The sequence below is a fragment of the Rheinheimera sp. EpRS3 genome (genome assembly GCF_001513785.1).
In the GTDB taxonomy this organism is placed as follows: domain Bacteria; phylum Pseudomonadota; class Gammaproteobacteria; order Enterobacterales; family Alteromonadaceae; genus Alishewanella.
In genome coordinates this window covers 114,712-172,382 of record NZ_LNQS01000007.1, presented here as the reverse complement: position 1 = coordinate 172,382, position 57,671 = coordinate 114,712, and the positions used below count along the sequence as shown (strand labels likewise).

The following is a 57,671-nucleotide window of genomic DNA, read 5'->3' as shown; positions in this document are numbered from 1 at the left end:
GAACATAGTACCCTCACATATGGTTGACAAAAACCTGTTCGATTTTGCCGGCCTGAGCAAAGATACTGAATTACCAGAACGTGATACTGCTTTTGATAAACCCAGTATACCGACCATTCCTGTCGGGCTGGTTAATGAGGACGAAGACGAGACGCACACTGACAACAGTGTTCAGGTTATCGCCTTAAGCTAACCCTGCACAGCCAGGGTTAACCCAACGCAGTTCAATATTACGGCTATCGATTGTTATCAATCAGCGGTAACAAATAACTGGGCCGCTGGCTAAACTGCCAGCGGCTATCTGACGGCAAGCCGCGGCTAAAATCAATAAGGCAACGCTTAGCCTGACAGCGGGTTACTGCAGCAGTAGCATCATCTAACTGCGGCATTACCACGTCATCAGCAAATTCAACAATCACGCCACTAACTTCCGGTAACCAGTATTTGCTTAATCCGGCCATATCATCCAGCAACACATCAAACTGGCTACGATAGTGCTGTAGTTGCGGCAAAGTTAAGTCATTTGCCAGCCGCATACGTGAACGCAAACGAAACTGCACCTGGCAAGGTTCAGCGTTATCGGCCTGTAACACTTCAAGTATGGCATTACTGTCTTTTAACGCTTCATCATACGGCAAACTGATTTCACCATTACCGGCAATATCCAGCTTTATATCATGCAAGTCGCTTTTCAGGCCCAGGCTGTAGTATTTACATGCCTGGCCGCTGCGCTCGCCTGTCAGGGCAAATGCCAGCGTAATGTCGCTATATTCAGGCTGTTGCAGCTTTTTCATCCGGTTGTAAAAGCCGTTGTAGCTTAGCAATAAGTCGGCAGATGCCGGGGCACAAAACACCAACAACAAAGGCATCAGGTTACGCATATTATTCTTCCAGTAGTTTGCGGTTAAAGCGGATCATGCCGCTGATTTCAGCAATATATTCTTCTCCGCGCTCTGAGTATGCGCCAAGGCCGGCGGCAAGGGTTTCACCACGCACCGGTTTACCTTCCTGGCGCAAACGGGCCCGGATAGCGCGTAATGGCTCGTAGGTATGAAAAGCATTTAAGTTATAAAAATAGCTATTAATACTGGCTGCCGGGCTGTCAAACCTGGCCACTTCGTGGGTTTGCCCTTCCAGCCGTGATTGTGGTATCAGGCCACAGCCTTCGCGAAAACACCATTGGCCAAAAAAGTTATAGCCTTCTACAGCAAAACGGCTGGTGCCCCAAGCTGACTCGTTTGCCGCCTGCATTAATACCAGGCTTTCGGGGATCACATCTACCCGCCTTAGTAACTCCTCGAGCATATTTTCATCCGTTTCTGCGACTTCCATTCTAAACTCATCATACAGGCTGTATAAAAAAGCATATTCTTCTACAGACATTCGCATATGTTTTTGCTTTTTATCCTGAATCTCCAGTAATTGCTGGCGTAGCGCACGTAAACGGGCATTTTCACGTTTAACATAGGGACGTAAATAATTAAAAAAGCTGCGCTTTTTCTCAGTAGTGTCATTAATCAGATTAAAATCCGGCAGGCCTTTAAAGGCAGGTAATGGCTGGGTGTAAGCCAGACGCTGCAGCACTTTTTCCTGATCAGCCCGGTTTAGTGCCGTAATACGACTGGGCTTTTGCCACTCTTCCAGTGAATCCAGCTGTTTTACCGGTTCAAGCTCAGTAAAAGGGCTTAAAACGGCCACAAAAACCAACAGCCAGAAAGCTGAAATAATGATTTTTTTCAATAACATCTATCACCTGTAGGTTACTCTTCCTGCATAGCACCTTTGCTATGGCAGTAACCGGTTTGCTACAACAAGACGGCGACATTTTACCTGCACGGCGCTCTTTATACGATTAAAAACTTAAAGCGGTTAATTTTTTTCTGTAAACGCCGCTGTAGCCATTGCAAAGTGGCGATAGTTATGTGAAAACAGTGTTCCACAGCAATTTAGCTGTCTGGACGGATAAAACGGAGACATTAAGGTCGTTGTTATGAAACCTATTGAGCGCTCATCAAAGTTAGACGGAGTCTGTTACGATATCCGTGGCCCTATCGCACAGGAAGCCAAACGCATGGAAGAGGAAGGCCACCGCATCCTCAAACTCAACATAGGTAACCCTGCGCCTTTTGGTTTTGAAGCACCTGACGAAATTCTCAAGCATGTTATTCATAACCTGCCCACAGCACAGGGCTATTCTGATTCGCAAGGCATTTACCCTGCCCGGGTGGCGGTAGCACAGTATTATCAGCAGCGCGGCATTCTGGGTGCAGATGCCGATGATGTTTATATTGGCAATGGCGTGTCCGAGCTGATTTTAATGTCGCTGCAGGCATTGCTGAATAACGGTGATGAAGTGCTGGTGCCCTCGCCCGATTATCCGTTGTGGACCGCCGCAGTTAACCTGGCTGGTGGCAACGCACTGCATTACCGCTGTGACGAGCAGCAAGACTGGTATCCTGATCTGGCCGATATTAAAGAAAAAATCAGTAAAAAAACCAAGGCCATCGTACTGATCAACCCGAACAACCCAACCGGCGCAGTGTACGACAAAGCCTTTTTGCTGGAGCTGCTAAAAATAGCCCGCGAGCACCGGCTGGTAGTACTTAGCGACGAAATATACGATAAAGTGCTTTACGACGGCACAGAGCATGTCAGTACGGCGTCGCTGGCCGACGACTTGGTTATGCTGACCTTTGGCGGTTTATCTAAAAATTACCGTATTGCCGGTTTTCGTGTAGGCTGGCTGTTTATCTCCGGCGCCAAACATTTAGCCCGCTATTATATTGAGGGGCTGAACATTCTGGCGTCAATGCGGTTATGTGCCAACGTGCCCTGCCAGCATGCTGTGCAAACTGCCCTTGGTGGATACCAGAGTATTAATCAGTTGGTAGTGCCTGGCGGCCGTTTATATGAACAGATGGATCTGGCACATAAGCTGGTAACACAAATTGACGGTATCAGCTGCGTGCGGCCCAAAGGCGCAATGTATTTATTCCCGAGAATTGACCGTAAAAAATTTCGTATTAAAGACGACGAGTTATTTGTGCTGGATTTTTTACGCCAGCATAAAGTGTTGCTGGTGCATGGCAGAGCCTTTAACTGGCCAGAGCCGGATCACTTTCGCATTGTGTTTTTGCCGCATAAAGAGCAACTGGAAGCCGCCATTGGCAAACTGGCGCAGTTCTTACCAGGCTACAGCCAGTAACAATAACAAAGGCAGCGCAAGCTGCCTTGTTGATCTGATTAGTTAAGGTCTTTATCAACCCAGAACTTGGTGCCTTTTAATGTTGCCTGCAAGGCTAAACCTGCTTCAGTAAATTGATAAATAGTGACATCATCAACACTGGCCTCAGTTCCTACAGCACCGCCTTTATCACCGGCTTTTGCTGCAGCATCAGCCTGAGCACCAAAAGCCCAGCCCTGTTCAATAAAGCGTTGCATCGCCTCAGCAGTATGAAACACCATTACTAAGCGAAAATCTTTTACTCCGGCACCTAAACCCACACCGACTTCACCCATTTTCATATAAGTGTCAGTGCCGCTGCGGTTATCACGCACTACACCATAACCACCACCAAAACTGGCCAGAATGACATTGATATTGGCGTTACTGAAGGTGGCATAGCCGGGTGCACTTTGTAATTCAGCTCTGGCACTGGCCTTTTGCCGGTATAACTCGGTAAGCACGTCGCTGCGCATCTGGGTTATGGCATTTTTTTGCTCTGTTGCACTGGCATTTACGCCACCGGCGCAGCCTTGCAACATAAGTACCGAGCCTAATACTGCCGCTGTAATATATTTCCACATAGCTTGTTGCTCCTGTCAGAAGTTCAGGCTGAGTGTAGCCTGCTATGCTGAAGTTTCACTTAACAGCCTCACTCCTTAACGGTTTGTTAAGAATCGCGGCAGATTTCTCCGCTTAGTTCAAATTCAACAGTAGTGTGGCCTAAATTATACGGAGCCAAGAGCTCGGCAATACGCTGCTTATAGTGTAACTGTTTGGCCAGGGCAGCATCAGCGCTAAGTTCTACATGCATTGTCAGTACGTGCTGCTCACCATCGAGTGACCATAAATGTAAATGATGCACCGCTTTTACAAACTCCAGCGCATTTAGCTCTGTGGTAATTTGCTGCTGCAACGCGGGATCAGGGCTAACCTGTAAAAACAGGGCCAGTGTTTGTTTCAGGCTTTTAATAACATTAAACAGAATAAACAGGGTAAAACCGATACATAGCACCGGATCAAGCCAGGCCCAGCCGGTAAAGTACATCAGAATGGCACCAAGCAATACCGCCACCCAACCCAGCACATCTTCCAGCAGGTGCCAGCTGAGTACCTTTTCATTTTGCGTTTTGCCACGGCGTAAGCGTAATACGGCAGCACCATTTACAGCTATGCCGAAAATGGCCAGTACAAACATGCCGCCTGTGTGCGGCAATTGCGGCTGCCACAACCGTGGAATAGCCTCAGACAACACCCAGCCCGAGCCAACTAACAAAATAAGGCCGCTGATCAGCGCGCTTAACAGCGACCAGCGCCGGTAACCATAGCTGTATTTTTGTGTGGGCTGTCGGGTCGCAATTTTGCTGGCGAACCAGGCAAAACCTATTGCCAGGCTGTCTCCCAAGTCATGAATAGCATCGGCAATAATGGCAACACTGTTAGTTAGTATGCCGCCGACAATTTCAATTAAAGCAAAGCCAAAATTAAGCCAGAAAGCCAGCGCAATATTACTACTTTCACTATGATGGGCGTGCTGATGTCCATGTTGATGGCCATGGTTTTTATGCGAAGTATGCTGGTGTTGCTCTGACATAAGGTTTAACCAGGTATATATAAATGGCATGAGCACTGAGCATAAGAGTAATTAACCGCCGACACAATCATTGCCGCTCGCTTTTAGACAAACGCTTGTTTATGCACTAATAACACAGTAATCTTGCAGCAATAATTAGCCATCCATACCGCTGAAGTTAATAAATGAATAGCGATTTTTCCTTCCAGCAGGCATTTGAAAGCCTGACAACCCAGCTTGCCGCCATCGTATTTTATGCCTTTGATATCAATGGTGTCAGTATACCTATGGTACTGATCTGGCTGGTTAGCGGTGCACTGGTATTTACCTGTTACCTTGGTTTTATTAATGTTCGCGGTTTTGGCCATGCATTCAGTCTGTTAAAAAACAATAAACGCAGTGGTGCCAATGGTGAAATTACGCCGTTTCAGGCCCTGAGCACGGCACTTTCCGGCACAGTGGGTACTGGTAATATTGCCGGTGTTGCCGTTGCAATCAGCCTGGGGGGCCCGGGAGCAACGTTCTGGATGATAGTGGCAGGCCTGCTTGGCATGTCGACCAAGTTTGTAGAATGTACGCTGGCGGTAAAATACCGGCAAATTAATGCTGATGGTAGCGTGTCTGGCGGGCCGATGTATTACATTAAAGCCGCGCTGGATAAATTTAACCTGCCGGTGCTGGGTAGCATACTGGCAATGGCGTTTTCGGTATTTGTGATCTTTGGTTCAGCTGGCTTTGTGCACGTTAACCAGGGTTTTGTGCAGGTAAAAACCGTAACCGGTTTTGACAACGCCTGGCTGTTCGGTGCCATTTATGCCTTTTTAGTTGGTGCAGTAATTATTGGCGGGTTAAAAAGTATTGCCCGTGTTACCAGTAAACTGGTGCCACTGATGTGTGGCATTTACCTGTTAGCGTCAGTGTTGGTTATGCTTACCTATGCCAGTGCTATTCCATCAGCGTTATGGCTGATAGTACAAGGTGCCTTTACACCGGAAGCAGGTTACGGCGGTTTTATTGGTGTGCTGATCCAGGGTTTTCGCCGCGCAGCCTACTCGAACGAAGCCGGTATTGGCTCCTCACCTATCGCCCATGCCGCCGCCCAAACGAAAGAGCCGGTAAGCCAGGGATTTATTGGTTTACTGGAGCCCTTTATAGATACGGTGGTTATTTGTACCATTACGGCACTGGTGATTATTTTAACCGGTGCTTATCAAACACCAGGGCTGGACGGTGTGCAAATTACCTCAGGTGCCTTTGCCTCGGTATTTAGCTGGTTTCCGTGGGTATTAATGGTTGCGCTGCTGTTATTTGGTTTTTCTACCGTTATCAGCTGGTCTTACTACGGTATGACCGGCTGGCGTTATCTGGTCGGCCAGGATAAACGCCTGACACAACTGTATAAGGTATTGTTTTGTTTTATTGTATCTATGGGCGCCGTACCGGATGTAATGGCGGTGTTCGACTTTATAGATTCAATGATTTTCTTAATGGCCGTACCCAATATCCTCGCGCTGTACTTGCTGCTACCTGAAGTAAAGGCCGATCTTAAAACCTATTGGCAAAAACAACAGCAGGCCCGTTAAGCGGCCTGCTCTACTGCAGCAATTTTTGCTTTAGTGGTTTTTTCGTTTTTATCTGCTTTAGGCGCAGGCTTTTTGGCACCCAATGCCACCAGCAAGTCGTCTTTCTGCTGCGCCATATAAAGTGCCAGGGCTTCAGCCTGCTGCTCATCAGTAACTAAACCGCTACCAGCTAAAAAGCGGGCCAGTTCGTCAGCAGTATCCAGCATTTTGTCATAAGCGTCAGCTTCTGCTTTAGACGTAAAAGTCATTTTTTCTGCTCCGTTACGTTCTACTACATACTTAATAATTACAGCCATGGCATTTCCCCCCAATTAAATTACTGTCATTTTATACAGTATAATTTTTTGCTTGTCGAATGCTTTTTTGCAGATAAATCCGCCAATGACACTGTAGCCGGGCTCGAAGTTTAACCACAGTTGGCGTACTATAGCGCATCAGATATGCTCAGCACCATGCCTGCTGTTTTGCACTTTAGCTATTTGAATTAGAAAGAGTTGTTTGAATTAACAAGGAATACTATGCCTCACCCTCTTTGGTCAGAGCGCCGCTCTGGCATTAGCAACAGCAGGCCCGGCGATCAGCGTACCCCCTGGCAGCGCGACCGCGCCCGTATTCTGCACTCGGCAGCGTTTCGCCGCCTGCAATCAAAAACCCAAATTCTGGGTATTGGCCAAAACGACTTTTACCGCACCCGCCTGACACATTCACTGGAGGCGGCGCAAATTGGCACCGGTCTGGTTAGCCAACTGCGCAGCAAAGTGGATGCGGCACAATTAGCTTTTCTGCCAGAAGATAGTTTGATGGAAGCCTTATGTCTGGCACATGATATTGGCCACCCGCCTTTTGGCCATGGCGGCGAAACCGCCCTGAATTATAAAATGCTGCATGCCGGCGGTTTCGAGGGTAACGGACAGACGCTGCGCATAGTCGCCAAGCTGGAACCCTATACGCTGCAGCACGGTATGGACTTATCGCGCCGCACCCTGCTGGGGTTATTAAAATACCCGGTATTACAACCCGATTTACGCCATGAAACGATAGCCGCCACTAACCCGCTTAACTTAACGCCATGGAAACCGGCAAAAGCTATTTTTGCTGCCGATGCAGATATTCTTAACTGGATACTGGCGCCGTTAAGCGAAGCTGACCGCAGTTTGTTTCAAAGCACCGACACGCTGGATACATCTCCTTATCTGAAATCACGCTATAAATCGCTGGATGCGTCAATTATGGAGCTGGCAGACGATATCGCTTATGGTGTACATGATTTAGAAGATGCCATAGTGCTTGGCAACATTAGCCAGACACAATGGCAGCAACATACTCAGGCAAACTGGGATGCACTGCCAGGCGAGCTACAGCAACTGATGCAACAAATCAGCGCCGCGCTGTTTTGCCATCAGCATCACCTGCGTAAAGACGCGATAGGCTCGCTGGTAAACCTGTTGATCAGCTCCGTTACGCTGTATGAAGCCTTGCCGCAGGCACAGGAGCCTCTTATCCGCTATAACGCAGCATTAGCTGCCGCGCCACAGGCAATTTTGCATTGTTTAAAACAGGTGGTATATCGCTGCGTAATCTCAAAACCGGAGATTCAGCAATCGCGTTTTCGCTGTCAGAATATGCTGATGGTCCTGTTTGATGCGTTCAGCTCAGATCCCTCACGGCTGCTGCCGGCCAATACCCAGCAACGCTGGATGGATGCCCCTGACGAGCTAAAAACCCGGGTGATATGCGATTATATCTCCGGCATGACTGATGATTACGCCGAGCATATGTACCGCCGGCTGTATGCTACCGTTTAACCGTTAAGTAACAGGTATCTACCGTTTTGAGCAAAACAGCACTACGTATACTGGCCGGGCCAACAGCCTTTGCCCATATTCAGCAACATGGCCTGCAACAGGCTGATTTCAGCGTTATGGTAGGTGCCAGCGGCGGCCCCAAGTGGTTTTGTTTATTTGGTTTGGATCAATACCTGTTTGGTGAGTTTTTTGCCGGTCGCAGCACGCCGCTGCATATTCTGGGTAGCTCAGCAGGAGCATGGCGCTTTGCCTGCTTTGCTCAGGCTGATCCGGTCGCGGCTTCACAGCGTTTTTGCCATGCCTATTGCCATATTACTTACCCCAAAACGGCCGATACCCGGCTGATAACCGAAATCTCGGCGCGTATTATTGATGATGTTTTTCCAACCGAGCAGCATTTGCAACAGGTTATAGATAACCCCTTGATTAAGCTTAATTTGGTTGTGGCTAAAGCGCGTCGGTTGTCTGGTGCACGCAGCAAACTGCTGCAAGCCGGTGGTTTAACACTGGCTGCCGGCGCCAACCTGCTTAACCGCAAACATTTACAGTATTTTTTCCAGCGCGTGCTGTTTCATGCTCCCGGTGAGCCATCGCCGTTTCATTATGCCGGCCTGCTACCCACCCAGCATACTGAACTCAGTACCGCTAATTTACGCCAGGCCGTGCTGGCCAGTGGTTCTATTCCGCTGGTATTAAACCCGGTAGAAGACATTGCCGGCGCAGGCGTTGGCCGGTATTACGACGGGGGCGTAACCGATTACCATTTTGACCTGCCCTTTACCGATAACGGCCTGGTGTTATATCCGCATTTTTACCCGAGCCTTACCCCGGGCTGGTTTGATAAGGCGCTAAAATGGCGTAAAACCAATCCGGCTTATTTACATAATGTAGTGTTGCTTTGCCCGTCTGATAGCTGGGTAAAATCATTACCCTTTGGCAAAATACCCGATCGCAAAGACTTTAAACTGCCCGACGACATAAGGATCCCCTACTGGCAGCAGGTGATCGAACGCTCGCATGAGCTGGCTAACGCCTTAAAACAAGACGACTTTACCCTTGAAGCGCTTTGAATTTTACATTTTTGCGCAAAAAACAAGCACTCAAACGTACCTGATACCTAACCAGCTGTAATCGCCACCGGGTTTCGGGTTACACTTGCGTCACTTTTTATTCACCACAACAAGGACGTGTTATGCCCGCCCGCGATCCACTAACCAATACCGTACATATCAATGAAACCACACAGCATCAGAAACCCAAAAAAGCTATACCGCTGGAGCAAGGCGAAATATCAAATCTGAGTTTCTGGATTAGCCAGATTTCAATGATTATCGCTACTGTGCTGGGTGTTTATCTGGCTGCCCAGCAAGGTTTACAACAAGCTGTATTGTTTGAACAAATTCAAAGCGATAAGAATAACTATTACTTACGTCAGTCGCTACAGCACGAGCTGAGCGACAACCTGGTGCTGATAGAAAAGTACACCGAACAGATTAAAAACATCAGTGTGCATGCGGTAAAGCGTTACGACTTAGTGTTGGATACTTTCGTCTGGGAAAGCATGAAGTTCTCCCCAGCCACGCTGGAAACTCCTTCTGCCCTGTTAAGTGAAAGCCGCAAATTCTACCGCGAAGTTAATGATATCCACGGCAAAATTCAAACCAGCTTTTACAGTACTCATTATGGCACCAAGTTATTGCTGGAGCAGGTAGAACATATGAAAACGGTAGTATTGCCTATGTTTGAAGCTGACACCAATCAGCTAAAACAAGCACTGGCACAGCAGGATGTCGAGGTAGATTAATATGACCAAACCACAACTATATTGCCCTTGTTGCAAAGACCAGACTCTGCAAACCATAGAAATGCATGGCCAGCAGGTTGACCGTTGCCAGCGTTGTAATGGCCTCTGGTTTGATGATAAAGAATTAAGCGACGCTATAGCACACAGCAGTGAACTGACTGATCCCTATTGCATAAAACAAAGTTTTGGTGAAAAGCTGGAGCAACATCAGTACCACTGTCATCGCTGCAATCAGAGCATGCAACAGTTTCACCTGCTAAAAGACTATCAGGTTACCGTAGATAAATGCGGCCGCTGTAAAGGCATTTGGGTAGATGGCGATGAAGCAGAACAAGTACTGGCGGCACCTAAACTACAGGCAGCTTTAACCCGGCTGAATGAAAAAGTGTGTGCCAAAAGCTGGCTGTTTCAATTTTTTACCCAGATGCCTAAAGAGTACAATATTAAGCCGCACCGCACGCCCGTGATGACCTGGACCCTGCTGGCACTGAATATTCTGATTTTTGTGCTATACGGCTTTAACGACACCAGCACGGAATGGGTATTTGTCCATTTCGCACTGGATTCCATCTCAATACTGGATGGCCAGCAATGGTGGACTTTTCTTAGCTACCAGTTTTTGCACGGCGGCTTACTGCATCTGGTTGGCAATATGTATTTTCTGTGGATTATCGGCGACAACCTGGAAGATGCGTTGGGGCCATGGAAGTTTCTTGCTGTTTATTTACTCTGTGGTGTCGTTGCTGCCTTAGTAGAAATGCTGATGTGCTACCTGGTAGATCGCGACTTATTAATGGTAGGTGCCAGTGGTGCCGTTGCCGGTCTGTTCGGTATGTATTTGCTGTGGTTCCGCCACGCCAGCCTGACATTTATGTTTATTGTCTGGCAGAAAAAGCTTAACCCGGCCTGGTATTTTGCTATCTGGGCCGCACTTAATATCTTTGGTCTGTTATCAGAAGACTTAAGCGTGGCATACTGGGCGCACTTAGGCGGCCTGGCAGCCGGCATAGTGGTTGGCGTTATGCTAAAACAAAAAGTACTGGCGCAAAACCCGCTATTGCAACTGCTGCAACAGCCTGAAGCCAGAATACTGCGCTAAAGTTAAAGTAAGCAAGGCAGCCAAATGGCTGCCTTTTGTTAATCCATTTTCTGTCTGCACAGCATTAACCAAGGGGTTAGTTATGCTCGACTCATTATTGCTTAGCCTGTTTATTACCATGTTACTGCCCTATCTGGCTAAAGCCCCGCTGGCCTTTGCTATGCAAAAATCCGGTGGCTACGATAATAATAACCCCCGCGAACAACAGGCAGCACTAAAAGGCTTTGGCCAGCGCGCCAACGCCGCGCATTACAACAGCTTTGAAGCATTGGCTATTTACGCTGCGGCCATCATTATAGTGGTCGCCACAGGCACTGCCGATAGCACCACAGTAACGCTGGGCTGGTTATTTGTTGCAAGCCGTGTAGCCTACTTAGTATGCTACTGGCTGGATTACGCCACCTTCAGATCAGCAGTATGGGCTCTCGGTATGATACTGGCGTTTAGCATTGCAGGACGGGCGGTGTTGGTATAATAACAGCAGAACCTGGGTTAACAGTTCTGCTATCGGGCGTAATAAGCACTAATCACCTTGTTAGTTATTTTATCTACTTCCACCGTATAACTTTTTTTATCAGCGCTTCCCCTTTGGCCTCGCGGATGGTCAAACGGCTGGTAATAAACAATCCAGGTGTCTTCGCTAGTCATTAATATTATGTCATAGCCGGTTACTTCAAAACCTTGCAGTTTAAAATGAGCGTTGGCAACTTCCAATACTTCGCCCATGGGGGCTTTGATAGACAATACTTCAGTTGGCGCATTAATATCTGCCAAAGTTTGGCCCTCCAAAATTTGCAATAATGAAATAAATAGTAAAATTCTTATTATCCCAAAGAGCCATACTTAAGTTATAATTTAGCGTTTTGCGAGGCATTTAACTATTAACGGTACATCTCCATTTCTATCAATTCAAGGGTGAATAGAAGGTATTATTCTTCTACCCTCATACTTGGTTCGGTCACTTAGAAATTTCTGTACAAGGGTAGATGGAGCTAATTCACCGCTTTTAATGCCATTTTTTTCGTGTTGATTTAACTTCACGCAAATATCAATTTCTACCGACCCTCCAGTGAAAAACGTTAGATACCATTCGTCGCCATCTTGCATCAACAGGTAGGAGCATGCTTTCTGTTCAATAATTTTCATGTATTGATTTATAAATACTGTATTTAAAACTACGAGGGCATAAGCCGATTTTTTTAAGTCTTTTACAATTGCGGCTATTCCAGCTGGCGGAAGTTCAAAGCCTTTATCAAATCCGGGATTGATAACGAGCCCGCAGTCTGAAGGCATGCGAGAAAGTAGATCACTTCCACTCATCGAAAGACAATAAGGTGTTTTATCTTTAAACATTTTAACTCTTGATAAAGATGTAAAAACGCCTAGCATCTGAATACCATTTTTTTCAAATAGTAAAGGAGCCAACCCAGAACCATCTGGCATAACTTCGGAGCCGCTAGGAACAGATAAATCAGCATTCAAAAAGAAATTAATAAACTCCGCGAAGTTCAACCGCTTTTCTTGTGCTTCAACTAGCAAGTCTTCCAGATCATTCTCTGGGATCAATTTTTCAACCATTTATTTTCCTGCCTCCAGGAAAGCTTCCGGGTATAACTTCATCGCTTCACTCTCATCAATTACATCGGCATACCGTTCTAGTTGCTCCCAATATACACCACATACGATACATTTATGCAAACGCGAATGCAGGTCATAATTGACTGCCAATTCTGGTGGACGCTTGCCAGACTCCCAAAGCTTCCGACAAACTTCACATCCTTTTTCTTCCCATTTAGTAACCATCAAAATTTCCTTATTGGAATCCATTCGCCATTGGGCCCAAGCTTAAACAGCACCGAACCTTCTGGAACAGCATTCCCGCCAGGTGTGACAAACTCTCTCGTAGGGTTAACTAAATATCCGGCATTTGGGCCATCACCAGTCTTGATAGCTGTGTGCCCCCCTTCAAGATAATGTGGCCAACCTCCGGCATCTTCAGCCGTCGGTTTAGCAATTTTCATTTCGTTTGTTCGAAAGCTTAGGCCGAAAATATCATCACTTTGGCCCAATAAACCGCCACCACTCACTAATGGGTGACCTCGAAAGTTCGATACCAGAATCTCGGAATGAGTAATCTGCCCGTCAGTGATGAATTCGGAGATTCGCTGATCTCAGACGTAATATTATTATGATGTTAGAGAATTCCTATAAATGCACAGCGCACTCAAAAATGCATAAAAACCGACCGGGCTGATACTCTCCGAAAGAAAATACATACAAAAGGTCATCAATAATAGAAAAATATAGTTTTAATCCTTGCTTACTACCCTTATGTATCTTTACTGCCCCCAGATTAGTAACTGGCAGAGACAAAGCCAAAGATAAATCATCGGCATTGAAAGGTAAGTTACAACCGATGTGGGCTAGTTTATTTAAAGATATAAGGTCACTAATTGCCAAACGGACGGGCTGCCCCTTTACACTGAAAGTCATAGGCGCTTTTTGCTGAGCGACATCTCCGTCAAACACAGTGATCGGCGTAAGCTCATAAAATTTAATCACGTTCTACCCTGATTCGCTTTAGCTAACTATAAGTTTTGCTAGTCGTCCGCTGTAAAGGTGGTCCAATACAACCTACTGGCATGCCGTGTTATTAGCTAAGACAAATCTTCGTATTAATTGATAGCAGCGCAATTACACACAAAGATCACCCAACAACTGTATGCAGCCACCCAGCTCTTTAAACTTATCAATTGAAAGCTTTTCTACCTGAGCAGCTTCCTCAAATTGATTAAAGATACTTTCATATATCGGTATAGGCTTTTCATAGTTTTTTAGAAATGCTTGAAATCCTGCTTTCGTATCACCTTTTTTTTCATCGAATCTAACTACTTTAGGAAAGACTAAATCCGTCACTCCAGTTTCTTTAGCAACCCTATTTTTGACCGCATCTAACCCCTGCTCACTACCAGACATAGCAAGTTCATTACTATTCATTTCAGTTATAAAAATATTTGCTGGATTGCTACGCTGCACCAAGCACAATAACCCATAGGTATCCTCATCTGATTCACCCCAAAATTCAAAATCAAAAAATACCTTAGATTCAGATTTTGTTTCTATTTTGCGAACTTGACCATCTATAAGCTTCATTTTTTCACCAAATCCGGGTTAAATAATATGATATTAACACCACCGTCCGCTTGAGCAGCCGGAGCTATAATACCATTGTAGCCGCTATCTTCAGCATATCTCCCAAGGGGATTCGTGATCTCATATCGCCATTCTTTTGAACCGCCAGTTCTTACTAAATCATCCAATGAAACCCCCAATTCATTACGAACTGACGGATTTGTCAAATCTAATAACCCATCAATCTTCACATTGTAATAGTTATTCACTAACCCATCTGTCGAACCACCATTCCCAGTAAATTCCGAATCAACTATCCTCTGAGATGAGCCTAAGTACAAACCACCTTGTCCTTCACCGGTATATCTATGAATAGCTTTTTCAGTATTAAAGATCGGATGAATTTCTAGCGGATTCCGACCTTCAGGTACTGAGCGATATAACCCACCTTCGAACGTTGCAGTTATCGGGTTACGGTCTGGAACAACCCCATCAACCTTAGCAGCTCCTTTAACTGAGCGACCAACAACACCTGCACCAACAACAGTCCCAACCAACTCTACCGACTTATGTGCGGCTGTAGCAAGCATAGGAGAGCCAGTGGCTTCCAAGGTCGCATCACCCAACGCGGCCATATTTTGCTCGTAGTATTTATCTACCACTGGCGCGACTACACCTGCGACTTTTTCGCCAGCTTTAGACAATAACCCAATCTGCTTTTCCTGCACACTTTCTATGGTGTGTGCGGCCGCATCAACATCGCCACCGGATATCGCCAATGTGACTAAACCTGCACCACCGGCCACGATATCTACGCCGGTATTGACCAGCCCGGTAACGACTAAGTCTGCCGTACCAACGATACCATCTAATAAACCAACTGACCCATTTTCCTTACAGCTCAACCCCAACGGATCTATCCAGTTGATATGATTCGGCGCGTACTGGTAGTGGTTTATACCACCCAGCAGCCCTATTGGGTCCTGGCTGATAAAGCGGCCAGTTTGGGGGTCGTAGTATCTAAAGTGGTTGTAGTGTAGCCCACTCTCGTTGTCAAAATACTGGCCCTGAAAGCGGATTGGGTTATCTATTTTGTTAACCGTTACCGTCGCTTTACCAAACACACTGTAATGCGCCTGCCAGACGATAGTGTTTTCGCTGTCAGTCAGGCTAAGCGGTGTGCCCAGTTGGTCTAACTGGTAAAAATACACCTGGCCCTGTTTTACTAAAGCCAGTGGTTTATTGCTGTTTGGCTCAAAAATATACCAGCTAAATTCACCCTGGCAGTATTCACCAATAAGGGTGTTGCCTTCCCACAGATAATCTGTACGGCCAGTTGCTGTTATCTTGGCGCTACGCCGGCCAAAGGCGTCATACTCATAACGAGTTACCGCATTGCCATTTTTTGGGTTATCAGTGCTAAGCGCCGTTAACTGGTTAAAGCCATTAAATTCGCGCTGCTGGCGGTTGCCCGGCCCGGTAGCCGTTAGCTGATTACCGCTGTCATCGTACTGATACTGTTTATCGTGATAACGTAATAAACGGTCTTGTTTAATCTCAACACCTTCACCGCATGGGTTACCAAAGCTGTCCCACTGGTGCTGCTCACTCTGGCTTGCATCGCTGCTGTGCGTTTTGCTTACCAGTTGGTCCAGGTTGTTATACTGATATTCGGTATCACCTTGCTGGTTATCTGTTACTTTTACCAGCTGATGTAAGGCACTGTAGCTATACTGGCGCTGTGCAGCTTCGCTAGTATTTACACCGTTATTTGCACTGTGCCATTGCTGGGAAGTTAAACGGTTAAACGCATCAAATTGCTGCTTAAGCTGCAAACCGCTGCTGTATTCGCGTGCTATTTCCCGCCCGGCTGTATCGAAACTGCGCCACAACAACAGCTGTTGGTTTAGCGCCAGTTGCGCTAACTGTCCCTGCTCGTTATAGCGGTAATCCAGCACCGTACCATCGGGTAATAATGTGCTCTGGCGCAGGCCGGCGTTGTCATACTGGTGTGCTGTGCGCCAATCATCTTGCCAGTGTTCATTTAACTGGCCGTTGGCATGATAGGCAAAACGCAGTTTGCGCTGGGCGTTACTGGCACGCAGTGGCCGGCCCAGTTTGTCATAGTGGAAGTGGTTACTGCTCAACTGCTGACCATACAGCGCAGTTTGCTCGATAATACGGCCGCGGCTGTCGCGCTTTACTCTAAGCTGGCGTTTGCTGCCGTCTTGTAAAGCACTAACCTTGCCACAAATGTCGTACTGATATTGCTGTACCCGGCCATCAAAGCCCTGCAGTTTTACCGGCCGCTCCTGGCCGTCGTAATCCAGCTGATAGCGTGCGCCATCGCTGCGCATTATTGCCGTCAGGTTACGCTCTTTATCGTATTCATACTGCAAGGTACTGCCGTCGGGCAATACTTGCTGTGCAGGCTGGCTTAAGCCCTCGTAAAGCCACTGCGTTTGCTCATTGGCTGCATTGTGTTTGGTTATTAACCGCCCTGCACTGTCATAGCTGAACTGCTCAGTAATGGCCAGTTCGGGCTGTTGCTCGGGGTATTGGCGCACACTTATTATTTTACCTGCGTCATTACGCTGATACTCGCTAACCAGGGCCGCGGCATCTACCATGCCATTTAACCGGCCAAGCTTGTCGTAGCTGAAGCGGCTTAGTGCATCACCCTGTTTACGTGCCAGCAACTGGCCTTCGTCGTTCCATAAATACTGCTCAAGGCGGCCATCAGCATGTTGTAGCTGCACCAGCTGACCATCCTGATTGTATTGATAACGGCTGATACTGCCATCCGGGCGGGTTTCTGCTTTTAACAAACCGCCAGCGGTATAATCACGTAGCCAGCTTTGGCCCTCCGCGTCGGTATAACCACAGCGCTGGCCTAACTCGTTATATTGAAAGTGGCTAATAGCACCGTCGGGCTGTTCAACGGTGATCAGCTGCCCCTGCTCATTAAAGTAGTAGCGTGTAATACCACCATCAGGCGCAGTTTCTGCGCTTTTTTTACCCAGGCTGTTCCAGCTGTATAACCAGGTGGCGCCATCCGGTGCCACTTTTTTAATCAGCTGGTTACGGTCGTTATGAAAATACTGCCAGCGCTGACCACGGCTGTCTGTGCTTGTGGTTAGCCGCTGATTGTCGTCATACTCAAAGCTGTAATCGTAGTAGCCATCGTCTCCCCAGTTACGGCTGCAGCGTGCTAATGGCCCTTCACCCTGCCAGCTGAAATAATGCTTAAAGCCACTGGCTCGCTGGCGCACGGCCAGTAAGTGGCCTTTGTAGGCATAATGTTCGGTTTGCCCGGCTTGCTCTGTTGCGCTGATTAAATCACGCTGCTCGTCATAATGATAACGGGCCAGCACCACACCAAGGGGTTTAAGCCCTTCGCTTGTTTGCTCTACCGCTTCAATATGGCTTAACTGGCCGGCAGTATTGTAATACAGCTCAATACCGCGCTTACGGGTGTAGTCAATTCGGCTTAAACGGTTAAAGCGGTCATAATAGAGCTGTAAATAATTGCCCAGGCTGTCAAATACCTGATGCAGTGCCCAGCGTGCAGCCTGCCCGGTGTTAACTTTTACCGGTAAAAATACCCAATGGGTATTATCCGGCCGAAGCAAAACCTGGCTGCCGTTTTCTTCATAGCGCAGCGATAAGCCTTCACTTAGCTGATAACTGGTTTGCCCGGCAGCAACGGGGGTAAAAGGTAAACGGCGCCCTTCATCATCATGCAGTACCAGGTGCACCTCGCCCTGCGCATTTTCAGTACTGACTATCTGAAGATGAAAGTTACTGCGCCAGCCAAAACCTAAACCGATATTTTCATGGCTCTGGCTGGAGCGGTAAGTGCGTTTAAACACCAGTGGCAATGGGCCTGGCAACTCAAAGTCCTGCAGCTCAAGAATTTCCTCACCGGTGCACATTGATACCGGATCGCCTTCAAGTACACAGTTATCAATATTGGGCGAGCTTGTGCCATTGGCATTGCTGCCACTTTGGCTATTTACTGCACCTTGCGCATCATTGTCAGCAGCTTTGTTGCTTGCACCGCCCGGGTTAGCGGCTTTAGCTTCTTTGCGTGGCGCTGGTGCTGCAGACGCTGAGGCAATATCAGGCTTAGTCTCTGGCAACGCAAAAACAAACAACTTACCGCCTTGTATTGCTTCGGCCAGTGCCTGGTACACACTATCTTTGCTGCTGCGCACCCGCAGGTTAGCACTCGCGCCGGTAATCCACTGATAGACCTGCGTAATAGCGCCACCGGAAGTAGCAGAATCAGGAAAATCCTTTTGTAAAAAGGCGGCAGCGTCTGCAGCAGAAGCAAAACTCTGTAGTGCGCCCTTTGCTGACGTTTTACCGGTACTAAACAACCACATTGTACCGTAGCGGCTTTTTAACTCAGTTGATTGTATAGCCATGTTAATTACACATCCTTGTTATCCAATAGTGCTTGTGATGGGCTAAATACCGCAACAGCTCGAAATAACCGTGCCGACAATTCACATTGCACTGTCTGGCCGGTAATACGGCCCTGCTCATACGCTTGCAACACATGCCATAACCTGTATAAACCACCGCAGGCGCCCAATTCACCGGTAGCATAAGAGGGAAATATCAGGCTGGTTTCGCTATCTACCACACCATGCAAATGCTGATACTGCGCCAGCCATTGCTCGGTTACTTGCGGGTCGCCACAGTCCGGAAAATACAACTGCTTAAGCGGCGTTTTCAGGTTTGCCGTCAGTTGCAAAAACAGCGCTGCCACCGCGCTTTGCACAGTGGTAGCCGGCTGAGCATCTGAGGCGCTAAATTGCAACGTTACTCCGCGGTGGCAACCGGTTAAACACAGCGCAATTGCCCCTTCTGATGGCACCCCGCTTCGCTCGCCGGTGGCATAGGCATCAAGCACCGATGCCTGAGCCATCGAATCTACTGCCACCAGCCATACCGGCTCGTTGCCTTGTGTTGAAATATGTTGCTGTGCGGCACTAAGTGCCATTAATACCCCGGCACTGCCATGCGGAAACACCCGGCAAGACTGCGATTGTATAAACTCCGGAAAACGGCGCATCAGTTGCTGTAGCAAACTATTAAGCGCGTTGCTATCGGGCTCGGTATATTCAGGCAAAATCAGGTACACGGTTTGATTATTTAACGCACCATCAAGCTGTTGCTGTAGGCTTGCCAGTAAATCCAGTAAGCGCTCGCCAAAAGGCTGCTCTGGTACAGGCGCAAACACAAAGGCTGCAGCTAATGTTTCACCACGCCAGTTCAGATAAACCGGTTCAGGCGGCAGCACCTGCAATGCGGCCGCCGCCACCGTATCGCTGGCATAGCCCAGCACCATGGCGTGCTTTTTTATACTAAAAGCTGTAGCTGCCATTATAAGCCCGCCCCCAGCAACATATCAGTGGCAGGTAGTTTCGTCGCAGGGGTGGCCAGGCTGCGATAGCTGGCCGCTAACTGCCGTTGCTGCACATTACCAGTGCGCCAGACCGCACTAAGCTGTAAATCATTGATACTGGCACCGGCAAGCTGACGGGCACTGTGCGGTTGCAACTGAAACTTAGCCAGAGCCGCTTGATCCGATAACAAGCTATCGCTTTCTATCACACCCAGCAGCATCGCCATGGCATCTGTTGCAATGTTGCTTAACTCATCCTGTTGTGCCAACTCGGCCAATAGCGGCACAAATTTTAGCTGGCCGCTATAACCCATAGCAGCAATAGCCTGTTTAAGTGTGGCTTGATTACCGGCCAGCTGATTAATAATTTTGGCCTGCATAGCATCAGATGCACCGGCTACTAATAACATTAAGGCTGGCGCAGTTAATTCTTGCTGCACACTCAGCTGGCTTACCAGAATATCTTCCTGTGTGCGCTGGCCTAACGCATACTCAGCCAGCGTACAATGCACAACTAAAGGATCATCTGCAGCCAGAGCATTACGCATTGTAACCAGCTCGGCTAATAAGTTGTTTTGCGCGCTACACGCCAGATACCAGAGCGCAGCACAGGTCAGCGCCGCATCTGCCCTAAATGGATTTAATGTTAACCCGGCATAAGATGCCAGTTGCCAGCCAATGTCGCTGCCAGACAAAGCTTGCTGCTGTAATAGCGCTCTACCGCCGGGTGTTGCAAAGTGCTGATGCCATTTTATCTGGCTTAGCAGTAGCAAAGCTTGCTGTGGCTGCATAAAACAGGCGGTATCGTTAGTATTAAGGGCAATAGCCGATACCGGAGCCTGTAACCACTGCAACCATCCGGGAAGCGGTTTACCGGCATTAGTACTGATAGCTGAAAGCAGTTTCAGGCAATCAAGCAGCTGATAATCATGTGCGCGCAACTGCGCTACGCCGGTGTAGCGGCTTTGCACCAGTTGCAAACGCTGATTAATCAGTAAATGTGCCTGCTCTAGCAGGTTTTCTGCCGGTAGCATAATCACTAGCCGCCAATAAATACGGTAGGCACACCCACGACAATTTTGCCGCCGTGCTCGGTGTCATCGCCCAGTCTGGCGGCATTTTTGCCATTAATAAAAACCGTCGACGACCCACCACTAATGGTATCTGGCGGGCCTATACACACTAACTTATCGCCTTTACGTGCGGCAGGAATGCCACAGATAGAAACATTCGGCGAGCCTTGTATTACCGGCCCGCCAATATGCGGTTTAGGCCCCGGATCTACCTTAGGGCAAACATGCATACAACCTATTACCGCTGCGGGTTTGGCCATTTTGTTTTATCCTGTCTGGCGAAGTAGAGCGATAATACCGCTTAGTTAATACTGACTTTACTGCCTTTAATGGTGATATTAACGCCCTTAATATCAATAGAGCCGTCGCTTTTCATTGATATCGACGCCGCACCGGTTTTAATGGTGATGGCATCACCGGCATCAATCAGCAGCTTTTTACCCACTTTAAGGCTATCGCTACCATCAACAGTGTTTTTACGATCTTTGTTGACTGTTTCAGTATCATTGCCTTTTACCGTGGTAAGGCGATCATTACCGACCATATCGGTTTGGTTATTTTCTACCTGCAGTTCAAAATCTTTTTCTGCATGCAGATATAACAGCTCTTCGCCTTTTTTATCTTCAAAGCGCAGTTCGTTAAAGTTTGCCGCACCGCCCCCTTTACTGGAGCGGGTTTTAATACCACTTTGGGTTTTATCATCCGGCAAGGCATAAGGCGGCATATGATCTGAGTTGTACACAGCACCAATCACGATAGGCTGATCGGGATCACCATTTAAAAACTCAACCAATACTTCCTGATCGCGGCGCGGGAAGAAAAAAGCGCCCCAGTTTTTACCCGCCCAGTTTTGGCTGACACGAATTGGGCATGAGCTTTCATTATCTTTGATATCGCTACGATCCCAGTGAAATTTCACCGTGATACGGCCAAGCTCATCGACAGAAATCTCTTCTCCACCTTTACAGGTAACGGTAGCGCTTTGCACACCGGTAATCACCGGCTTATTTGCCGTAAGCCTTGGCCGGTAGGCAACCTCTTTTGGCACACAATGAAAACTGTTGCTGATTTGCTGTGTGGCAGACTTACTGGCACCCGTCTGGCTGGCAATTTCAGCGGTAAGAATAACGTCGGTCAGCACATACTGCTTACCAGCTTCGGCTTTGTCTTCATGCTCAGATAAGGTAAAAGTTTTGCCAATACTGAAACTACGGCAGTTACTACTGCCTTTGCGCCGATCTATATCACGCTGCAAAGCTTCAAGGCGGATATCGGCAATATTCTTAACCCGCGGATGAAACTCAGACTCTGCCTCGTAACTAAACACTTCATAATTGGCATGGCCTGACACCAACTGTCCTTTGTTGGCCTCACCGGTAGGTAATGAGGTTGGCTTTTTCAGATCATAGCCACGCTGCACGTACTTACCCGGTGCCATTATCAGGGCTTTTTGCCACTGATGAATATGCGGCTCTGATAAGCTGCCACTTTGAAATTTAACCTGAGCCTCAGCGCAGGGCTCATAAGCCGTGGCCTTATCGGCTAAAATCAGCTTATGGCTGCTTTGCGTATGGTCAAAGTAGTAAAAGATACCTTCTTGCTGCAGTAGGCGCTGAATAAAATCCCAGTCGCTCTCTTCATATTGCACTTTAAAATCATAATCGGGGTAGCTGCCCTGAACCTTTGCCGCAACATCGACTTTTACACTATGCTCACCGGCTATTTGCTCAACAATTTTCAGCACATTTTTAGCCCGGAAAATACGGCTGTTTACCCGGTGTTTCATATACCAGGCACTGGCAACCAAATGCAGACTGTAATCACGATACTCAGCATCGGCAGCGTCTTTACTTACTCTGGCGCCTAAAGCCGCTACATTTGCCACCACAGCATGAAAATAGCGTTGCTTATTGCCACCTAACTCTAAGGTAATAGTGACTTCTTTACCGATCAGCTCATCCGGTTTAATTTCCCGGCCGTTGCCATACACTTCAGCGTCAACGTTAAACAACTGTGACAATGCTTCCCTGTATACAAACCGGGTTAAAATCAAAGCATCTTTGCCAAGCGGCGTGTCGATCTTGATGCTGTTCTCGTCCTGGGTTGCCTGTTGCATCCATTCGCCTCAATTGGTTACTGATAAGATGATTGGTAAAAAAGCAGATAAAAAGCTGGTGTGGTAATCCACACCAGCGGGTTTAGCTTACAGCTTAGAACCTTTAACGCCGCTGTAACCGTATACCAACGGAGCAGTAACGTTGTTTTTGTCGTCTGTAGGAGTAACAGTCATCATCAGCTCGGTGTAGCTGATAACGATAGTTTCTGTTGGACGGTCACCAGATACTGACATCTGGTAGCTGCTGATCATCGCATCAGTCAGTTCAATTTTCATGATCTCTTCCACTTTATCGCCTTGCTTGGTGATGTGGAATACGGCTTTCTGGCCTTTACCGATAGTCGCTTCTTTGAACAGATCCGGAGAAGATTTGTCCTGCAGTTTAGTGATAACGATATCATTTAAACGGGTAGCGCTGGCTTCACGGTCCATTGCAGTACCAGTGAATGAGCTCAGTTCACGCTGAGTGCCCCAGTCCATTGATAACACAGTGATCATGTCCTTGAACTCTTCAGCGGTTGTTTCGCCTTTGATCGCGCCGTATTTCAGGTAGGTATTTGCTTGCATGCTATGCTCCTTTTGCATATTTAAACAGGTGCCCAACATTGGACATCAAGGTTAGCCTGGGTAACTAATCAACCCGGACAAAACGTTAAAAACCACCACAAAGTTTATATAATAAGCACTTAATATATATTTAGTGTTATTACAAAAACATTAAATATCGCCAGTAAGTTTTTAAACTTCACAAATTATATCGCCAAATAAAATATTGACAACAACAAATTAACTATTTAACACGCTAATTTTTAACTTTTCTTTGCTACCAGTCACTTAGGTACCTACAACAGGCAGCAAAATATTAATTTACCGCGTAGCTAAACACGCCGTCAGCCGCCTGTAGTTCAATTGCCGTAACGGGTTGTTGCTGCGCCACACGCTGTAAAATCCGCACCGATAGCTCAGGTAACAACTGGTTTTGCAGAATATTATGGATAGTGCGGGCGCCTGAGCCTGCATCCTGACACTGGCTGACAATCAGCTCAGTAACCTGCGGGCTATAACTAAATTCAGCGCGGTAATGTTGTTGCAAGCGCTTTTCAATCCGTTTTAACTGCAGGCCGGTAATCAAGCCTAACTTGTCATTATCAAGCGGCAGATAGGGGATCAGATTTAAGCGGCCAAGAAAAGCTGGTTTAAACACTTTTAACAAATCATCTTTAAGTGCTTTGGCTAAGCCCTCTGTTGATGGCGCAGTATCAGGGTCTTCAAACAAGCGCATGGTTGTGTCGGTGCCAACATTTGACGTCATAATGATGATGGTGTTTTTAAAATCGATATCCCGGCCTTCACCATCTTTAATGGTGCCTTTATCAAACACCTGATAAAAAATGTCCTGCACCCCCGGATGGGCTTTTTCCATTTCATCCAGCAGGATCACGCTGTACGGTTTGCGCCGCACCGCTTCAGTTAACACACCGCCTTCGCCGTAGCCGACATAACCCGGTGGAGAGCCGAGCAATAACGACACCTTATGCTCTTCTTTAAACTCTGACATGTTAATGACAGTAAGCTGCTCTTCGCTGCCGTAAACCTGTTCAGCCAGCGCCAGTGCGGTTTCTGTTTTACCTACCCCGCTTGGGCCGGTAAGCAGGAAAATACCATTGGGTTTGTTTTCATCGGCCAGCTGTGCACGGGATGTCTGCACAGTGCGGGCGATAAGCTCAAGCGCATGGTCTTGCCCTACTACTCTTTGCTGTAAAAAGGTATTAAGCGCTAATACGGTATTAATTTCATCAGCCTGCATTTTACCCAGCGGAATACCAGTCCAGTCTGATACCACTTCAGCAATTAACTCTTCAGTTACCTGCCAGTGCACCATGGGGTCCGTAATAGCCGAAAAATCTGCTTTTATTTCCAGTAAACGCTGTAATAACGGCGAGTGCTCAGCTTGCGGCTCAGCAGTCAGTTGCTGCGCCAAGTCTCTTGCTTCAGCTACCAGCGTTTTTTGTTGCTGCCAGTCTTGCTGTAATTGCTCCAGTTGCTGCTGTGCTTGCTGCGATTTATCATCCAGCGCCTGCAGCGCTTCGGCATGATCAACGCCCAGACATTGCTCGCGTTTTAATACTGCCATTTCCTGCTGCAGCTGCGCCACTTTACGCTGCTGATCTTCTACCGGACCGGGTATCGCATCCTGGCTCATCGCAACACGGGCACAGGCCGTGTCAAGCAACCCTACTGCTTTGTCCGGTAACTGACGGCCATTGATATAACGGTGCGACAAATTAACAGCAGCCTGCAACGCCTGCTCGGTTATTGATACACCGTGATGCTGCTCCATAACGGGCAGCAAACCGCGCATCATAATGGCAGCCAGTGCCGGAGTGGGCTCTTCTACTTTAACCACCTGAAAACGTCTGGCCAGCGCAGCGTCTTTTTCGAAGTATTTTTTATACTCAGCCCAGGTAGTGGCAGCTATAGTGCGCAGCTCACCGCGGGCAAGTGCCGGTTTTAACAGGTTGGCAGCATCGTTCTGCCCTGCCTGTCCGCCGCTGCCTATCATGGTATGAGCTTCATCAATAAACAGAATAACCGGTGTGGCAGAGCTATTTACTTCTTTAATAACATTTTTCAGCCGGTTTTCAAATTCACCTTTCATACCGGCACCGGCCTGCAGTAATGCCAGATCCAGCACTCGTAAGCTGATATTCTTAAGTTTATCCGGCACTTCACCGGCAGCAATCTTAAGCGCTAAGCCTTCAACCACAGCAGTTTTACCGACACCCGCTTCGCCGGTCAGGATCGGGTTATTTTGCCGGCGCCGGGTTAAAATATCGATCATCTGGCGGATTTCATAATCACGCCCGACAATAGGGTCAATTTTACCAGCCCGGGCCTGGGCGGTAAGATCGGTCGTGAATTGATCCAATGACGGTGTTTTACCGCCGGTCACTTTGGCTGATGCCGCTGCTGCATTTTGCTGCTCACCGCTTTGTTTGGCCAGCTCTGGCCATACCCGCAGCAACTCTGCCGCATCCAGTTTATCCAGCGCCGGAACACGGCGGCTTAACAGCGCAGCCATACTGTCATCTTTAAGCAAGGTGTAAATAATGTAGGCAGAGCGGATCTGCTGATCGGCAAATTCAATAGTGGTGCTAAGCCAGCTGGTGCGTAACAGGTTGATAAGCTGCACTGAAATGCTCGGCAAGGCGTTATTACCGGTTTTCATCTGCTCCAGCGCTTGCTGCAGTTGCTGCTTTACCGTATCGGTATTAATACCAAAACTGCGTAATAACAATTGCAGATCACCATCGCCTTGTTCCAGCATGGCATCGAGCCAGTGTTCGGTTTCAACACTGTAATGCGAGCGTGACTGACAACGTGCTGTCGCCGCTTCCAGCGATTGACGGCTGGCAGAGTTAAGTTTTTCAACCAGACTTTTTAACGTGGTAGTAGACATAATTGCTTCCTGTGCATTAACTAGGCCCGGGCCAGCTGATAGCTGAGCCGGGTCATCTGATGTTGTATTGAAGTCCTGACAGCCAAACTGCCACTTTGGCCCAGACAAAGCTGGCGTTTGCCCAACTGTGCGGTAGGGAAATCCTGGTGCTTGCCTACCAGCGTAACCCGCACTTTAAGTGCCGCCGGCAAAAAATCGGCCAGTACGCTGCTAATCAGTGCATGCTGATAACTGCCGGGCAGTAATTGATCACCACGCCCTGGCGGCGCAGTGATGATCAGTTCAATAGCTGAACTGACATCCCATACCCGGCTACCAAGCATTGCCGACTGACCAAGCCCGGCATGCTGGCCCTGCGGCAGAAACTTCATTGCCAGCCGGCTTTGCTCATCTTTACCCAGCGTAAGCCAGCGGCCCTTTAATGGCTCCAACTCTACGTTGGTTTTCAATAGCTCGGTCAGAATTTGTGTTAACTGCTGCGCACTGCGGTTGTGCTGGCTAAAGGCGCCGGCATAATACAAACCGAGTGTTTTACGCGCGCCAGACAAGGTTTTTAACACCGCGCTAAAACTGTCCTGCTCTGGCGCAGCAATTTCATACTGACAGGCAAAGCGGTATTTTTCCCAGGCGCGGTAGTACAATGAAATTAAACGGTGATTAAACAGATCAAAGAAGTCGCGCATGGTTTTATCGCGCTGCTTCAGGCGCTGCAGCACCATTTCCGTATAGTGTTGTGGTAATACTCCGCTGGGGCCGGTTAGCCCCAGAAAACTAACGTGCATAGCAACAGCCTGGGCGCCGCTGTGCAGTTTTTCTGCTGCGCGCGGTTCTACTTTTATAATCGGCTGGCCAGGGAACCCCAAATGTTGCACACTTTTAAAGCGCACTAATTCCTGTTTGGGAAAACCATCGCGGCCAATACCCTGCCAGCGTTTTTGTTCACTGCCAAACTGGCGCTCGAGAGAATATACCGCCTGATAAAAATCAAACTCTGACGGATTAGTGGTTAACTGTGCCAATTTCACAGCAATACCTTAGAGCCAGAGCGCGCTGGCCAGCGATGATATAGCTGTTCATGTTCTTTCAGCTTTACTGTCAATCGCGTGTAGCTGTTTACTGTGGCGTACTGCGCGAAAAACACATCCAGAATATTGGCAAAAAAGTAAATACCACTGCCAGCATAAGATGACTGGGTAAACTCCAGCAAAATCTCACTGCCGCTACATACCGCAACCCGGCCGTTATGGCTTACTCTGGCAGTACCGGTACTGATCCGAAGGCCACAAATCCCATCAATAAGCGCTTTGGATTCAGGCGTACAGCGAAAATCATATAACTGCAGGGTTTCTTTAAGCCGGGTTAAGGCATCGTTGCCGGTAAAGTGGTTCAGGGTTAAATGATTCACCAATTGCCAGCGGCTGGCTTCCTGCAATGCCGGACGCACACTGGGTGTCGGTGCGTGTAAACAACGCACTTCTTTGATGACATCAGCATGTTTGCGGATTAAAAAGCGTGGTTCACCGCCACCAAAAGGTAAGTAAGCCGGTAAGTTGCGGTTGCTGCACAACGCCTGCACCTGCACCACCCAGTCTTTGGGTGTGTCAGTGGCATTTACGCCGTTAAATTTACGGTCAACCACCGACAAATACATTTCTGTGCCGGTTTCCGAATAGCCTCCGGCCCAGTCAGCAAATTCCCGCCGGCTGTGCCAGAACATATCCTGTTGTTGCAAATAATCCGGGTGGCCCTGGCTGTAATATGGGTTAAGTGTTACCTCGTTGCCAAAGGGGTCGAACGCCTGCACCTGCTCAATGCGGATCACTTCGCACACATCTGCATCCAGGTAACGGGGCACCAGGCGATACTCGTATTGCGAGGCATCCAGGTTTACCGGCTCCAGCTTCTGGCTGAATAAATTTATTACCGGTGTACAGCTAAGCAGCATACTGTCGGCAGTAATATGTCGCTCCAGCTCTTCAGCGCCTTCAGAGAGATAAAAATACAGTTCAAACTTATCGTCAATATCTGGCCAGGCCGGGTCAAGCTGTTGTAGCTCAACAAATAAAAACTTCTCCGGGCACAGAAACTGTTCTATTAGCAAACGATAACCGGCAAAACTACGCTGGCTGTAAGGCACTACCTGATGTTCATCGGCAAAACCCACCGCCTGTAACTGAGCGGCAGATAAAAACTTTATTGCTTCAGGTTTACCTGCAGGTGCAATACCGACAGCCAGCAGTTTGCTTAGCAGCAGTTCATACAAGCGATAAACATGGTGGCGCTGGCCATTTAAGTAAAACCGCAATACCGGCACTTCCAGTTCGTGCATAGCGGTATTTTCAAACTCGCACGCCAATTGCAGCTTTAATAGCGCCTTGGCACTTTGTTGTATCGGTGGCCTTGGCGCATGAAACGGCGTATTTTTAAATTCAGCAGCAACCACATTAAGTGGCCAGACATCGGTGTCGTAACAGGCCTGAAACGTACAGGGCTTTAAGCCATCGGTACGGGTTTCAAACTCGGTACCCCGCTTAACAGTAATACCCGAGTTCGACAGGTTCTGGCTGGTAAGTTTTAATACTGTGGTTGAAGGTATGGGCGCCTGATAATCCGGGTATAACTGGCCGAGCAAAGCATCAGTCAGCTCAGGAAAGCTGTCATCCAGTTTCTGGCGGATTTGCGCCGTTAACAGCGCAAAACCTTCAATTAAACGGGATACGTGTGGGTCTTCAACATTCTCTTCGCTGATGCGTAAACGGCCGGCAATTTTCGGGTATTGCTCGGCAAATTCAGCGCCCATACGGCGGATATAAGTCAGTTCACGATTGTAATACTTTAATAATTCATCATTCATGCCTGATAATCCCTGATTGTCAGCCCCAGATGTACCGGTTCTACTTCTGAGTCAAACATAATATGTTCCGGCTCTGGATCTGCGTATAACAGTGCCTGAATGCGCAGTTTAAGCACGCGCTCCATACCGTGTTCCTGCTCTGGTACTGTTACTTCAACGTCAACAAAGCGCGGTTCAAACCGGCGAATGGTTTGCTCAACGGCACGGCACAACTGCAAACGGCCTTCATCGGAGTCAACAACCATCACAGAAAAATCCGGCAGACCGTAGTTCAGCAGGCTTTGCGGCAGTTCGGTGTAACTGTCAGGCCAGGTATGCCATTGCACTCTGCTGTTAAGCAAATTCTCCAGATCGCGCCGTACACTCAGGCGCAAGGCTTTTAAATCAAAACCGCGCCGGCTGCGGCCACTGTCTTTCTGACCCGGCGTGTCGTCAATCAAACGATCGAGTAGTGATTGTTGCAGCGGTTGCTTGTGATGCACTTTCAACAAGTTAGCTCCGTGCCCGCTCAGGCAGTCACTGCAGAGTCTGACAATGACAACTGACGGATCTCAGTTAAGGTCAGCGCTTCTTCGCCAACCAGCAACATCTTCTGGCCTGCACCGGTAACCAGCTGCTCATGGTGCTGCTGCCAGTTAGTGTCTTTGCCCAGCCGCTCCGATACTTTTAAGCTGTCGACATAAGTTACCGGTACAAAAACCTCGCCTTGCGGGCCGTCTTTAATCACAATTTCTGCACGGCGCCAAACGGTATCAAGCAATGACTCTGGTTTTTTCAGCTGCAAACTGTCAATTTCGCTGAACTTAGCCAGATAGTACTGGCCATCTGTGCCAAACAACTCCAGATAACCAGCCAGGCTGTCGTCCAAATCGCGTACATCTGCTGCTGTTTCGCCGTTAATATCCAGCGCTACTGCGCCACGCAGAATTTCCAGTGTGTTTGCCGCTTTCACTGCGGCATCAGTATCCTGCTCTTTTAATGCCAGGCGCAGCGATAATAATGCTTCAAACATCGCATCAGGCTCGCCAAACAACGTAGCTGTCATGCCACCGTTATAAAAATCGTGCCTTGCAGACGCTGCGCGGATCAGCTGGCGCAAATTAACGGCACCGACCAGAAAATCGGGATGCTGGCGCACCATCATATCCAGCTGCTGATCGGCTTTTTCCAGCGCGCCCTGAATACACAACAGTTCAATATAAACAGCCCGCACATCGGCATTGGCCGGATCATCACGTAACAGTTGCATTGCACGCTCGGTAGCTGCAATTAATTCACCCTGTTTTATTAATGCCTGTAATTGTTTCACTGTTAACCTCACGCCGTAACGGCTTGTTTAGGTGATAGCTCAGCAACCAGCTTTACTGTTGTAATCATTTGATCTAACTGAAAATGTGGTTGCAGCTGAATAATCGAATAGTAACGTCCCGGTTCGCCGCGTTTTTCTTTAACCTGAATACGTGCTTCACGCAAGGGATGGCGGGCCCGGACATCATTAGAAGCATCTGTTGATGCGGTGGTATAGTTGTGCAGCCAGCGCTGCAGCTCTTGCTCGCATTGCTCGGCAGAGTGATAACCGCCAACCTTATCGCGGCCAATCACTTTTATATAATGAGCAAAACGGGCCACGCACAAAATATATTGCAGCATGGCCGATAACCTGGCGTTAACGGTAGACAGTTTGTCATCGTAACTCTTAGCCAGTTGCACCGATGCATTGTTATAAAACGCAAAATAATCGCTGTAAGGCACCACAGATAACGGCACAAAACCGTTATCTGATAACTCAGCTTCAAACCTGTGCCCTACCAGCAAGTTAACTGACGGTTTATTGCTCTTCTGATACTTCTCAGTTTCATAGCGGCTAACCGGCAAATTACTGACCAAGCCAAAATTATGCTGACCAGCCTTCATACCCCGAATTTGCGCAAACCAGCCTGACTCGCTGTACGCTCTTACCAGCACTGAGGCAAAAGCAAAAGCGGCATTGCCCCATAAGTAATCGCGCTCCGGGTGCGCCAGTGCCTCACGAAACACAAAACTTTCTGTACGGGAACCATCATCTTTGTATGGGCTGCGCATCAATACCTGTGGCAGTACCACGCCTAAAAAGCGCGCATCTTCCATAGCACGTAACGACCGCCACTTTACATATTCCGGTTGCTTAAACTGGCTGCCGATATCAGATACCAGACCAAGCTCAGAGAAATGATCAACACCAAACAGCGACGGGTGTGCTGCACAAATAAAAGGTGCAAAGGCCGCTGCCGCAGTGCGGGCCACCTCTTTTAATGTATCCAGATCGTTAGTTAATTGGCCGGGGCGTATTTTGTGGCTGATCTGATAATCGCCAATCAGCACACCAAAAGGTTCGCCGCCGGGCATATCAAATTCGTTATCGTAAATGAGTTTGAAAAAGTCGCTCTGGTCAAAATCGATGGCACGATTAATATCTTTGCTCAATTCAGGCCACGATAGCGACAATAGCTTTACTTTAACTTTTTGCTCCCGATCATGACGCTCGGTTTGTTCAGTCAGGTACAGCACCCCCCGCCAGCTCGCTTCCAGTTGCTGTAACTGGCTATGGTGAATAATGTCATTTAGTTGCAGGTTAATTAGGCGGTCGATATCAGCAATAGCACGGCATAACATAGCACTGACCAGATTAGCGCTACGCACCTGAGTACAGGCGACATGTTGTAGCCAGTACAAGATAGCTGCTAAAGGTTCGGGTTCACGCAGAAACCTGGCCAGTACACCACTACGCTCCAGCCGGGTATAGGCAGGCTGATTAAATTCTGCCTGCTGCGAATCGGCAAAGGATGCTGTAAATACATCCTCAGACACAAACTTTACCGCGTCGGCCATGACATCCTCATTTGCTTACCTGCTTTGGATAACACCAACAGCTCACTGGCTAAGCAAGCTTAGCCAGTGACAAATGGTGTTGTTAACAGTGTTAACCACCCATCTCAGGGATTTTTGCTACCAGACGCAGCGACGTAGACAGCTCTTCCAATTGCAGCCATGGCCGTAACCAGGCCACTGCATTGTAAGAACCAGGACGGCCAGGGATTTCACGAACCTGAACCTTGGCATCTGCCAACGGATAGCGGGCACGAACTTCCTGACCACTGCCTTCTGAAGCGTTGACGTAGCTTAAAATCCAGCGGTTTAACCAGACTTCTACATCTTCTGCTTCCATAAAGCTGCCGATCTTGTCCCGGGCTAATACTTTCAAATAGTGAGCAAAACGCGACGTTGCCATCAGGTAAGGCAGGCGGGCAGAAATGGCCGCATTAGCAGTGGCTTCCGGCGTATCGTATTTTTTCGGTTTTTGTGCCGTTTGTGCACCAAAGAACACGGCATAATCGGTATTTTTATAATGACACAACGGCAGGAAACCCATTTTGCCAAGCTCAGCTTCACGCCGATCAGTAATGCCAATTTCTGTTGGGCATTTCAGATCCGGATCTCCATCATCACTCATAAAGATATGACTTGGTAAACCTTCAACTTTACCGCCGCCTTCAGCACCACGAATAGCGGTACAGAAACCATATTGGGCAAAAGCGTTAGTCAGTTTGGCCCCCATAACATAGGCCGCATTCATCCAGCAATATTCTGAGTGGTTGGTTGTTTTCGATACACCCTTTTGTGCGTCAAGCTCAAACTCTTCAAAGCCAAACTCTTCTATCGGTGCCGTCGCGCTGCCATAGGGCAGACGCGCCAGTACGCGGGGCATGGTTAATGTGACAAAGCGCGAGTCATCGCTGTCACGGAAAGAACGCCATTTGGTGTATTCCAGAGATTCGAAAATTTTCTCAAGATCGCGTGGTTTTGACAGTTCTGTCCACTCATCAAAGCCGAACAAGGCCGGAGATGCAGCAGATAAAAACGGGCAAAAACCCGCTGCAGCGACATTTGACATATAGGTTAGTGTTTCAATGTCTTCAGGATGATTGGTAAATTCATAATCACCAATAATAGCACCATAAGGCTCACCACCTGGGGTACCAAACTCTGACTCATATACCTTTTTAAAGGTTTGGCTTTGGTCAAATTCAACGGCTTTGCTTAAATCCTTATACAGCTCTTTTTTACTCATGCTGATCATGCGGATTTTAAGTGAAGCACTGGTTTCAGAATTCATTACCAGATGGTTCAGGCCGCGCCAGCTACCTTCCAGCTTCTGAAAAGCCGGTGTATGCATAATTACGGCAAGCTGATTTGAGATCAGCTCGTCCAAACGGTTAATCGCCTCGTTAAAGGTTACCGTTAAGTTTTTATTCCAGCTGACCGTGCCGCTAAGGGCTTCTTCGGTCAAGGTGCGTAACAATTCTTCAGCACGGGATGCGTCGGTTTGTTTGGTGGCACCGATTGCCTGTTCTAACAAAGAACTGGCTGCGCCCTGAGCATTATCATGCTGTTCCAGTAAAGCTTCCGTACTCATGTTATTTATCCTCTATGCTTAGATCCTGCGCCAGCTTTTGCAGATCTTCGTTATTGTTAAGCACACGTTCCAGAATATTTTCTAACTCTTCTGAGCGATCGATCTTGGTCATCAGATCACGCAGTTTGTTACGTGTTGCCATCAATTTATCCAGTGGTTCAACCTGCTTGACGATAGCTGCCGGTTCAAAGTCCTGCATCGATTTAAATTCCAGCTCAACACTGAACTGACTATCATCACCGGCCAGTTTGTTATCCACTTTGAAATTCAGTTTCGGATTCATCCGCTTTAACACTTCGTCGAAGTTATCGCGGTCAATCTGCACAAAGCGGCGATCTTTTAAAGGTTTTAACGCTTCAGTGTTATGGCCGGCAAAATCGCCCATTACACCAACAACAAAAGGCAGTTCTTTTTTAACCGCAGCTCCTTCTGTTTCAACGTCATAAGTAATATGCACACGGGGCTTACGCACCCGGGATAATTTGCTGTGAATACTTTCCATTGACTTTCTCCTGTTACTCAGCTGTTGTTAATTTCAGTTCATGCCCGCACAAAGGGCATTACTTTTGTTGCGGTATTCCCGCCAGCCGGAAGTAATGGTTACGGCTGTTGTTATCATCAATAAGCTCCTGCAACAGCTCTGGTAAACTCAGAGTGCTCCAGTGCACAACTTGCTCCAATGCATATGAAATGGGCGAGTGTGGCTCGGTTTTACGAAAGAATTCGGCTGACTGTTTCAGACTCAACAATACCTGTTCACGCGTTTGAACCTGCTGCTGTACCGGATCTGCATGGCTGATCACCTGCCCGTCTGCATCAGTTGTTATTGCCTGCTCGGCACTTGTGGCGAACTGTGCCAGCTTGTCTGCCGCCAGATAATTCACCGCATCAAGGCATTTATGTAAGGCTTTGCTAATAGCGCTGGTTGGCTGCGGCTCGCCATTCATGGCGGCATCCATGGCTTGTGACAGCATGGCAAACTCGGTGATGGCAGTTTCAATTTGCAGTTTTAGTTGCTGGTAAAACCCGGCAGACGTTTCTGCCACAGCATCTTTAATTTGTTCTAGTGTGGCGATGCCGGCATCGGCTTTTTGCTTCTGACGTTTCTCGTCTTTGCGTGAGATGTCAGAAGCGCGCTCATACTGCCAGCAGGCAAACTGGCCGTGCGCAGTAATATCAGTTAGCGGGATGCTCAGAATAGGTGTAATAAGGGCGCCATCGCCCTCGTAACCATTGAGGCCAATAAGAGGTGCAATACGAACCTCCATGCCATCTTCATCAGGTTGCGGGTACAGGCTTGGCCAAAAATGTTCTATTAATAACCGGGTTGTTTTAAAACCAGCGCTCAGGCCAACGAAACCATGGGTTCGGCACAGTGCTTCTATCAGCCATGCCGCATATTCAAGATCTTTCACCTGGCTACATAAAATAACCGGGATCTTTTCCGCCAGTGGCCGCCAGTCAGACGCTAACGCCTGAAAATCTTCATCCTCTGCCAGTAAGGCGCGTTCATTAGCCCGGGCCTGGCCACGGGTATCTTTTAACTGGTAGTACTGTGAAGTAGGTGAAATATCAGTACGCGGATCTATGCCAGCAGGCGCAGCAGCATCCACGCCCTCAATTAACATTTCAAAGTCAATTAATTCACTGTAATCCATCACAACAACCCAAATGAGACGTTATCCAGCCAAATATGTTACTTTATTGTTTTAATGATGACAATAGTTAACTAATATTTTCTAATTATTCATAAATAGCGGAATTGTCCTGTCCTTGTCATTAACATTTTGCGGATCGTTATTTACCTTCACCAGAATACAGGTAACATTGTCCCGGGCACCGGCAACCAGCGTTGAATGCAGTAAGGCCCGGTTTGCTTCAGCAATATTGTTATGCGCCAGATACTGACATATCTCAGCGTCTGTCAGCTCTTTGTTCAGGCCGTCGCTACATAACAAAAACAGATCTCCGGGTTGCCAGACGCCGCTGACAATATCAATACTGACATGCGGATCTACCCCTACGGCCCGGGTTATCACATTTGCCAGTTCGTGCTGCTCTGCCTCACTGCTGCTGAGTAGGCCTTGCTCTACCATGTCATTTACCTGGCTATGGTCGCGGGTTAACTGCCGCAATTGCTGATGGCGCAGTAAATAGCCCCGGCTGTCACCAGCCCAGAGAAAGTGGTAATGCACTTTATCCAGCAATAATACGACGACGGTAGAGCCTGCAGTATGGCCATCTAAGTGCTGCTGGCTGTAACGGCACAGCTCGGCATTTGCCTGATGCAACGCTTGCGTTATCAGGTTTACGCTGGCAGCTTCGCCGCGCTGCATAGCTAAACGAATGGTGTCTACTACTAACTGGCTGGCAATATCACCTGCGGCATGCCCGCCCATACCATCAGCGACAACCCATACTCCACTGTCGGCCAGATCCAGACAGGCATCTTCATTTAGCTTTCTGACTAATCCCTTATGTGTCTGGGCATGAGAAACGACCTGTTTCATAGTTAAGATCCGTTTGAGTTGATATCAGCCAGTTGCCACTGCCAGCGCTGCCAGTCGCCATTTAGCATGGCAGCAAACTGCCCGACCTGCGGTAAACCACTGGTAACCAAAGTACAAGGCTCGACGTGCTCAGACCCTGCCGTCCACCACAAGCAATACCGGCCAAACTGTTGCCGGTAGCTGTGATGCAATAAACTGGCGGCATCAGGTTCCTCTTCTGAGCGCAATACCCAGGCAGGCCGCCCCTGACTGGCCGACATTACAGGGCAGCTTATCTGTGGTTCCTGTGGCCAGTTAAACTCTGCAGCCTTTAATGCTGCGAGCCAGGGTTCCAATGAAAAATCATCATCCAGGGTATGCAATACCTGCTGCTCTAACACATCAGCCCAGCCAGACTGTAATCTGGCCTGCACTGGTGTACAGGCCAAAGACCGGCTGGCAGTAAACGGATAATGCCGCCCTACCTGATCAACGCTTGGCATCAGGCAGCCCATTTTCCCTTCGGTGCCACATACACCAGGCGATATGGCAAAATGCCAGATGGGGCTGGTCAGATAGGTGCCAAGCCAGTCAGCGCCTAGCTGTTCACGGCTGACAGCTAAAACGGCCTGTAACCACTCGTTCCAGGCATCAACAAAATCTGCCGTCAGCCCCTGGGTAATGAAATCGCCGCGACTGGGAATTTTGCCGCATATCCCTATTTCGGTTATAGACTTGCCGGACAACTGAAGGTCTCCAATGCGCTGCTCCAAAATGGATTGTTAACGGTATCAGGTACCAGTTCTACCCGTGCTTTATTACCCTGCACCGCCAGATGCAAGACTTTATCAGTTCGGGTTTGTGGCCGGGCTTCAGTTAACTCATCAAGAAAGCGGAACCATGACCACTCGCCTTCCTGGCTGATGTTGGATGGCAACCCAGAGTTTGCCGGTGTAAACACAAGGCGGGTTTGTAATTTATTGCGATCTCCCGGCCAGAAAAACTGCCGCGAGCGGGTTGGGCCATGCCGGTACGACAGCTCTTGTCCGTCAAGTTCAAGCAATAAATGTGTAATATGCCGGTCCAGATACACCGGCCTTAAACTAAAGCCTACTTTCAGCTTCTGGCTGCCACCGTCAAAAAATGCTGCCCGGATCTGCTGAGCCGACTGGAAGGTTTTCAGAATACTCTGATCCAGCCCAATATCGCGTTTAAAGGTCCAGGTTCTGCTACTGGTGTTAACAAAGGGCTGTAAATAATCCTTGAAAAACACATCCAGCGTACCGCCATAACCAAAGAAGCGTTCAAAGTCTCTGAGCTTAATATCTTCTTTTGAGCGCCGGTTCAGCGGGTAACGATCAGCAATTGCCCTTCTGTATTCAGCCAGCACTGTGCCTTGCCAGGCTTCATTAATATGCTGACGGCTGCCTTTGGCGAACAATTTGGTGGTGTCAGTAGATAAACTGCCAAGCCAGTCAGAAAAAGGCGACGGAACATCGCTTTTCAGCCGGCGCAGTGCCACGCTAAGCTCGTTGCCACCTTCACCATTCAGCTGATTAGCATAGGCTTGGCGGGCCATTCCGCCCGGCACATATAAGCGTTCAAGATAATCGTGATACATCCGGCTGGTTTGGGCAATTTGCTCCAGCTGTGGTTCCTGAATACTCAGTACTTCACTGAAAGCCTGCTCAACCTCAATACCAGGTAACTGTTGCTGTAACGCAGACATATTGTCAGGCAACAGCCGGTTTAAGCGGGCTTTCTGGCTGGAAAACTGTGTGTCTGCAACTTTACCGGCCACATCTTTTGCCATATTCGCTTCAGCTGATTCCGGCAAGCTGGTCAGCCTTACATTTTGCTGCACTGCGCGGATAATACTCTGTATTGGCTGCTCTGGCCCTGCCAGTGCCCGGGTAACAAACACACCCTGTTCAACGTCACTGACAGAACTGATGCTGATATCGTCCAGTAGCTCTTGCCATACATATATGTAGTCACGCAGATACTTTTCGCTCACCTGATCAGACAGCGTGGTATCGGCCTCCCCGTCTTCACCGTCTGCAGCTTCGCCATATACCCAGCTGTCCTGCATCAGGCTTCTGATAATGCGGCGCTTTTCAATGTTAAACAGACCATGAAAACCTTTATAGGTATAAAGCCCTGAAATGCCTTGCTGTAATGGCAAACCACTCTTACGCTTAACCACTTTTATGCCATCGGTGCCAAGTACATCCGCCAGACGAAAATCCGGAATATGGCTTTTCATCAGCTCGGTGCGTACCCGCTGATAAGCCCTTTCGGCCAGCGGCACTGTCAGTAACAATTCGCGTGCAGCAACAACCACATCTTGCTGGTAGGTAGCACCTTTAATGCCACTTTCTAACAACGCCTGCAGGTGGTTTTGCAACGACAACCGCAGTGGCTGGCTGACATCACCGGGATACTGGCGCTCGGTATAAAGGGCAAACCAGGAGCTAAGCTGCTCGGCATTAAAATGCTCCGGGCGAAACACCATCAGGTAGGTTTTAAGGGTTTCATACAGGTAATCACGATGCTCTGCATTAAGCTGCATTTCCTCCGTTAATACCTGGGTAAAATAAGGCACAAAACTATGATACAAGCCATGCTGATAGGCCGTTTTACCGGCTTGTCCAAGCTTGTCACCCTGATATAAACCGAGGTTTTTCGGACCATCAACCGGGATCACACCCGAGTAACCTGCAGGTAAATCACGCAGCAGATTAAGTTGTTCGTTAAGCGCGACGACATCCTGCTGCGGCTTGGCAGATGCCGCCAGTTGCTGATAGTCATTAACAGATGCGGTAACCTGATCAACCAGGCGGCTGTTCCAGTTATAACTGCCTGTCCAGGCCACCAGTAACCAGCATGCTGTTACCGCAGTGCCTGCAAGCACGCCGCGACGGATCCAGCGATGCTTGTTTTTATGATGCAGATTAACCGAAGCCAGTTCCCGCTCCGGAATGACAATTTCTTCAAAAAAGCGTTTAATAAAGTAGCCTTTGCCCTCGCCGGTCTGGCGGCGCAGTGGCGGTTCAGCTAAGCCAAAGTTGCTGCCAAGCTGTGACATGATGCGATCAATGGGCACGCCTTCCTGCGTGGCACTGGCGATATAAACACCACGCAACATAGTGGCTTTTTCAAATGGGTTTGGTGCGAAAATTTCTTTGAGAAAATCATCCGCAGCACTTTGCAGTAATCTTAGCTGGCGAGGAAATTCGTAAATAGCGGCACGATTTTCCTGATCATGCTCGTACTGTAACCGGCTGAATAAACGCTGGGTTAAGCGGTTAATAATAGCGTGAAATTCTTTATTAAACTGCGCCACTACGCCTTTTTCACTGTCGGCCTGAGCAACATCAAAGGTCATGCCCCATACCTGCTCACGCTCTTCAGGGGTAAGAATATCAAAAAACTCCGTAAAACCGGCAATCAGATCTGCCTTGGTAAACATGACATAAACCGGAAAAGTCATACCCAGCTGGTTTTGTAGCTCTTGCACCCGTTGTTTAATCGCCCGGGCATGCAAATTACGCTCGGTACGGGTTTGGTTCAGTAAATCGGCCAGACTCACAAACACAATGACACCGTTTATCGGCCGGCGCGGCCGGTGTTTACGTAACAAACCAAGAAAGCCCTGCCAGGCAGTAGAATCCTGCGCAGCATGGCTGTCCTGCGTGGTGTAACGCCCGGCGGTGTCTATTAATACAGCCTGATTAGTAAACCACCAGTCACACTGACGGGTACCACCAATGCCTTCAATGGCATCCATGCCCATATGTTCTTTTAGCGGAAACTCAAGTCCGGAATTATGTAGCGCAGTAGTCTTGCCTGAGCCCGGCGGGCCTATCAGCATATACCAGGGCAACTGGTATATATCCCGCGCTTTACTAAAACGGGCATGCTTTAGAATATCCAGCGCCTTTTGCATGCGCTCGCGCAGTACTTCAATATCGCGCCGGGCCAGCTCATCATGCTGCTGATGCTCTTCGCCATTTAACAGCGTATCTACCGCCTGCTTGTGCGAGCGGCTCTCACGTAATCCTTTAATATAATGGCTACCACCCCATACCAGAGCAATAACAAGTAAAGTCAGCAACCGTGCGGTGGCACTTGCCAGCGGCTCATAACCGGCAATAGCCAATAACGGGCCACCAAACCATATAAGCAGAGCTAAGGCCGTAAGACCCAATACGGTAATAAAGACGCTGGATTTAAACAACCGTAGAACCGGTTGCAGCGCTGATTTAACTTTCATAACACTTCCCTTGCTTAAGGCGTTACTGTAACAGGTCTATTTCTACCCGCCGGTTCAATGCGCGATTAGCTGCGCTGTCATTTGGCGCTATCGGGTTGGCATCGCCATGCCCTTCAGGCCAAAGACGGCCGCGTAAATCGGCTCCTGACGCCAGTGCATCCGACATGGCATTCGCCCGCGCCAGCGATAAATGCCAGTTAGACGGATATTTACTGGTAAAAATGGGTAAATTATCGGTATAACCGCTAACGAGGATACGGCCCTCGGTACTTTCCAGTGCCCGGGCAATTTTCACCGCTATGGGTGCAAAGCCTTCATTAATACCGGTACTGCCAGGGCTGAACAGTTGGTCAAGCCCAACACGGATCCTCACCCGGTCAGGCAGCTCAATAACCTCCAGCAGCTCGCGGCGAATTTCAGTTTGTAGTAACTGTTGCAGTTTTATAGCGTCTTGCCGGGCTTTAGCGGTTACCACCTGTGGCGCATCCTGTTGCCAGCTAACCAGACTGTTTAACTGACGGTGTACCTGATCAGAATAGCTATTTATCTGATAGCTAAGGTACATATAGCTGCCAAGCAAAGCGGCACCAATTACCGAGCAAAATACCCACAAGGGGAATTCCGCTTCCAGCTTACTGGCTGCAACAACCTGGCTGCGCCAGCCAGGTGATAATTCCCGTTCAGGCTCACCACGTTGTGAGCGGATAGCCTTGTAGGCCCGTTCGCGGTAGCCCTCTAATTTTTCATAACCACGCTCTTCAACCCGCATTTTGCCGACAAAACCAAATGACAGACAAAGGTATTGCAGTTCCAGTAACAACAGGTTTTCCCGGGGTGCGGCTATGGCACTATCAAGCAGCGTAAAAAAGTACTCGCCACCAAAGGTTTCATTGTGAAACGTAGACAACAAGCTCTCTGTTGCCCAGTCGCTGTTACCGCCCCAGCTGGTGTTTAATACCGCTTCATCGATAAAAGAACACATGCAGTACCGCGCATTTTCAATCAATTCACTACTGACAGCTTTGTGCCTGAGTTGTTGTTCATACTGATTAATTAGCTGAATGCACTGCGTTTTAAGGCTGGCCACATCAGCATGGCTGACAGTGTTGCGTATTGGCTGGATCAGTGAGAACAGTGCACCGGCCTCATCAATCAGAATATTGTCACTGATCGACAGCACCTGCATACGCTGCATATTGTCTGGCGCTTTAACATGAGCGGCCATGCGTGTTTTATCCGGATCTCCGGTATGTTCCTGCACCGGTACCGGAGCATTGCTTTTAGCAGGAGCCCGGCCACCCGGACGGGGTTTCATCACGGTTTTATCAGACATGTTTTGTCATCCATGTTAGTCATAACAACCTTTACAGGCGTCAGGCTTTAATCGCCCACAGTTCAATTTTCAAGCCGGGGTAATTACCAGACAAATGCAATGCCAAACCACCACTGTTTGCCAGCCGCTCCCAGTAAATACTGCCTTTATCCAGCTGAAAATAATGATAACCAGCGTGATATGGCACCTGGCGCGGAGCCACAGGTAAACCGGTTACCGCAATACCAGGTAGCTGGTTATTCACTAATTCACGAATATGCTCTACCGGGCCAATTTTTAACCGCGACGGCAGATGTTTACGAATATCTTCAGCCGGTAAATCTGCACTGACTGCCAGCACAAACTGAGCGTACTCCAACAAGGTTTTATCGGTCAGTGGCGACACCAGAATGCCAAACTTGGCTTGCTCCAGCGGCAACGCCTGTGCGGTTTGCTCCAGTACCACGCTTAGCGTCTGGTTCATAATCACGCTTAAGTTACCGAACACCGCTGTTAAATCATCATGCTGATACTGTGGAAATTGCGGTGGTCTTTTCTGCCGAGCAGTGAACGTAGACAATTCACCCAACATACTTATCATTAACCGGTACAAGCTGAGCGGATGCTCAAGTACACCGGTTTTTAAATGCCTGAATAACGGTTCATAGCGGTTAAGTACCTGCAGCATTAAAAAATCGGCAATAGAATTGGCTGTACCCTGGCCTTTACCCAGTCTGTCAGCTAACGCATCGGCCCGCTGGCACAGCATACCCAGAGCTTCAGTTAAAAAGGCTGACAACTCAGAGTCTTGCTGAATATCCAGCAGCGGCGGAATATACTTTTTCAGCAGCTTTACTTCGCCTTGCTCCGACACCTCGCGGATACGGGCCAGCGGTATGCAGATAAAACCACCGCGATCTTCCGACTCCAGCTTTAGCAATAACCTTAGCTTGGCCAGTTGTAATACCTCGGTTGCATCCTCAGACAAGCTGTTATCTGCCACACTATGTTCGGCATAACTGTAACGGCTGATGTGAGAGCCGTTGTCAGAGCTGATATTTTGCCCGTTAGCTTTATCCATCGCCAAGCACAGGTACACTTGTTGATCACGGCAGGTTTTAGGGATCTGAATAGCTGCAGGTAGAGCTTCAACTGCAGGTAATTGCAGCACAGTGCCATCTGGCAGCACGGCTTCGAGCTCTGCCAGGCCAAACTGGGCAAACTTCAGGCTTTGCTGATCAATTTCGCAGCGACGCACGCCCCAGCCATAAGGTAGCTGCATTGTCATTTGCTGCTGACGGGCATAATCGAAGTAACGCTCTTGTTGCTGAAAATGTTGTGGCCGTAAAAACAAGCCTTCAGACCAGGCAATCCGGCTGTAGTCACTCATATTGAATTCCTTAAAACCGAAATTTACTGTTTACGTTCCAGATCATGTTCGCGGATATAAACCGCCAGTTTGTCGACATACACATAGAAGCTGTCATAACCCGTCGGTTTTACATCAACCACTGCACGCCATCTTGCGCCTTCAATATCACGATATGCTGCCACTACAGCCACAGCTTTCGTTGCCGGTTGTAATGTCATGCGATATTCAGTGCGTTGGCCTGGCTCAAACACCAGTTCATCTTTTTTCAGTAAATCGGTGCGTAAAACCACTTCCGGACTGTCGTACAGCGCAAAAAAATCCTGGTTTTCAAACACCGTTTTTGATGCCAGTTCATACACTTTAATAATGACCGGTGACGGACGACCATCAGCATCAGGATTGATGTCGGCAGCAACACGGAAATGTAATTTGGTTGATGGTGGAAAAGTGGCATAAACCGCCTGGCAGCCTGCCAGAACAGCCAGGCTCAACCAGACCAGAATCAATGTCTTTATTATTTTCATTACTACAGCTCCTGCTAAATATGCTTGTGTATGGTTTTCTATTATTTCGAGCGTAAATAGGCTTCATAAGCACTGATAAAGTCGTCATTTACGCCCTGTTGGTTTTTCTTGCCAAGTTCCGCTGACAGCTCTGTATGCAGTGCTTTGTACTGTGCCCAGTATCTTGCCTGACGCTGTGCCGGGTTTAATTTGTCAACAAAGCTACCGCCAAAATCGGCGGCTTCTATTTTCTGTGGTGCCAGTTGCACTAACATGCCGGCCATAGCACCTCTGGCACCGGCAATAATGGCGGCCTCATGCTGGCTGATATCGGCAAAAGCCTCGGCAATAGCTTGCCTGGCGGGCATAAAACTGGAACCCGGGCGATTAAATAAATTGTGAAAGGCATCATCAATGCTGGCAGAAAACTTAAGCGGGTTGTTTTCGCGCTGCTGGAAAGTGGTTTGATTAACCCGAAAGCTGTTTTTAACTTCAGAGCGTACGCGCATAACATCTATCACGCCTAACAGCGATTGTTGTAAAGCCTGACCCAATTGCTCCCACCACTGGCTGGAATCAACCGACTGTACATTGGCTTGCGACACGCCCAGCCCGTGAAGAAAAGCCTGCAGGCAAGCCGCACTGTCACCGGCCATAGCGGGTGCTGCACTTTTACGTTTATCTTTAACCACGTTGTGCACAACATCTGTGTTAACAGCAGTGCTGACGGTTTCCTGTATTGGTTGCTCCGGTATTTTCTGCTGCCATGGTGCTTCCCAGTCATCGGGGATTAATGCAGACGGTGCCAGAAAATGCTCATCCATTGTCATCTCATGGCTATTATCTCTGGCGGCGGTGGCAGTATGGGCACTGGCCAAACCAAAAGCCGGGCCAGCCAGCTCAGCAACCGAAAAACCGCTGTTAGTGTGCTCGCTTGTACTGTAAGCGGGAGCCTGATGAGCACCTGTAGCTTTTTGTGCAATAGCCGGGTGAGAGACAGCATTTACCGGTTCTTTTTGCATTGTAACCGGCGGCACAAAGGTGCTGTCAGGCAGAGCATCAATAAGTGCAACCTGAATTTCATAGTCGCCCATGCATAGCACATCGCCATGCTTTAACTGATGGCTATTACCCTGCCCTAATGCCTCAACTGATCTGTTAACAAATAAACCATTGGTTGACTGATCAGTAATGCTGAATAAACCCTTATTGCAGCTTATGCTGGCATGCACACCTGACACTACACGCTCAGGATCAGGCAAATACCAATCTGCACGCTCCGAGCGGCCCAGTGTGCCACCAGTGGTATCAAAGCGTTTTACCGCTACCTGCTTGGGTGATAACCGGTGATAACTCAACACTGACAATTCAAGCAACCTGTCCTTTTGTCCCATACCACCTCCTGCAGCACTGCAATAAAACACAATTTATTCACTATAAATCGGCGAAATAGATTAAGTTAAATTTAATGTTGCGTCAACAGAAACCAAATTAACAATTAGTCAAAATATGCTGGTGACCTGACCACTTTTTTGTGAAATAATTGCGCTATTCAGTGCCAATGCCAGTAACAAATTAGTGCGATGTTTTTTCGCAGTAGCCAGCTGAACAAGGAGTAAACGATGACGGATCAGAACCCGACAGGTGTCGACAACTTTGCCACCGAACAGGCAGCAGATGCAGACAAAACGCGCTATGCCGTTAAAAAAACCGCACCGTCAGATTCTGCGCCGGTAGCGGCACTGCAAAGTGGTATGTTGATAAAAGAGCGCTACCTGCTGGAGAATAAAATTGGCTCGGGCGGTATGAGTGATATTTACCGGGCTACTGATCTGTTTTTGCAACAAGCCGGGGTAAGCAACAGTACCGTTGCTATAAAGGTGTTGCAGCAGCAGTTTGTTGATCAGCCAGACGCACTGCAGCTGTTGCTGCAGGAAGCACATAAAACCCAACAACTGTCTCATCCGAACATAGTGCGGGTATTTGACGTTGACTCAGATCAGCAGCACTACTTTATTGTCATGGAGTGCCTGGATGGCGAAAGCCTGGATCAGGTAATTAAACGCTATAAACCAAAGGGTTTACCGCTTAAATCTGCCATGAACCTGTTGTGCCAGATTGCTGATGCTCTGGATTTCGCGCACAAAACCGGCATAGTTCACGCCGATTTAAAACCAGCCAATATTATGGTTAACCGCTCAGGCGAAGTAAAAGTACTGGATTTTGGCGTGGCGCAAAAGCTCCAGCTAAACCACGATATTTACGCCGCAGAGCAACAAAGCCAGACAGCACCGCTAAGTGGCTACACCCCGGCTTACGCCAGCCCTCAGCTGTTGGCGGGTAATACGCCTTGCGTTGCCGACGACATATTCTCATTCGCTTGTTTAAGTTATGAGTTACTGACCAGTAAACACCCTTTTGAGCGTTTACCAGCAGATAAAGCCCAGCAGCAAAATAAACAAGCAACAAAACCAGCGCATTTAAACCTGCTGCAATGGCAAACATTAAAGCGCGCACTGCAGTTTGACAGTGCAAAGCGCACCGTCAGTATTAGCGGTATTATTAAACAGTTTAAGCAGCCTGTATGGCAGCCTGCTGTTGCCGCCGCAGCAGTGCTGTTGGTTGGCTGGGGCGGCTGGCAATATCATCAGCAACAACAATCAACCATAGCTGAACTGAGTAACCAAAGCAGTGCTTTACAGCAAAAGCAGCAGCAGTACCAGCAGCTTAACCAGGCATCAGCGGCAGAACTGCTGGCTGCACTGGCCACCAATGGAGGCAGGACGTTAGAAACTGAAGGTATTCTAAGATTACAGCAGAATGAGATCTTGCAGCATTTTGAGCAGCAAATTGACAACATTATCACTGATCGCAGCTTTAATTATCCTAATTACCCGGAGATAGAACGTATCCTGGCGCAGGCCAGCGAGCTGTATCCTGATTCTCATTATCTGGCTGGCCTGAGCAGCAATATGCAGCGCAGTAAGCAAACTGCTATTGATGTTTTACGCTCGCAGTTAAGCCAGTTATTGCTAAACCAGCAATATCAGCAACAAAGCGATGCCCAGGACCCATACAAAATTATTGCCGAACTAAAACGCATTGACAGCCGTTATCAGGCCGAGCCTGACAACGCAGAAGCGGCGGTATATGTGTCGGCATTTGAGCAAGCTGTCGCCACTAATGATGCAGTGGCACTGCAGCGTCTTATTAGTGTCGGTGAGTTATTATTTTCACGCCACAGCGATACCGCACAGTTGGTAGAGCAAGGCCAACAACTGGCTGTAGCAGTAGATGCAATGGCTGCATACCGGCTGGCACAAAGCAGTGGCGAGCCGGCGACCTTTCCTTACCAGGCGGCAGAACTATTTTATCAGCACAGCTTCTCATTACTGGAAAATGAACTGGCAGTCAGCGAAGCTGCTGAGCAAATAGATGCCGTTTATACCAAACTGCAACAATATGATGCTGAAGTACCGACAGACTTTTCATTGCATAAAGCGCTTCGCCGTAAACTGGCGGATAAATATCTGGCGTTGTCAGGTGAGCTGTTAAAAACCAATCAGGTGCGCAATGCTGAGCGGCTAATGCGCCGCGCAAATGAATTGATGAGCAGCCTTAACAGCTAGGGTGTGTTGACGCCCTAGCGATAAGCATCGACGCCCTGACACAACTGTGTAATACCAAGCAAAGTGCGGGGCGTGGTGCGGTAGATAAAATCGGCATTCACACTTAAGTACTGGTTTTTTTTCACTGCAGGCAAAGCACTAAACGGCCGCCAGTAGGAAAAATCTGCCAGCACTTTTTCTGCCACCGGTTGAATAATCACATCGGGCTGCGCCTGAATAACCTGTTCAATACCTACCTGCGGATAATCGCCCTTGGCGCTGGCAAAAGGATTATTAACCGCGCATAACTGCAATATCTGCTGCGGCCAGGCCCGGTTGGCAATCGTTGTCAATGGCGCTGTACCCATAGCAAAAAAGGCCGTTACCGGTGTTTTATGCTGATATTGCTGGCGTAGCTGTGCCAATTGTTGTTCAAACTGCAGCGCTTGTTGTTCGCCCTGCTCTGGATAACCGCTAAGCTGGCCGATTAGCCGCAGCTCTGCGCCAATATCATCCAGTGTTAATGGATCAGAAAACGCCACTTTAATACCTAGCTGCTGCAAGCGGGTAATATCTGCGGCCGGATTTCCGCTACGCCAGGCAATAACTAAATCAGGTTGCAGCGCCAGTACGGCTTCCAAATTGATGCTGGCATAACTGGCAATACGCGGTAACGCTTGCGCTGCTAAAGGGTAATCGCTGTAGTCACTTACGGCCACAACCTGTTCACCCGCCCCCACTGCAAACAACAGCTCGGTAATGTGCGGTGCCAGTGCAATAATGCGCTGGGGTTTAGCCAGCGCCGGCAACGCCAGCAGCATTAACAGCGGCAGTAATAAGGGCCAGTAACGTGTTTTCACCAGTCAATCCCCCGCTGGGCTTTAATACCGTGATCAAACGCATGTTTGATGTTTTGCACTTCACTTACCGTATCGGCCAGCTCGATTAAACGCCGGTGACAAGCCCGGCCGGTAATCACCACATGCTGTGTTGCCGGGCGTTGCAGTAATGCCTGTTCGATACGTTCCAGCGGCAGATAATGATAACTTAACATATAGGTCAGCTCGTCCAGCAGCACCACATCTATGGCCGGGTCTGCCAAAAACTGTTCGGCCTGTTGCCACACTTGCTCTGCAGCGGCAATATCTGCTGCTTTATCTTGTGTATCCCAGGTAAAGCCGGTGGCCATTACCGCAAACTGTACGCCATGTTGCTGCAATAAGTTACGCTCGCCACAGTCCCAACTGCCTTTAATAAACTGCACGACTGCCGCAGTAAAACCATGACCAACAGCACGGGCGACAGTACCAAAGCCAGAGGTAGATTTACCTTTGCCATTACCGGTGATCACCAGCAGTAAGCCTTTTTCATCGGTAGCAGCAGCCACTGCGCTATCAACCTGCGTTTTCAGCCGCTGCTGGCGTTCACGGTGGCGCTGTTGTTTTAATTCATCTGTTGCCATTACACATCGCTATAGCCGTTGCCGGCGCATAATAAGTAAGAAAAATACACTGCCCACTAACGAGGTAATAACCCCCAGCGGAATTTCCTGTTGCGGCAGCAAAGTACGGGCCAGATTGTCTACCCAGATCATAAACAGTGCCCCCACAACAGCACAGCCCAATAGCAAGCGCGCTGATGTAACCCCAAAGAAATGCCGCACTATATGCGGGATCATCAGGCCAACAAAAGCGATACCGCCACACTGCGACACAATACAGGCTGTCAGCAAGGCCGTCGCCAGCAATAATACCAAGCGCAGGCGCAGCGTATTAACCCCCAGCGTACGGGCGCTTTCATCACTTAGCAGCAGAGCATCCAGCTGGCGGCGCAGCGCCAGTGCCAGCAGTAGCACCAGTACGACAACCGGCGCCAGTAACATTACACTGTGCCAGTCGGTGCGGCTTAAACTGCCCATTAACCAGAATATTACCCGGTTAGCAGCAAAAGGCTCGGCAAAGTACAAAATAAAACTACTGATCGCACTTAACATAAAGGATACCGCTACCCCAGCCAGCAAGGTAATTTCAACCTTACGCCAGCGCTGCCCGGCACACACGGCAAATACCAGAGCAACAGCAAATAAGGCACCGGCAAAGGCGCCCAGCGCCAGGCTGATAAGCTGGGGCGGCAGCACCACGCTAACAAGGGTCGCACCCAAACCGGCGCCGGCCATTAAACCAAATAAATACGGATCAGCCAGCGGGTTACGGCTGGCATTTTGCAATACTGCACCAGACACCGCCAGCCCGGCACCTACCAGTACAGCGCACACTAAACGCGGCAAGCGGATTTGCCAGACAATGGTTTCGGCCAGCGGAGAAACACCCTCCCAGCCAAACAACACCCGGACAATATCTGCCAGTGTTAAGCTGGCACTGCCGATAGTTAAACTCAGTAGCAGGCTAAACAGCAGCATCAGTAAAGCAACAGAAATTGCCAGCGAATAATGCCGCTTTAACATGCAGCCTCCGCCGCGGCCAACCCTGTTGAGGCTGGAATAAAAGTTACCTGCAGTTTATTTATCAGCGGATGTAACGCTATCTGGCAGGGCAAACCAAATACCTGCTGCATTAACTGGGGTTGCAGTACCTCAGCAGGTGTACCAAAGGCTACCTGTTCACCATTATTTAATAACAGCAGCTTGTCACAATACATCGCAGCCAGGTTTAAATCGTGCAGACATGCCAGCAGCGGAATATCCAGCGCTTTAACCAGTTGCAGGATCTGGTGTTGGTACTGCACATCCAGATGGTTGGTCGGCTCGTCCAGCAGTAATAATGAAGGTTGTTGCACCAATGCCCTGGCGATATAAAGCCGCTGCATTTCACCACCGGATAAGGTATCAACAGCATCTGAACTTTTGTTGCTAAGGCCTGTTTTTTTCAGCGCCAGTGCAACCTGGGCCGTGTCGTAACTGCTATTTAGCTCAAACCAGTTTTTATGCGGTAAAAGCCCCATGGTAGCCACTTGCTCTACTGTCAGGGCAAATAAGGGCGCAGACGTCTGGCTTACTACGGCAAGTGTTCTGGCAAGTTCTGCCGTAGCAAAACGGCCAATCTTACGTTGCTTTAGCAGTATCTGCCCACTGTGTGCGCTAAGCGCGCCCTGAATCAGCCGCAGCAATGAGCTTTTACCAGCGCCGTTGGGGCCGATAATGCCGACAAACTCACCTTTTTGCAGTGAGAAACTGATGTTATGCAGGACCTGTTTCGCACCAAAGCGCAAACACACCGCTGAAAGTTCAAGCAACACTGACTCCTGGCAATAGCAGCAGCCAACTTGCTGAAAACAGTAAGTTGCCACTGCTGTGAATTCCCGCACGCAGGCAAAAAAGACATTAAGCTAAGGCAGGTCTCCTGACTTAAAGCGGTAACCCACAATCGCCTTCCCGGAGTATAACCAGTGGCATCTGATTGCAGCGCTTATTACAGTTGCGGGTACAGTGCGGGCTTTACACCCGCTTCCCTTTTCAGCGGGAGTTATCCCACACCAAAGCAGGCGCAGTGTAGCAGATTTAAATAGTGGCAATCAAAAATGAAACCGCCAGCATCAGGCTGGCGGTAGCAGATGTATTATTCCAATGCACTGAGCAAGGTTTTATCCAAACCATCTTCTGTCAGTATTTTTACAATAGCCTGACAATGCTCCACGGTAAAATCACCTTCTGTAATCTGGCCATTTAGCATGGCACGGCGTTTCATCACAATATCTGCGATCATTTTCTGGTTAGCACCTTCAGCACCGCCCATTTTGCCGTACAGTTTATCCAGATAAGGATACAACGTCTTTTCGGCATCATAAGCACTCTGGCGCACCGGTGGATGAAAATCCTGACAAGCATTCAGGTTCAGCAGATAAAAGTTTAAGTAACCGGCTACGGTTATCAGTTTATAATCTTGTGCATTAGCAGCGGCTGTTGTTGACATTGCCACCGCAGCAATAGCGGCGCTCACCCATTTTTTCATTATGACTTCCTGTTATTCCACTTTCATCGCTATTCAATCTAAACAGAAAGCCGCGTTTTTGCAATGTTAACAAGCTAAAAAGCAGCTACCTGCAATACTGGGCCTGATATTGTTACACGCCATACAACATAAACAGCTTTCGCCTTACTAAGGCGTTGTATCCGCAGCCAGAGGCAATAGCAGCAAATCATTTAATTCCGGCCCGCCACCACGGTTGGCACTGCCTGCGGCAATATACACAACACCATTTAGTAGCGTAGCCTGAGTACCGTGTCGCCCTGTAGGTAACGCTGGCCACTTTTGCCATTGCTTCGTCGCCGGGTTATAAGCTTCAACTTCATTATGCGCGCTTACCTGGCGCAGGCTTTCACCGCCGATAACAACCAGTTGCCCGTTAATTACCACTGCAGCGGTACCGGCCCTTGGCGTGGGCAGCGGCGTATCCAGCGTATGCCAACGCTGGGTTTTAATATCATAAACATCTACCGCTGAAACTGTCAGTGACATCGTCTCGCCGGTATCATGTGACGACATACGCCCGGCCGCAGCGTAGATTTGATCATCAATAACAACGGCATGAAAGTGATCGCGGGCATTCGGCGCATCAGCCAGCGCTGTCCATTGTCCGGTTGCCGGATTAAACACATCCAGCCAGGCGACAAAACCACTCATATGGCCGCGGTTATTACCGCCAATAAGATAAATAAGCCCGTTGTGCACCACCACACCACTGCCCCCGCGCTGCCGCTGCGCCGGGATCTCAGGCCCGGTTTGCCAGGTATCAGTAGCCGGGTTATAAATCAGTATATTGGCAATAGATTTTTCTTCCGGGAAATCACCGGTTAAGGCGCCTAATACATACAATTTGTCATCATAGGCAACAGCTTGCATATGGTGCAGCTCAAACGGTGGTTTTGCTCCTTGCTGCCATTGTCCGGTAGCCGGGTCGAAAATATCTAAAGGCCGCTCGCCACGCCCGCCCAGCAAATATAGGCGGCCTGCCACAGCAACAAAACCATTCTCATGCCGCTCAGCAGGTGTCCCTTGGGTATTTTGTGTTTGCCATTGCGCCTGCGCCGTTACAGGCGCCGGGCTGTTAAGCGGTTTCTGGCTGGTATCTGCAGATACAGCAAAGGACAACAACGCCCAAACAGCCAGCCATAGATAACGAAAAGGTGTGCGTGCAGTATTAACAACTAAATGGCTATTAAACATAGTTCCTCCGTTCCTGAAACCTATATCATAGTTGAGATTACCAGCACCGCCCGCCAGTATTATTTACTTACTTCATTACTTTTTTTGCGTTTTTAACGCCTGCGTACGCATAGCCACGGTTGCTATTGCGCTACCTCTTTAACATTCTCTAATGGTACCCACCCTGATTCTGTACCGACCGTTTTTTCACACCATAGCCAGCCATTTAAAACCCCGGAACCCGTCAGTAGCTCTCCTTCCTGCACATTTAGCTCTTTTGCCGTGTAATCATCAAATGCTCTACCCTGTGAGTTCTCAAATCGCTCGATAATCTGATCAGGAACCCAACCAGGCTCTTGCCCGGGCGTAGTGCACAGGTACCAGTTATCCCAGCCTTCGGCACCTTTGTATTCTTCACCAACAAGCAGAGGATCACCTTTTTTAAAGGTTATTGGCTTAGGAAACTCACTCTTATGTGAGCTGACAACGATATATCTCTTAGGGCTCATAGGACTCTTATATTTTGGTGTTCTTACCCATAAAAAGTAGACACTCGGTTATGCGCATTTGCGCTCATACTCAGCCGGGCTGACATAGCCAATCGCTGAGTGCCTACGGACACGATTATAAAATATCTCTATGTACTCGAAGATACCTGACTTCGCCCGCTCAATCGAGTCGTAGTTTTCGGCATAAATCAGCTCAACTTTCAGCCGGCTGAAGAAGGCTTCCATCGCCGCATTATCCCAGCAATTGCCCTTACGGCTCATGCTCGGCACGCAGCCGGCATTCATCAACTCGTCCTGATACGCGGTTGAGCGGTACTGTACTCCCCGGTCTGAGTGCACTATCAGACCAGGCTCTGGCTGTCTTCGTGCCAGTGCCATTCTCAGTGCCTGCGTAATCAGGCGCTCAGTCATGCTGGTGTCCAACGACCAACCCACTATGGCTCTGGAGTATAAATCCATCATCGTCGCCAGGTATAACCATTTATCTTTCAGCCAGATATAGGTGATATCTGTGGTCCAGCGCTCATTGGGCTTTTCTGCGTCAAAGCGCCTTTTCAGTAAGTTGTCGGCCACATTTGTCATCGCTTCAGTACGTGGGCTGTAGCGAAACGCCTTGCCATTACGTGCCCGTATTCCTCTGGCTTTGAGGATGCTGGCCACGGTGTTCAGACAACAACTTACCCCCAGCGCGTTTAGCTCTTTTACCAGCCTGGGCGCGCCGTAGCGCGCTTTGTAACGGGCGTAGTTATCGAGCACATGCTGCTCTAACTGCTCGTGTTTTACGCTGCTCCGGCTCGGTTTACGGCCCCGCCAGCGGTAAAAGCCGGAGGCGGATACTTCCAGCACCCGACACATCAACCTGACCGTATACTGCCCCACGTATTCGCTGATCAGGGCGTACTTTACTCCTGCAGCTTGGCAAAGTACGCAGCTGCCTTCTTTAAGAATTCATTTTCCTTTTTCAGCGTGTCCAGCTCGCGCTTCAGCTGCCGGATTTTTTCGCTTTCATCTTTTGAATAATCTACCCCATTCAGGCTGTTAAACTGCTTATCAGACAAGCGGTTAAACTGCGCCCGCCAGTTGTAAATCTGATTAGGATGTATGCCCAGCTCCTGGGCAACAGACGTGGCTGTTTTATCGGGTAAATCAGACAGTCTTACGGCTTCACGGCGAAACTCTTCTGAGTACGCCTGGGTTTTATGTCTGGTCATCTTGCACCTCAGTGTCAGGTACGATACCTAACTATAGAAGGTGTCTACTGATCATGGGTAACTCGGACACCTAACGCCCGCCACAAACGCGAGCAACTTGTTGCGAGTCGAGCGCCCAACGGGCGCGTTTTTGATGGCGATTGTTATATGGCCACATTATTTAAACGACTTAGGTTCTGGCAAACCATCAATTCGGTATTTTGCGATAGCATTGTTCCAGAGTTCTATCATTCCGCTATCTGCCGGCACCATTTTGCCTGTTTCAGGGGCCGCAAAGTTTATGTGTCCATTCTCTAAGAATCCAATAGGCTCAGATGCAGAAAGAATGTCACTTAGATCAAATGCGCCCCCAGATAAATCGTAATGCTCTTTCAGGAAATACCACATAACCCAAAAGGCATCCTCAGCGGTCAGAGTTTCATCTTTAAAGGTAAGCATTTTACAAACCGACTCCGATATTTAATCCCATATAACGCTTTGCTAATTGGCTGCCGCAGCGTAGCGTAGGCAGTCCAGTGGAGGCCTCGCTGTTTGTGGCCGGAACGAAATTAAGCAATTTGTTATATGCCGTTACTTAATAAAGAAACTGTACCTTTGGCTATCATCCAAGGACCAGCATATAACCCAAACTCTAACCCAACGTACATTAGTGATTCGTGTAATTCAGGGTTCAGAAAACCGATTTCAATTTCTAATTTGTCTCCCGGAAATGCTTCTTCAACACCACCGAGGTTAATCGTACATGACGCGAAAGAAGAGCCTGAAACCTCCAAACCTTTGTAGGATATGGTTGGCCTAGCACCACTAGCAAATCTCGCTAAACAGCCCTTATCTTCAACTTTTAGTACTTCGACTTCGGCTAAAATAGTAAAACTCATCAAGACATTTCTCTAGGCATATAACGCCACTGTAAACGGCTGGCGGAGCAGCGCGTAGCCAGTCCGATGGAAGCCGCGCTTTTTGCGGCTGGAATGTATTTGACAGTTTTGTTATGTGTTTTCAATTTTAGCCCAAATAGATAGTGGAACTATTGGATAAGCACCATTAAAAAAACAATATTTATCGTAGATTCCAAGGTCTTTTAAGTATTTCAGTGCTTTCAAAAACTCTCGCTGCTCTATTAGATTATTGTCATATTTAGAGCGCTCACCATTTTTTTCATAGGCAAAGAAGCTAACTTCTTTAGGAGTATCAGAATATGACCTAGCGTGGAGTTTTATAGCCCCAAATGAAAATTCATACAGGTCGTATTCGTAATGCCAATCATAGTAACCATTTTCATCTTTTTCACTACAATCAATTTCGTGAGTTTTTAGTACTTCCATATCTTCCTTACACATAACGCCATTGCTAATGGGCTGCCGCAGCGCAGCGTAGGCAGTCCCGTGGAGGCCACGTCTTTTTGTGGCCGGAACGAAATTAAGCAACTTGTTATGAAGCAGTTGCTTTGTGCCCATAAATATTTTCTTCGACACCAATTTCATCCCAATCATTTAGCATTAAATTCTGAATACTGCTAATGACGAGACTAACACCAAAATTTACTAATTCATTTACTTGTTCATTCAAATCATAATCCATAGGATGAGAAACGTTAAAACCGCCATGAACGAACTTGCTCCTCATATCGTTGAGTTCTCTAAGTTGTGTTTTCAATGCTTTCTGCTGCCTTTCTTCAACTGACAATAAGAAGTTAATCTTCTTACTTAAATCGTTGAATCCTCGCCCAGCATTTGTTCCGTAAATTGCCTCTAGTGCATGAAAAATCCATGGGATAGTTCCGATATCATAACCATCCATTTTTACAATATGAAGCAGTGAAAACATAGCCTTTTCGACGGAGCTATTTGCTGTCATTTTCATGCCAATATTCAAGGTTTCAAACCACGCTTTAACATGCTTAACATCCGAATAAAAAACATAAGGCACTCTTTTTTGGGATAGATTTTCTAGGGCATATCCAAAAGAAAAACTAGATGCTTTAATTGGATTATTTTTATCATCCCCATCTAGCTTGGCATTATAAAAATCGATAATCCCTGGAGCAGATAGGTTACATATAAGAAACAGATCCATTAAGTACCTGTGAAGATACCTTCTTACCTTAGTTATATCCAAGTCAGAACTTGTATTGACCGAAATAGGTAAGCTAATTAAATCTACAGGTGAAACCAGCTTGTAGAGAGAACCATCTATAGCTGTATAGAAACGACCATTAATATCATAACTTTCAATTAGAATTGATTTAAATTCATCCCAATTAATTGATATCTCAAAATCAATTCCGTCCCAATTGAAAGAGTTATTTGAGTAGATATTAGAAATATCTTCGATTGCTTTTAAATCAGCTATCCTCAATTTCATCTTCGTCTGGGCAGTCTCGGCAACTCCATTTAATTAGCAATTTGAACTCAAATATCACCAGAACCTCCCTGCTTCATAACGCCGCAATAAAAGGCGAGCGTTAGCGAGTCCAGCCCACATTTTTTGTGGGCGATTTTTCATTGCCTTGTTATGTGTTTTAAGCACGGACTAACCTCTATTAACCTTACCAGTGCCATTACAACGGTTACAGGGCACGAAACCCCACGATTCGGGTTTTTCGATGTCTCCACAGTGACTACAATCAAAAGGCCTACCTTTACCTTTGCATGCTGGACATTCGACTTCCCCTTTACCACTGCAAGAAGGGCAGTCTTTCATAGGTATATTTTTGTTATTTCCAATACTCATAGTTAAGAGATAATTCATCAATTACACATAACGCTTTGCTAATGGGCTGCCGCAGCGTAGCGTAGGCAGTCCAGTGGAGGCCACGCTGTTTGTGGCCGGAACGAAATTAAGCAACTTGTTATAAGCCATTTGTGTTGACCCTGTTACCGCAATGAATACAAACGATTGAGCCTGAAAACCAATGCCAAACAACTTTAGACCAATCTCCACTTGATGCTGGATGCGGCGATTTAAACCCTTGAACAGTTAAACACTTATTGCAGTGAGGGCAACGATTAAAAAATGCCAAAACAATATGTACAACTACGGCGCAAAAAAACGCACCGAAGATGTATATCAAATGACTCGCACTAGACTCCGGCGGAGAGAAAAACTTAACGTAACCCAGTGCTAGAAAAAAAGCGATAAGAAGCAACCATGCAATAAAAACGCTGAGTACATCAAGTTTCCCGACTAACGATTTCATCACCGATCTATCCTATGGCTTATAACGCTCGGCTAAGCCGCCGGAACGGAGTTGGTTGTTTTGCGCTAGCGTAGCGTATAAGCGCAGAACGAGCAACGCAGTGGAGGTCGGTTTGAGCCGCTTGTTAGGCACTTTTTGACCTCTTTCTTGCAGGCTTTCTAAATTCTGACTTAGGGGCATTATGAACAACTACTTTCTCTATTTGCTGCGCCTCAAACGGGTTACCGAAATCTGGATTAAATTTATAGCCGCTCTCAAATAATGGTTTGAGCTTGGCCCACTCTTTTGAATCCGAGGTCTTAGGCGCTTTGAATGCTGAGCCCGTTTCGTACATTGTAGTGGTGCATTGTGGGCATACAACTTTGTATTCAACGGGCTCCCAATTGCCATGCTTATCTTGAATATACTTGTGCTTCTTGAAGACCTTTTTACACTCCAA

General features: G+C 48.1%; 56 protein-coding genes and 1 riboswitch (2 of these 57 only partly in view). Of the genes, 9 read left to right on the top strand and 47 right to left on the bottom strand.

Features of this window, described 5'->3' with window-relative positions; translation table 11 throughout:
* Positions 1-193 carry the end of a tRNA 2-thiocytidine(32) synthetase TtcA gene (gene ttcA / locus AR688_RS08060; protein ID WP_068231764.1) on the top strand. The gene continues 734 nt to the left of window position 1, outside the view, so the window shows 193 of its 927 coding nt (coding positions 735-927); its start codon lies beyond the left edge, outside the window; it ends in the stop codon at positions 191-193.
* Between the two features lie 43 nt (positions 194-236).
* Here ttcA and AR688_RS08055 read toward each other — a convergent pair whose 3' ends face one another.
* The gene (locus AR688_RS08055; protein WP_068231763.1) at positions 237-881 is read right to left on the bottom strand and encodes a DUF2987 domain-containing protein; all 645 of its coding nucleotides are present in this window, start codon (positions 879-881) and stop codon (positions 237-239) included.
* Position 882: 1 nt separating this feature from the next.
* Entirely contained in the window at positions 883-1,746 is an 864-nt protein-coding gene (locus AR688_RS08050) for a glucosaminidase domain-containing protein (RefSeq protein WP_068231762.1), read from the bottom strand.
* 244 nt (positions 1,747-1,990) lie between these two features.
* Here AR688_RS08050 and AR688_RS08045 point away from each other — a divergent pair, with 244 nt between their 5' ends.
* Positions 1,991-3,205 carry a pyridoxal phosphate-dependent aminotransferase gene (locus tag AR688_RS08045; RefSeq protein WP_068231757.1) on the top strand — a complete coding sequence of 405 codons (1,215 nt, stop codon included), beginning with the start codon at positions 1,991-1,993 and terminating at the stop codon, positions 3,203-3,205.
* 38 nt (positions 3,206-3,243) lie between these two features.
* On the opposite strand, the gene AR688_RS08040 is transcribed toward AR688_RS08045, so the two are convergent.
* Together AR688_RS08040 and AR688_RS08035 are read right to left on the bottom strand one after the other, a co-directional pair.
* Complete coding sequence (locus AR688_RS08040) at positions 3,244-3,807, bottom strand: YSC84-related protein (protein ID WP_068231754.1); 564 nt, start codon at positions 3,805-3,807, stop codon at positions 3,244-3,246.
* Positions 3,808-3,893: 86 nt separating this feature from the next.
* The gene (locus AR688_RS08035; protein WP_068232100.1) at positions 3,894-4,817 is read right to left on the bottom strand and encodes a cation diffusion facilitator family transporter; all 924 of its coding nucleotides are present in this window, start codon (positions 4,815-4,817) and stop codon (positions 3,894-3,896) included.
* Between the two features lie 164 nt (positions 4,818-4,981).
* Here AR688_RS08035 and AR688_RS08030 point away from each other — a divergent pair, with 164 nt between their 5' ends.
* Entirely contained in the window at positions 4,982-6,379 is a 1,398-nt protein-coding gene (locus AR688_RS08030) for an alanine/glycine:cation symporter family protein (protein WP_068231750.1), read from the top strand.
* Here AR688_RS08030 and AR688_RS08025 read toward each other — a convergent pair.
* Entirely contained in the window at positions 6,376-6,675 is a 300-nt protein-coding gene (locus tag AR688_RS08025; protein WP_068231747.1) for a YebG family protein, read from the bottom strand. The genes AR688_RS08030 and AR688_RS08025 overlap by 4 nt on opposite strands.
* 222 nt (positions 6,676-6,897) lie before the next feature.
* Between AR688_RS08025 and AR688_RS08020 the strand changes: the two genes are divergently transcribed.
* From AR688_RS08020 to AR688_RS08000, 5 genes are all read left to right on the top strand, one after another.
* The gene (locus tag AR688_RS08020) at positions 6,898-8,184 is read left to right on the top strand and encodes an anti-phage deoxyguanosine triphosphatase (RefSeq protein WP_068231740.1); all 1,287 of its coding nucleotides are present in this window, start codon (positions 6,898-6,900) and stop codon (positions 8,182-8,184) included.
* A gap of 26 nt (positions 8,185-8,210) precedes the next feature.
* Complete coding sequence (locus AR688_RS08015; protein WP_068231738.1) at positions 8,211-9,254, top strand: patatin-like phospholipase family protein; 1,044 nt, start codon at positions 8,211-8,213, stop codon at positions 9,252-9,254.
* 122 nt (positions 9,255-9,376) lie between these two features.
* Positions 9,377-9,988, top strand: a complete 612-nt coding sequence (locus AR688_RS08010) for a hypothetical protein (RefSeq protein WP_068231736.1) — start codon at positions 9,377-9,379, stop codon at positions 9,986-9,988.
* Between the two features lies 1 nt (position 9,989).
* A complete protein-coding gene (locus tag AR688_RS08005) occupies positions 9,990-11,087 on the top strand; it encodes a rhomboid family intramembrane serine protease (protein ID WP_068231733.1) in 1,098 nt (365 codons plus the stop codon).
* Between the two features lie 82 nt (positions 11,088-11,169).
* Positions 11,170-11,562 carry an MAPEG family protein gene (locus AR688_RS08000; RefSeq protein WP_068231730.1) on the top strand — a complete coding sequence of 131 codons (393 nt, stop codon included), beginning with the start codon at positions 11,170-11,172 and terminating at the stop codon, positions 11,560-11,562.
* A gap of 29 nt (positions 11,563-11,591) precedes the next feature.
* On the opposite strand, the gene AR688_RS07995 is transcribed toward AR688_RS08000, so the two are convergent.
* The 28 genes from AR688_RS07995 to tagH form a co-directional block, all read right to left on the bottom strand.
* Entirely contained in the window at positions 11,592-11,861 is a 270-nt protein-coding gene (locus tag AR688_RS07995; RefSeq protein ID WP_156420256.1) for a hypothetical protein, read from the bottom strand.
* A gap of 135 nt (positions 11,862-11,996) precedes the next feature.
* A complete protein-coding gene (locus AR688_RS07990) occupies positions 11,997-12,665 on the bottom strand; it encodes an SseB family protein (RefSeq protein WP_068231722.1) in 669 nt (222 codons plus the stop codon).
* On the bottom strand, positions 12,666-12,890 hold the full coding sequence (locus tag AR688_RS07985) for a hypothetical protein (RefSeq protein ID WP_068231719.1): 225 nt from the start codon (positions 12,888-12,890) through the stop codon (positions 12,666-12,668).
* The gene (locus tag AR688_RS07980) at positions 12,890-13,174 is read right to left on the bottom strand and encodes a hypothetical protein (RefSeq protein WP_068231716.1); all 285 of its coding nucleotides are present in this window, start codon (positions 13,172-13,174) and stop codon (positions 12,890-12,892) included. The genes AR688_RS07985 and AR688_RS07980 overlap by 1 nt, the downstream gene beginning before the upstream one ends.
* 118 nt (positions 13,175-13,292) lie before the next feature.
* Positions 13,293-13,649: a hypothetical protein gene (locus AR688_RS07975; protein WP_068231713.1), complete on the bottom strand. Its 357-nt coding sequence runs from the start codon at positions 13,647-13,649 to the stop codon at positions 13,293-13,295.
* A gap of 132 nt (positions 13,650-13,781) precedes the next feature.
* On the bottom strand, positions 13,782-14,240 hold the full coding sequence (locus AR688_RS07970; RefSeq protein WP_068231710.1) for a hypothetical protein: 459 nt from the start codon (positions 14,238-14,240) through the stop codon (positions 13,782-13,784).
* Positions 14,237-18,649: an RHS repeat-associated core domain-containing protein gene (locus tag AR688_RS07965; RefSeq protein ID WP_082694711.1), complete on the bottom strand. Its 4,413-nt coding sequence runs from the start codon at positions 18,647-18,649 to the stop codon at positions 14,237-14,239. The genes AR688_RS07970 and AR688_RS07965 overlap by 4 nt, the downstream gene beginning before the upstream one ends.
* Positions 18,650-18,654: 5 nt before the next feature.
* Positions 18,655-19,614 carry a hypothetical protein gene (locus tag AR688_RS07960; protein WP_068231707.1) on the bottom strand — a complete coding sequence of 320 codons (960 nt, stop codon included), beginning with the start codon at positions 19,612-19,614 and terminating at the stop codon, positions 18,655-18,657.
* The gene (locus tag AR688_RS07955) at positions 19,614-20,669 is read right to left on the bottom strand and encodes a hypothetical protein (protein WP_156420255.1); all 1,056 of its coding nucleotides are present in this window, start codon (positions 20,667-20,669) and stop codon (positions 19,614-19,616) included. The genes AR688_RS07960 and AR688_RS07955 overlap by 1 nt, the downstream gene beginning before the upstream one ends.
* Before the next feature lie 5 nt (positions 20,670-20,674).
* Positions 20,675-20,968, bottom strand: a complete 294-nt coding sequence (locus AR688_RS07950; protein ID WP_068231704.1) for a PAAR domain-containing protein — start codon at positions 20,966-20,968, stop codon at positions 20,675-20,677.
* Between the two features lie 41 nt (positions 20,969-21,009).
* Positions 21,010-22,824, bottom strand: a complete 1,815-nt coding sequence (gene tssI / locus AR688_RS07945; protein ID WP_068231703.1) for a type VI secretion system tip protein TssI/VgrG — start codon at positions 22,822-22,824, stop codon at positions 21,010-21,012.
* A gap of 87 nt (positions 22,825-22,911) precedes the next feature.
* Positions 22,912-23,391, bottom strand: a complete 480-nt coding sequence (locus AR688_RS07940) for an Hcp family type VI secretion system effector (protein WP_068232097.1) — start codon at positions 23,389-23,391, stop codon at positions 22,912-22,914.
* Positions 23,392-23,686: 295 nt separating this feature from the next.
* Entirely contained in the window at positions 23,687-26,284 is a 2,598-nt protein-coding gene (gene tssH, locus AR688_RS07935) for a type VI secretion system ATPase TssH (RefSeq protein WP_068231702.1), read from the bottom strand.
* A gap of 20 nt (positions 26,285-26,304) precedes the next feature.
* Positions 26,305-27,309 (bottom strand): type VI secretion system baseplate subunit TssG, encoded by a 1,005-nt coding sequence (tssG, locus tag AR688_RS07930; RefSeq protein WP_068231700.1) that lies wholly within the window; start codon positions 27,307-27,309, stop codon positions 26,305-26,307.
* The gene (tssF, locus tag AR688_RS07925; RefSeq protein WP_068231698.1) at positions 27,306-29,138 is read right to left on the bottom strand and encodes a type VI secretion system baseplate subunit TssF; all 1,833 of its coding nucleotides are present in this window, start codon (positions 29,136-29,138) and stop codon (positions 27,306-27,308) included. The genes tssG and tssF overlap by 4 nt, the downstream gene beginning before the upstream one ends.
* Positions 29,135-29,620, bottom strand: a complete 486-nt coding sequence (tssE, locus tag AR688_RS07920) for a type VI secretion system baseplate subunit TssE (protein ID WP_231732021.1) — start codon at positions 29,618-29,620, stop codon at positions 29,135-29,137. The genes tssF and tssE overlap by 4 nt, the downstream gene beginning before the upstream one ends.
* A gap of 26 nt (positions 29,621-29,646) precedes the next feature.
* Positions 29,647-30,447 carry a type VI secretion system accessory protein TagJ gene (locus AR688_RS07915; protein WP_068232095.1) on the bottom strand — a complete coding sequence of 267 codons (801 nt, stop codon included), beginning with the start codon at positions 30,445-30,447 and terminating at the stop codon, positions 29,647-29,649.
* Between the two features lie 8 nt (positions 30,448-30,455).
* The gene (gene tssC / locus AR688_RS07910; RefSeq protein ID WP_068231696.1) at positions 30,456-32,006 is read right to left on the bottom strand and encodes a type VI secretion system contractile sheath large subunit; all 1,551 of its coding nucleotides are present in this window, start codon (positions 32,004-32,006) and stop codon (positions 30,456-30,458) included.
* Between the two features lie 91 nt (positions 32,007-32,097).
* Entirely contained in the window at positions 32,098-33,591 is a 1,494-nt protein-coding gene (gene tssC / locus AR688_RS07905) for a type VI secretion system contractile sheath large subunit (RefSeq protein ID WP_068231695.1), read from the bottom strand.
* A 1-nt stretch (position 33,592) separates the two neighbouring features.
* Entirely contained in the window at positions 33,593-34,093 is a 501-nt protein-coding gene (gene tssB, locus AR688_RS07900; protein WP_068231692.1) for a type VI secretion system contractile sheath small subunit, read from the bottom strand.
* A 58-nt stretch (positions 34,094-34,151) separates the two neighbouring features.
* Positions 34,152-35,249, bottom strand: a complete 1,098-nt coding sequence (gene tssA / locus AR688_RS07895; protein WP_068231689.1) for a type VI secretion system protein TssA — start codon at positions 35,247-35,249, stop codon at positions 34,152-34,154.
* A gap of 81 nt (positions 35,250-35,330) precedes the next feature.
* The gene (locus AR688_RS07890) at positions 35,331-36,101 is read right to left on the bottom strand and encodes a PP2C family protein-serine/threonine phosphatase (protein ID WP_068231686.1); all 771 of its coding nucleotides are present in this window, start codon (positions 36,099-36,101) and stop codon (positions 35,331-35,333) included.
* Positions 36,102-36,103: 2 nt separating this feature from the next.
* Positions 36,104-36,826 carry a type VI secretion system-associated protein TagF gene (gene tagF / locus AR688_RS07885; RefSeq protein ID WP_068231683.1) on the bottom strand — a complete coding sequence of 241 codons (723 nt, stop codon included), beginning with the start codon at positions 36,824-36,826 and terminating at the stop codon, positions 36,104-36,106.
* Entirely contained in the window at positions 36,808-40,356 is a 3,549-nt protein-coding gene (tssM, locus tag AR688_RS07880) for a type VI secretion system membrane subunit TssM (RefSeq protein WP_068231681.1), read from the bottom strand. Before tssM ends, tagF begins: the two co-directional genes overlap by 19 nt.
* Before the next feature lie 22 nt (positions 40,357-40,378).
* A complete protein-coding gene (gene tssL, locus AR688_RS07875) occupies positions 40,379-41,689 on the bottom strand; it encodes a type VI secretion system protein TssL, long form (protein WP_068231676.1) in 1,311 nt (436 codons plus the stop codon).
* 40 nt (positions 41,690-41,729) lie between these two features.
* Positions 41,730-43,058 carry a type VI secretion system baseplate subunit TssK gene (tssK, locus tag AR688_RS07870; RefSeq protein ID WP_068231674.1) on the bottom strand — a complete coding sequence of 443 codons (1,329 nt, stop codon included), beginning with the start codon at positions 43,056-43,058 and terminating at the stop codon, positions 41,730-41,732.
* 23 nt (positions 43,059-43,081) lie between these two features.
* Positions 43,082-43,564: a type VI secretion system lipoprotein TssJ gene (tssJ, locus tag AR688_RS07865; protein WP_068231671.1), complete on the bottom strand. Its 483-nt coding sequence runs from the start codon at positions 43,562-43,564 to the stop codon at positions 43,082-43,084.
* Positions 43,565-43,605: 41 nt separating this feature from the next.
* The gene (gene tagH / locus AR688_RS07860; RefSeq protein WP_068231669.1) at positions 43,606-44,937 is read right to left on the bottom strand and encodes a type VI secretion system-associated FHA domain protein TagH; all 1,332 of its coding nucleotides are present in this window, start codon (positions 44,935-44,937) and stop codon (positions 43,606-43,608) included.
* A 228-nt stretch (positions 44,938-45,165) separates the two neighbouring features.
* Here tagH and AR688_RS07855 point away from each other — a divergent pair, with 228 nt between their 5' ends.
* Entirely contained in the window at positions 45,166-47,172 is a 2,007-nt protein-coding gene (locus AR688_RS07855; RefSeq protein ID WP_068231666.1) for a serine/threonine-protein kinase, read from the top strand.
* Positions 47,173-47,186: 14 nt separating this feature from the next.
* Here AR688_RS07855 and AR688_RS07850 read toward each other — a convergent pair whose 3' ends face one another.
* From AR688_RS07850 to AR688_RS07785, 14 genes are all read right to left on the bottom strand, one after another.
* Complete coding sequence (locus AR688_RS07850) at positions 47,187-48,011, bottom strand: cobalamin-binding protein (RefSeq protein WP_231732018.1); 825 nt, start codon at positions 48,009-48,011, stop codon at positions 47,187-47,189.
* Positions 48,008-48,613, bottom strand: coding sequence for a cob(I)yrinic acid a,c-diamide adenosyltransferase (gene cobO / locus AR688_RS07845; RefSeq protein WP_068231660.1), 606 nt, complete (start codon positions 48,611-48,613; stop codon positions 48,008-48,010). Before cobO ends, AR688_RS07850 begins: the two co-directional genes overlap by 4 nt.
* 9 nt (positions 48,614-48,622) lie before the next feature.
* Entirely contained in the window at positions 48,623-49,615 is a 993-nt protein-coding gene (locus tag AR688_RS07840) for a FecCD family ABC transporter permease (RefSeq protein ID WP_068231658.1), read from the bottom strand.
* Positions 49,609-50,403, bottom strand: a complete 795-nt coding sequence (locus tag AR688_RS07835) for an ABC transporter ATP-binding protein (RefSeq protein WP_068231656.1) — start codon at positions 50,401-50,403, stop codon at positions 49,609-49,611. Before AR688_RS07835 ends, AR688_RS07840 begins: the two co-directional genes overlap by 7 nt.
* A gap of 80 nt (positions 50,404-50,483) precedes the next feature.
* Positions 50,484-50,663, bottom strand: a riboswitch (cobalamin riboswitch).
* A 63-nt stretch (positions 50,664-50,726) separates the two neighbouring features.
* Positions 50,727-51,119 carry a hypothetical protein gene (locus AR688_RS07830; protein WP_068231653.1) on the bottom strand — a complete coding sequence of 131 codons (393 nt, stop codon included), beginning with the start codon at positions 51,117-51,119 and terminating at the stop codon, positions 50,727-50,729.
* Positions 51,120-51,266: 147 nt separating this feature from the next.
* Positions 51,267-52,334 carry a Kelch repeat-containing protein gene (locus AR688_RS07825; RefSeq protein WP_068231648.1) on the bottom strand — a complete coding sequence of 356 codons (1,068 nt, stop codon included), beginning with the start codon at positions 52,332-52,334 and terminating at the stop codon, positions 51,267-51,269.
* A gap of 122 nt (positions 52,335-52,456) precedes the next feature.
* A complete protein-coding gene (locus AR688_RS07820; RefSeq protein ID WP_068231645.1) occupies positions 52,457-52,822 on the bottom strand; it encodes an SH3 domain-containing protein in 366 nt (121 codons plus the stop codon).
* Between the two features lie 48 nt (positions 52,823-52,870).
* Positions 52,871-53,713 carry an IS3 family transposase gene (locus tag AR688_RS20170; RefSeq protein WP_231732020.1) on the bottom strand — a complete coding sequence of 281 codons (843 nt, stop codon included), beginning with the start codon at positions 53,711-53,713 and terminating at the stop codon, positions 52,871-52,873.
* An 11-nt stretch (positions 53,714-53,724) separates the two neighbouring features.
* Entirely contained in the window at positions 53,725-54,033 is a 309-nt protein-coding gene (locus AR688_RS07810; RefSeq protein WP_068231639.1) for a transposase, read from the bottom strand.
* Positions 54,034-54,189: 156 nt separating this feature from the next.
* Positions 54,190-54,471, bottom strand: a complete 282-nt coding sequence (locus tag AR688_RS07805) for a hypothetical protein (protein ID WP_068231636.1) — start codon at positions 54,469-54,471, stop codon at positions 54,190-54,192.
* A gap of 122 nt (positions 54,472-54,593) precedes the next feature.
* A complete protein-coding gene (locus tag AR688_RS07800) occupies positions 54,594-54,911 on the bottom strand; it encodes a hypothetical protein (RefSeq protein WP_068231633.1) in 318 nt (105 codons plus the stop codon).
* Between the two features lie 111 nt (positions 54,912-55,022).
* Positions 55,023-55,358: a hypothetical protein gene (locus AR688_RS07795; RefSeq protein ID WP_156420253.1), complete on the bottom strand. Its 336-nt coding sequence runs from the start codon at positions 55,356-55,358 to the stop codon at positions 55,023-55,025.
* A gap of 106 nt (positions 55,359-55,464) precedes the next feature.
* Positions 55,465-56,397, bottom strand: coding sequence for a hypothetical protein (locus AR688_RS07790; protein WP_156420252.1), 933 nt, complete (start codon positions 56,395-56,397; stop codon positions 55,465-55,467).
* A 959-nt stretch (positions 56,398-57,356) separates the two neighbouring features.
* On the bottom strand, positions 57,357-57,671 hold the 3' portion of the coding sequence (locus tag AR688_RS07785; RefSeq protein WP_156420251.1) for a hypothetical protein. 30 nt of this gene lie beyond the right edge of the window; 315 of the gene's 345 nt are visible here — the last part of the coding sequence; its start codon lies off the right edge, out of view — the gene reads right to left on this strand; the stop codon is at positions 57,357-57,359.

Coding starts and splice junctions, on each gene's coding strand:
- AR688_RS08020 (WP_068231740.1), top strand. CDS start 6,898: ATGCCTCACCCTCTTTGGTCAGAGCGCCGCTCTGGCATTAGCAACAGC.
- tssF (WP_068231698.1), bottom strand. CDS start 29,138: ATGAATGATGAATTATTAAAGTATTACAATCGTGAACTGACTTATATC.
- AR688_RS07800 (WP_068231633.1), bottom strand. CDS start 54,911: ATGAGTTTTACTATTTTAGCCGAAGTCGAAGTACTAAAAGTTGAAGAT.
- AR688_RS08025 (WP_068231747.1), bottom strand. CDS start 6,675: ATGGCTGTAATTATTAAGTATGTAGTAGAACGTAACGGAGCAGAAAAA.
- AR688_RS07940 (WP_068232097.1), bottom strand. CDS start 23,391: ATGCAAGCAAATACCTACCTGAAATACGGCGCGATCAAAGGCGAAACA.
- cobO (WP_068231660.1), bottom strand. CDS start 48,613: ATGGCAACAGATGAATTAAAACAACAGCGCCACCGTGAACGCCAGCAG.
- AR688_RS07790 (WP_156420252.1), bottom strand. CDS start 56,397: ATGAAATTGAGGATAGCTGATTTAAAAGCAATCGAAGATATTTCTAAT.
- AR688_RS07955 (WP_156420255.1), bottom strand. CDS start 20,669: ATGCTACCGGCAGAAAACCTGCTAGAGCAGGCACATTTACTGATTAAT.
- AR688_RS07840 (WP_068231658.1), bottom strand. CDS start 49,615: ATGTTAAAGCGGCATTATTCGCTGGCAATTTCTGTTGCTTTACTGATG.
- AR688_RS08000 (WP_068231730.1), top strand. CDS start 11,170: ATGCTCGACTCATTATTGCTTAGCCTGTTTATTACCATGTTACTGCCC.
- AR688_RS08045 (WP_068231757.1), top strand. CDS start 1,991: ATGAAACCTATTGAGCGCTCATCAAAGTTAGACGGAGTCTGTTACGAT.
- tssC (WP_068231696.1), bottom strand. CDS start 32,006: ATGGCCGACGCGGTAAAGTTTGTGTCTGAGGATGTATTTACAGCATCC.
- tssI (WP_068231703.1), bottom strand. CDS start 22,824: ATGCAACAGGCAACCCAGGACGAGAACAGCATCAAGATCGACACGCCG.
- tssK (WP_068231674.1), bottom strand. CDS start 43,058: ATGAGTGACTACAGCCGGATTGCCTGGTCTGAAGGCTTGTTTTTACGG.
- AR688_RS07825 (WP_068231648.1), bottom strand. CDS start 52,334: ATGTTTAATAGCCATTTAGTTGTTAATACTGCACGCACACCTTTTCGT.
- tssH (WP_068231702.1), bottom strand. CDS start 26,284: ATGTCTACTACCACGTTAAAAAGTCTGGTTGAAAAACTTAACTCTGCC.
- tssA (WP_068231689.1), bottom strand. CDS start 35,249: ATGGATTACAGTGAATTAATTGACTTTGAAATGTTAATTGAGGGCGTG.
- AR688_RS07950 (WP_068231704.1), bottom strand. CDS start 20,968: ATGGCCAAACCCGCAGCGGTAATAGGTTGTATGCATGTTTGCCCTAAG.
- AR688_RS08040 (WP_068231754.1), bottom strand. CDS start 3,807: ATGTGGAAATATATTACAGCGGCAGTATTAGGCTCGGTACTTATGTTG.
- AR688_RS07990 (WP_068231722.1), bottom strand. CDS start 12,665: ATGGTTGAAAAATTGATCCCAGAGAATGATCTGGAAGACTTGCTAGTT.
- tssJ (WP_068231671.1), bottom strand. CDS start 43,564: ATGAAAATAATAAAGACATTGATTCTGGTCTGGTTGAGCCTGGCTGTT.
- AR688_RS07855 (WP_068231666.1), top strand. CDS start 45,166: ATGACGGATCAGAACCCGACAGGTGTCGACAACTTTGCCACCGAACAG.
- AR688_RS07820 (WP_068231645.1), bottom strand. CDS start 52,822: ATGAGCCCTAAGAGATATATCGTTGTCAGCTCACATAAGAGTGAGTTT.
- AR688_RS07795 (WP_156420253.1), bottom strand. CDS start 55,358: ATGGAAGTACTAAAAACTCACGAAATTGATTGTAGTGAAAAAGATGAA.
- AR688_RS08010 (WP_068231736.1), top strand. CDS start 9,377: ATGCCCGCCCGCGATCCACTAACCAATACCGTACATATCAATGAAACC.
- AR688_RS07960 (WP_068231707.1), bottom strand. CDS start 19,614: ATGGCAGCTACAGCTTTTAGTATAAAAAAGCACGCCATGGTGCTGGGC.
- AR688_RS08005 (WP_068231733.1), top strand. CDS start 9,990: ATGACCAAACCACAACTATATTGCCCTTGTTGCAAAGACCAGACTCTG.
- tagH (WP_068231669.1), bottom strand. CDS start 44,937: ATGGGACAAAAGGACAGGTTGCTTGAATTGTCAGTGTTGAGTTATCAC.
- AR688_RS07890 (WP_068231686.1), bottom strand. CDS start 36,101: ATGAAACAGGTCGTTTCTCATGCCCAGACACATAAGGGATTAGTCAGA.
- tssB (WP_068231692.1), bottom strand. CDS start 34,093: ATGGAAAGTATTCACAGCAAATTATCCCGGGTGCGTAAGCCCCGTGTG.
- tssC (WP_068231695.1), bottom strand. CDS start 33,591: ATGAGTACGGAAGCTTTACTGGAACAGCATGATAATGCTCAGGGCGCA.
- AR688_RS08035 (WP_068232100.1), bottom strand. CDS start 4,817: ATGTCAGAGCAACACCAGCATACTTCGCATAAAAACCATGGCCATCAA.
- AR688_RS08050 (WP_068231762.1), bottom strand. CDS start 1,746: ATGTTATTGAAAAAAATCATTATTTCAGCTTTCTGGCTGTTGGTTTTT.
- AR688_RS07810 (WP_068231639.1), bottom strand. CDS start 54,033: ATGACCAGACATAAAACCCAGGCGTACTCAGAAGAGTTTCGCCGTGAA.
- AR688_RS07965 (WP_082694711.1), bottom strand. CDS start 18,649: ATGGCTATACAATCAACTGAGTTAAAAAGCCGCTACGGTACAATGTGG.
- AR688_RS07830 (WP_068231653.1), bottom strand. CDS start 51,119: ATGAAAAAATGGGTGAGCGCCGCTATTGCTGCGGTGGCAATGTCAACA.
- AR688_RS08055 (WP_068231763.1), bottom strand. CDS start 881: ATGCGTAACCTGATGCCTTTGTTGTTGGTGTTTTGTGCCCCGGCATCT.
- AR688_RS07985 (WP_068231719.1), bottom strand. CDS start 12,890: ATGGTTACTAAATGGGAAGAAAAAGGATGTGAAGTTTGTCGGAAGCTT.
- tssM (WP_068231681.1), bottom strand. CDS start 40,356: ATGAAAGTTAAATCAGCGCTGCAACCGGTTCTACGGTTGTTTAAATCC.
- AR688_RS07805 (WP_068231636.1), bottom strand. CDS start 54,471: ATGCTTACCTTTAAAGATGAAACTCTGACCGCTGAGGATGCCTTTTGG.
- AR688_RS08030 (WP_068231750.1), top strand. CDS start 4,982: ATGAATAGCGATTTTTCCTTCCAGCAGGCATTTGAAAGCCTGACAACC.
- AR688_RS07970 (WP_068231710.1), bottom strand. CDS start 14,240: ATGAAGCTTATAGATGGTCAAGTTCGCAAAATAGAAACAAAATCTGAA.
- tssL (WP_068231676.1), bottom strand. CDS start 41,689: ATGTCTGATAAAACCGTGATGAAACCCCGTCCGGGTGGCCGGGCTCCT.